We start from the raw sequence: 57,019 nt of genomic DNA, 5'->3' as shown, positions 1-57,019 counted from the left end.
ACCAGGCTGCAGTGAACTACCACGGCACCAGTGCCAACGATGCGCGGCGCATGCAGGTGTTGATCGACGGGCGTTCGGTATACCGCGCCGGCCTCGCCACGGTGGACTGGAGCGATATTCCTGTGGCCATGGAGGATATCGAGCGTATCGAAGTCTTCCGCGGCCCGAACACCGTCAGCTACGGCGCCAATGCGTTGATGGCGGTGGTCAATATCCTTACGCGGTCACCGGCTAACAGCCACGGCTCACGGGTAAAGGTGATTCGGGGCGAACGTGGGATCAACGACTTCTATGCCAGCCAGGGCGTGGGCTGGGAAACCGGTGATTTGCGCCTGTCCCTGTCCGGGCAGCAGGACGATGGCTTCGACAGCGATGCCGCCGGTGCTGATCGCCGCGACAGTCGCCGCCTCAACCGCTTCAGCCTGGCAATGAGCCAGACGTTGAACGCGCAGCAGAGCATCGACTGGCAACTGGATGCCAAGGAAGGCACCAATCAGCGTCCGTATACCTACACCCCAGTATTTGCCGGGATTACCGAAGGCGGTAACAACTCCGACGTCGCGGCCAAGGACTACGCAGGCTCCCTGCGCTGGAACATCGACTTAAATCCCGAGCACAGCCTGTATATCCAAGGCTCGGCCCAGCAGTGGAATCGCCGGCAAATTTGGAAGGCCTGCGACGCCAAGGTCTCGTTCAGCCCCGAGCTGACCCAATTGTGGCAATTGAACCCGAATTACGCCGAACTGCTGGCCCGGCACATGGACACCTACAGCCAAGGCACCGCACCGCCGGGCAGTGCCGCCGAGCAAGCCCTGGCCAATCAGGTGCTGGACCAATGGCGTAACGGCGCGAACCAGAGCGTGTGCGGTGACATCGACCAGAGCACCCGCGAAAGCCGCTACGACCTGGAGATTCAAGACACCCTCAGCCTGTCCGACAGCCTGCGCCTGGTCAGCGGCATGAACTACCGCTACGACCGCGCCGATTCCGACACCTACTTCAACGGCACCCTGGACGACACCACCTGGCGCCTGTTCGGCCAGTTGGAATGGCGCGCCAGCGAGCATTGGCTGCTCCAAGGCGGCGCCATGTTCGAAGACACACAACTGAGTGGCCACTCACTCACGCCAAGGGTGGCGGTCAACTATTTGATCAACCCGCGCCACGGCCTGCGCGCGGTGTATTCCGAAGCCATCCGTTCACCGGACATGTTCGAGAACAACGTCAACTGGAGCTATCGCGTCACCAACCTCAGCTCCCCGGCCTACGGGCAGAACTCCGGGCAGTACTTCGTGAAGACCCGGGGCCCGGGCAATTTGGACAAGGAGCTGATGCGCTCGCGGGAACTGGGATACAACGGGTTCTTTGCCGATCTCGGGCTGACCATGGACGTGAAACTGTTCTATGACGAAATCACCGACATGATCAGCTCGCCCCTGCGCAACAACCAGTACATCGCCAGCAACGCCAACAGTTCGCGGTTTACCGGTGCCGAGTCGCAATTCGATTGGCGGGTGAGCAGCGCCGATCGCCTGCGGCTGACCTATGCTTACGTCGACGCCGCCACCAGCAACCCTCTGGACAAAGCCCAGACGGCGCGCAACAGTGGCTCCGCCGGCTGGTTGCGCGAATGGGGCCGCGGCTGGTCCAGCGCGCTGTTCTACTATGGCGATGACGCACTCAACCAATATCGCTTCGAACGGGTCGACCTGCGGGTGGCCAAGCGCATTGCCCTGGGCAACGCCAACGTGGAGCTGGCCGGCATGCTGCAAGAACGCCTCGATAACCAGCCCACCACTTGGGCCGACAACACTTACGACCATCGCCACGTCCTCTACTTCAGCGCGGAGCTAGAGTTCTGACATGGGCGACTCGTCACGGATGACCCGCTTCTTTATCTATAAGTGCTGCCGACGCGCCGTGCTGCTGGCCTGCCTGTTGCTGGCGGCACCGGCATGGAGCGCCGAAATCCTGCTGACCGCAGACGAAGACGGTGCAGGCGTGCAAGCCTTTGCCCGGGCCCTGGCCCAGCAACGCCCCGAAGACCACGTTACTTTCACCCCTCTCAAGGACTTGCCCGCGCCCAGCCGCTTGCCCTCCAGCACGCGCTTGATCCTGCTGGACCTGCCTGGTCTGGACTGGCGTCTGCAGGACCTACAAGGCCCGCCGACCCTGGTGCTGCGCATCAGTCGGCTACAAGCCCACCAACGTCCGGAGGCCTCGCGGCACGCGCGGATCAGCCTGTTGTGGAGCGACCCACCGCTGGAACGCCAACTGCGCCTGATCACCAGCATCCTGCCCCAGGCGCAGCGTATCGGTGTGCTCTATAGCACCGAGAGCGAATTCCTGCTGCCCGAGCTACGCCGCTATGCAGAAGCGCTGGAGCTGGCCATCGAACCTCAGCGCTGGGACAACACAAACGACAGCCGCCCACTGCAAAACCTGTTCAGGAGCAGCCACGTACTGCTGGGCCTCGACGACCCGCAGCTGTACAACCCAAAGACCGTGAAAAACCTGCTGCTGAGCAGCTACGCCCAGCAATTACCGCTGGTGGGCCCGAATGCCGGGTTTGTGCGCGCCGGCAGCCTGGCCAGCACCTACAGCGACCAGGCCGACTGGCTGGCGGTACTCGACCGCTTGCTGGACCAGCCGCCGGCCAGTTGGCCACGATCACTGTATCCAGAACATTTCAAAGTCTTGGGCAACCCGCAGGTCGCGCGCTCACTGGGCATTGAACAGGTGGACGAAGCCAGAGTCGCCGCCCGATTGGCAGAAGGAGAAAAACGCCCATGACCTTGCGTCGTCGTTGGGACATCAACACACGCACCCAGCTCATCACCCTGGGTCCGGCACTGTTGCTGACGTTGCTGCTGATCAGCTTTTTCACTTTCGTGCGTATCCAGGACCTGCGCCAGGAACTGGACCACACGGGCCAACTGATAGCCAACCAGCTCGCGCCCGCCACCGAATACGGCGTGATCTCAGGCAACAACGATGTGCTTGATAGCCTGCTGCGCGCGACATTGGCCACGCCCCATGTGCGCTTCCTGGAGATTCAGGACAGCAGCGAAAACATTCTGGTGTACGTCGAGCAGCCGTCGGAGAAACACGACCGCTCGCTGTCGGTGAAAGTATTCCAGGCGCCGATCCGCCTGCAACATATCCAGCTGGGCAACGACTTTTTCGAGGACAACCTCAACGAATCCAAGGCGCCGCGCGCGGATTACCTGGGACGGGTGATTGTCGGCATGTCCAATGACGCCTTCAGCCAGCGCCAACAGGAGATTCTGTTCAAGGCGGGCATCCTGGCGTTGTTCGCCCTGCTGTTTACCTTCCTGCTCGCCCGGCGTCTGGCCGCCAGCCTGTCGCAACCGATCAGCGCCATGGGCAATGCCGTCAAGGCGATCCAGCAAGGCGACTACAAGACGCCACTGCCGATTGTGGATGATTCAGAGCTGGGCGACCTTTCGAGGCACATCAACAATTTGGCCGAAGGCCTCAACCAGGCCAGTCGTGAACAGCAGCAGGCCATGGCGCAACTGATCCAGACCCGTGAAGAAGCCGAGCGTGCCAACAATGCGAAGTCAGACTTCCTGGCGATGATGAGCCACGAACTGCGCACGCCGATGAACGGCGTACTGGGCATGCTGCAACTGCTGGAAACCACCGAGATGACCGAGGAGCAGACTGAATACGCGGCGCTGGCCTCCGAGTCCACCGAGCATCTGCTCAAAGTGATCAACGATATCCTCGACTTCTCGCGCATCGAACGCGAGGCCCTGGAGCTGGAACATATTTCGTTCAACCTGGCCGACCTGATCAACAGTTGCGCCCAGGCCTTCCAGCACAGCGCGCAGCAGCGTGGGCTGGTGCTCAAGCTGCCGATCCCGCCGGGTATGGATGCACTCCGAGTGCGGGGGGATCCGACGCGGATCCGCCAGATTCTGGTGAACCTGATTGGCAATGCCTTGAAGTTCACCGAGCACGGCAGCGTCAGCGTCGAACCCCATTGGCAAACCCTCGACCATGAGCTTGTGTGGTTCACCTGCACCGTGCGTGACAGTGGCATCGGGATTTCCACGGAACGCCTGGAATTGATGTTCGATGCGTTCCAGCAGGCCGACAGTTCCATTTCAAGACGTTACGGCGGCACCGGGCTGGGACTTCCCATCGCCCGCACCCTGGCCGAGCGCATGGGCGGCACCCTCCGCGCTCAGAGCGAAGAAGGCCGTGGCTCGGTGTTTACCCTGGAAATTCCACTGGCGCTGGATCAACAAAGCCTGCCCGCGGTGGCCCAGAATGCTGAGGGCAAACACAGTGCTGGTGATGGCCGCCATGTGTTGCTGGTGGAGGACAATCCGGTCAACCGCACCGTGGTGGAAGCGATGCTGCGCAGCCTGGGGTTCGAAGTGAGCCTGGCCACTGACGGTGCCGAAGCGATCCGCAGTGCCGAGAGCCTAATTTTCACGGCGATCCTGATGGATTGCCGACTGCCGCTGATTGATGGCTACGAAGCCACCCGGCAGATTCGCCAGTTGCCAGGGTGTGCCGACCTGCCAATCATCGCTCTCACCGCCAACGCCTTGCAGGGCGACCGCGAAGCCTGCCTGGCGGCGGGCATGAACGATTACCTGGCCAAGCCGTTCAAACGTACGGATTTACAGCAAATCCTGCAGCGTTGGGTGCAATAGCGGTGCGCCATCAACCAAGTCCGACTGGCGTGAAAGACGAAAGTGCGGCAGTCTTAGGCACCCGAACGGGCCCCTCAAACGGGCCCGGTTTAAAATTTCAGTGAACAAGTGTACATTCAGTGCCTAACGCTGTGACTTTCACTACAACGCAATAGTCTATGTGTAGGCTGCCGACATGAGGCATGAACGCTTCATTCGGTTCGGGAAGATTTGCCCTACCCTGCCGCATGGGATTATTGAGGAGCTCGCATGACCAAACAAAACGCCTTTACTCGGGAAGACCTGCTGCGCTGCAGTCGCGGTGAGCTGTTCGGCCCAGGTAACGCGCAACTGCCCGCCCCGAACATGCTGATGGTGGATCGCATCACCCATATCAGTGAAGAGGGTGGCAAGTACGGCAAAGGTGAATTGGTCGCCGAGCTGGATATCGCCCCGGACCTGTGGTTTTTCGCCTGCCATTTCGAAGGTGACCCTGTGATGCCAGGTTGCCTGGGCCTCGACGCCATGTGGCAACTGGTCGGCTTCTTCCTCGGCTGGCAGGGTTTGCCAGGCCGCGGCCGCGCCCTGGGTTCGGGCGAAGTGAAGTTCTTTGGCCAGGTCCTGCCGACCGCCAAGAAAGTCACCTACAACATTCAGATCAAGCGCGTCCTCAAGGGCAAGCTGAACCTGGCCATCGCCGATGGTTCGGTGAGCGTCGACGGTCGCGAGATCTATACTGCCGAAGGCCTTCGGGTCGGCGTATTCACTTCCACTGACAACTTTTAAGGGTTATCCGCATGCGCCGCGTCGTTATCACTGGTCTGGGCATCGTTTCTTGCCTGGGCAATGACAAAGAGACCGTCACCGCTAACCTGCGTGCAAGTCGCCCTGGCATCCGCTTCAACCCGGAATATGCCGAAATGGGTCTGCGTAGCCAGGTTTCCGGCTCCATCGACCTGCCCCTCGAAGAACTGATCGATCGCAAGATCTATCGCTTCGTTGGCCACGCTGCCGCCTACGCCTATCTGGCCATGAAAGATGCCATCGCCGACTCCGGCCTGAGCGAAGACCAGGTATCGAACGTACGCACCGGCCTGATCGCCGGTTCGGGCGGCGCATCCACCCTGAACCAGATGGAAGCGCTGGACATCCTGCGCGAGAAAGGCGTGAAGCGCGTTGGCCCGTACCGTGTAACGCGGACCATGGGCAGCACCGTTTCGGCCTGCCTGGCCACACCGTTCGCCATCAAGGGCGTGAACTACTCGATCTCCTCCGCCTGCGCCACCAGTGCTCACTGCATCGGTACTGCGGTAGAGCAGATCCAGCTGGGCAAGCAGGACATCGTGTTCGCCGGCGGCGGTGAAGAAGAACATTGGAGCCAGTCGTTCCTGTTCGACGCCATGGGCGCGCTGTCCACCCAGTACAACGAAACCCCGGAAAAGGCCTCCCGCGCCTACGACGCCAAGCGTGACGGCTTCGTCATCGCCGGCGGTGGCGGCATGGTGGTGGTCGAGGAGCTGGAACACGCTCTGGCCCGTGGTGCCAAGATCTACGCGGAAATCGTTGGCTACGGCGCGACGTCCGACGGCTACGACATGGTTGCCCCGAGCGGTGAAGGCGCTATCCGTTGCATGCAGATGGCCATGTCCACTGTAGATACCCCAATCGACTACCTGAACACCCACGGCACCTCGACTCCGGTCGGCGACGCCAAGGAAATGGAAGGTGTACGTGCGGTATTCGGCGACAAGGCTCCGGCCATCAGCTCCACCAAGAGCCTGTCGGGTCACTCCTTGGGCGCCGCTGGCGTTCACGAAGCGATCTACTGCCTGCTGATGATGGAAGGCAACTTCATGGCCGGTTCGGCCAACATCGACGAGATCGACCCGGTCGTCGCCGATATGCCGATCCTGACCAAGACCGTTGAAAACGCCAAGATCGACACAGTGATGAGCAACAGCTTCGGCTTCGGTGGCACTAACGCCACCTTGGTACTGAAGCGCTGGCAGGGTAAGTAAGACCTGTAGCTTGATCCACTGAAAAAGCCCCGACTGGTTCGGGGCTTTTTTATGGAAGACTGGAGTTGACCGGGTATACATCCGTTACTTGAACAACGGACATACACCCAACCTGCGCACTACACCGAAAACCGCGCCACCATCGAATTCAAATCCACCGCCAACCGCGACAACTCCTGACTCGCCGCACTGGTCTGATTAGCTCCGGCGGACGTCTGATGCGCCAGGTCGCGGATATTCATCAAGTTGCGATCCACCTCCCTCGCCACCGCCGCCTGCTGTTCGGACGCACTGGCAATCACCAGGTTGCGCTCATTGATCAGCGTGAACGCCGATGCAATTGCCTCCAGCGCCGTCCCCGCCGACTTGGCGATGTCCAAGGTGGAACGCGCCCGGGTGTTGCTCTGCTGCATTGAACTGACGGCTTGCTCCGTGCCTTGCTGAATCCCACCGATCATCTGCTCGATTTCCTGCGTCGACTGCTGAGTGCGATGGGCCAACGCGCGCACCTCGTCGGCGACCACCGCAAAGCCGCGCCCCGCATCACCTGCCCGCGCAGCCTCAATGGCAGCATTCAGCGCCAACAGATTGGTCTGCTCGGCAATCGAACGAATCACATCCAGCACCTTGCTAATGCCATAGACCTTCTGAGCCAAGTCCTCGACCTGGGTCGCATTGGCGGTCACATCCGAGGCCAGCGCCTCAATCGACACTACCGTTTGATGCACCTGCTCACGCCCTTGCTGGGCGATACGGTCAGACTCGCGGGATGCCTGTGACGTGGCCACCGCATTGCTTGCCACCTCCTCCACCGCGGCCGTCATCTGGTTGACCGCCGTTGCGGCCTGTTCGATTTCCTGGCTTTGCTGGTGCAAACCACGGGTGGCATCCTCGGTAACGCAGCTGAGTTCCTCGGACGCCGACGCAAGTTGGCTCGAAGACTCCGAGATACGCCGGATGGTGTCACGCAAGGTGTCCTGCATCCCCTTGAGCGCCCGCTGCAAGCGCGCGGGTTCATCCTTGCCACTCAGGATGATTTCCCCAGTCAGATCGCCGCTGGCAACGTTCTGGGCAACTTTGAGCGACTGAGCCAGTGGCAACACGATACTGCGGGTCAGCCAGACCGCCAGGCCGATGGTGACCAGCGCGGCCAGGGCAACCATGGCGATCACCCAAGTACGCGACTGGCTGAATACATGCTGTGCCTGCTTTGCCGCTTCGTTGGCACTGGCCTTGTTTAGATTAACCAGGGATCGCAAGGTCAGTGCCATTTCGTCAGCCAGCTGATTCATCTCACCGTTGACCACCTGAATCGCTTCCTCCAGCCGGTTAGCCTTGGACAGCGCCACCACCTGCTCCTGGCGCTGCAGGTAGCGCTGCTCCTCGACCTTGAGTCGATCAAACAACACACGCTCCTCGGGCAATACGATCAACGCTTCGTACAGCCCTTCGGCGTTATGCAGCGCGGCTTTGATCTCGGTGATTTTCTGCTCGTTCTGCGCCACGGCCTGGGGATCACGGGTGACCAGCAAGCGCAAGGTCAGCGCACGAATGCGCAACACGTCCTGGCTCATCTCCCCCACTGCCATCACGCTGGGCAGCCAGTTGTTTTCCACCTGATCCGACTGCTGGCGCATGTTGGCCATCTGCAGCAGCGCAAAGCCGCCCAAAGCAAACACCATCACCGCCAGCACGCCAAAGCCCAAACCGGCGCGCGGGGCAATATTCAAACTACGGATATTCATTGCCTGGATCCTTCCAAAAGCGCTGCATTCACCTGCAGCCGGTCTCCTGGAAGTTATCGGCGCTCTACTGTATTTGCGTAAGACGAAAACGCGATATCAACGTGCGCCACCATCGCGAGGTGGTTTAGGCAGAATGGCCAGGAAGTTATCCCGTGCAACCTTGTGGGCGATGTCTTCGGGCAATGCATCGAGGAAGGGATCAAAGCGGCGCATTTCCTTACCCAGCTTATTGAAACGCCCTACGACGTCAGAGCCCAGCATAAAACGCTCCGGGAAGCGCTCCACCAGCTTTACCCACTCCGGCCGAGGCTGACCCGCATCGTCCAGCAAATACGGCGTGAGCATGCTCCAGGACAGGTCGATATACAGATTGGGATAAGCCTCCAGCATCCGGCTTAACGTGGGCAGCAGGAAGTCCATCTGGACCTGATGACGGTGAATTTCCTTGCTGGTACCGGCATGGGCCCAGATAAAACGGGTGTGCGGGTGGTTGCGCAACGGCTCTTCGATCTCAGCCAAATACAGCGGGTTACGCTCGCGCTTGGAGGTGATGTTCGAGTGCAGCATTACCGGCAGGTCGTTTTCGGCGGCCAGGTGGTATATCCGCGTCATTGCCTCGTTATTGGCACGCGGGGTATCGCCTGAGGTAAGCGCGGTGAGGTCATCGTGACGGGTGAACACCTCTCCAATGCCCTGCCAGAGCCCTGGATTAAGGTCGAGCATGCGCTGGATATGGGCATCAGAGTTCTTGTCGTTGGGATTGAAGCCGCTTAGAAACGGATGAAAACGCTGGCGCTGTTCTGGGGTGAGCTTGTTCACGGCCGCAGCCACGATGACGTCAGTGGCGCTGTACCAATAGGCATCGGCGTCATCACCGGCGTAGTAGCGCGGGCGTTTGGGCTCGTCTTCGTGCCATTTCTTCGCAACGGGAATGCCGGAAATCATCACATGCTCGATGCGATTCTCGGCCATGGCCTTGAGCAATTTATCCATGCCGGCAGTTTCCTGGAAAAAATCCACGTAATGCAGGTGGGCATCGCTGTAGGCATACTCACGCGCCTGCACAGCGAGACTACCGGCGGCGAGCAATAGGGCAAGACTCAGGCGGATCCAGGGCACGGTACAACCTCGATGGGGGCCAATACGGGTAGACCTTGTGCCCTGTGCCGAGGTTCATCGTGGAAAAACGCGGAACACTGAAGTGCCAGCATGCTCTATAACTGCATGACCTTCATCCTGCCACCCTGTGAGGTTTGCCATGCCTGTTACCGTGAACACATTGAACGCTGAAAACTTCCGCCACAGCGTCAACATCAACAACCACGAGCTGTTTACCGACCTGCCCAAGAGCCTGGGTGGCGACGACTCGGCGCCCTCCCCCCACGATTACTTCGATGCCGCACTGGCGTCGTGCAAGGCCTTGACCGTCAGGCTCTATGCCCAGAAGAAAGATATCCCGCTGACCGGCGTGACCGTGGAAGTCACCCACGACGCCGCCGAAGAGCCAAAAGGCAAATACACACTCAACGTCAAATTGACCCTCAAGGGCGTACTCACGGACGCGCAGCGCGATGAACTGCATCGCGTGGCGGACAAGTGCCCGGTGCACAAGCTGATGACCACTGCCGAAATCAATATCGAGACCCAGCTGTCCGAAGGCGCATTCAGCCAATAGCGGCAACCTCTCGTCGAGCGGGTTATGCTCAATCACACCTAACCCGCTCAGACTGGGACGCACCATGACCACCCTCACCGTGATCCGCCCTCGCCCCGAAGACGTTGAAGGCCAGCCGATCCTGCGCCCCTTGCCCTCAAGGGAATGCCGTAGTGTCGGGCCCTTTGTGTTCTTTGATCACATGTTGCCCACCCACTACCCAGCGGGCAGCGGCATGAATATCCGTCAGCATCCGCATATCGGCCTATCCACTCTCACCTATCTGTTCGACGGTGCGCTGCAGCATAAGGACAGCTTGGGTTCTGACCAGGAGGTACAGGCCGGTGATGTCAGCTGGATGACCGCCGGCAGCGCGATTGCCCATGTGGAGCGCACGCCCGAGGCACTCAAGGCCAGTGGCTTCAGCCTGCATGGGTTGCAAGTGTGGCTTGCGTCACCCAAGGATCATGAAACCGGGCCCGGCCATTACAGCCACCACCCGGCGGCGAGCCTGCCGATCAGCGACAACTTGGGCGTGCAGATTCGCATGATCGCCGGCAATGGGTTTTGCCTGAAATCGCCAGTGCCAGTGCTATCGCCCACGCTGTATGCCGAGGTGCGGATGCAGACGGCCACTACCCTTCTGATCCCTGACGAGCATGAGCAACGGGCGGTGTACGTGCTGGAGGGTGAAGCACAGTTGGAGGGCGAGGCGCTTGAGGTGCAGAGTTTGGTGGTCTTGCCGGCAGGACAGAAGATGACGCTGTGCGCCGGGAGCGATTGCCACCTGGTGGTGTTTGGCGGTGCACCGCTGGATGGGCCACGGCGGATCAATTGGAATTTTGTCGCGAGCGATCCGTTGAAGATCGAGCAGGCCAGGCAGCGCTGGGCCGCTGGGGATTGGCCGACGGTGCCAGGTGAAACTGAAAGAATTGAGTTGCCTCTGAGATAGCTAACGGGGGCAAGTCGAATCTTCGCACCGCCCCTCCCACACTTGATCGGATTCACACGGTCAACATGTGGGAGGGACTTGCCCTCGATGAGGCCGGAACAAGCGCTTAAGCGTTAGCCCTTGAACACTTCATCCAACAAGTTATGCATCGACTGGAAGGCCCGTGCTGCGGTCTTCGCGTCGTACATCATCTTGCCCGGCACATTGGCCTCCGGGTCAGTGAAGGAATGCACCGCACCGCCGTAGCTCAGCAATTGCCAGTCCACGCCGGCCGCGTTCATTTCATCTTCGAACGCCGGCAGCTGCTCTTTTGGCACCAACGGGTCGGAAGCACCGTGCAGCACCAGCACCGAGCCCTTGATGCTCTTCGCGTCCGCCGGATTCGGCGTGTCGAGGGTGCCGTGGAACGACACCGCAGCCTTCAACGGCGCGCCGGTACGTGCCAGCTCCAGGGAGCAGCAACCGCCAAAGCAGAAACCAAAGGTCGCCAGCTTCGAGGTATCCACTGCGGCTTCGGTCTGACCTTGCAACTGCTCAAAGGCCGCCTGCATGCGCTTGTTCAGCAACGGGCGATCATTCTTCAACGGCATCATCGCGGCACCGGCTTCGTCGCCATTCGACGGGCGCACACTTTGCCCGTACAAGTCGGCAATCAGCACCACATAACCTTTGCCGGCAACGGCCTTGGCGATTTCTTCGGCACCCGCACTCACGCCCATCCAGTTCGGCGCCATCAACAAGCCCGGCAACGGACCCTGGTGGCTGGCATCGAATGCCAGGCGGCTCTCATAAGGCTGGCCATCAATCTGATAGACCACGGAACGCACAGTGACTTGGCTCATCATTTACTCCAGTTGAGGTGCAGTAGAACGAAAAAACCCGCCGAAGCGGGTTTTTCTACAACGGGGTCAAACCGACAGTTCAACCAACAGCTTGTTCAGGCGGCGCACATACGCGGCCGGATCCTTGAGGCTGTCGCCAGCGGCCAGGGCCGCCTGATCGAAGAGGATGTGCGACAGGTCGCCAAACCGCTCTTCGCTCTGCTCGCCGTCGAGTTTCTCGATCAGCGGGTGAGCCGGGTTGAATTCGAAGATCGGCTTGGAATCCGGAACCTTCTGGCCGCTGGCTTCCAGAATCTGGCGCATCTGCATGCCCAGGTCCTGCTCGCCGATAGCCAGGATCGCCGGGGAGTCGGTCAGGCGGTGGGAAACCCGCACTTCGCTGACCGCATCGCCGAGGGCCGTCTTGATCCGCTCAACCAGGCCTTCTTTGGCCTTGGCGACTTCTTCGGCTTCCTTCTTCTCTTCTTCGGAGTCCAGGTTACCCAGGTCTAGGTCACCACGGGCAACGTCGACAAAGGTCTTTCCGTCGAATTCGCTGAGGTAGCTCATCAGCCACTCATCGATACGGTCGGTCAGCAGCAGCACTTCGATGCCTTTCTTACGGAAGACTTCCAGGTGCGGGCTGTTCTTGACCTGAGCGTAGGTTTCGCCGGTCAGGTAGTAGATCTTGTCCTGACCTTCCTTGGCGCGTGCCAGGTACTCGGCCAGGGACACCACCTGCTCGCCATCTTCGCCCTGAGTCGAGGCAAAACGCAGCAGGCCGGCGATTTTTTCCTTGTTGGCGAAATCTTCCGCCGGGCCTTCTTTCATGACCTGACCGAAGTTTTTCCAGAAGCCTTTGTATTGCTCAGGCTCGTTCTTCGCCAGTTTTTCCAGCATGTCGAGGACGCGCTTGGTCAACGCCGACTTCATGGAGTCGATGATCGGGTCTTTCTGCAGGATTTCCCGCGACACGTTCAGCGACAGGTCATTGGAGTCGACCACGCCTTTGATGAAGCGCAGGTAAAGCGGCAGGAACGATTCCGCCTGGTCCATCACGAACACGCGCTGCACGTAGAGCTTCAGGCCTTTCGGCGCTTCACGCTGGTACAGGTCGAACGGAGCACGGGCCGGTACGTAGAGCAGCGAGCTGTATTCCAGCTTGCCTTCGACCTTATTGTGGCTCCAGCTCAGTGGGTTTTCGTAGTCGTGGGCGATGTGCTTGTAGAACTCCTGGTATTCCTCGTCCTTCACTTCAGTGCGAGGACGGGTCCACAGGGCGCTGGCACGGTTGACCACTTCCCATTCCTGGGCAGGCGCTTCTTCGCCTTCGGCGGCAGCCTGCTCTTTCGGCAACTCGATTGGCAGAGCGATGTGGTCGGAGTATTTCTTGATGATATTGCGCAGGCGGTAGCCGTCAGCGAACTCATCTTCAGCGGATTTCAGGTGCAGCACGATGCGGGTGCCACGGTCGGCTTTATCGATGGTGGCGATTTCAAACTCGCCCTCACCTTTGGAGGACCAATGCACGCCTTGGCTGGCGTCAAGGCCGGCGCGGCGGCTGAACACTTCAACCTTGTCGGCAACGATGAAGGCCGAGTAGAAGCCCACACCGAATTGGCCGATCAGGTGCGAATCTTTCTTCTGGTCACCGGACAGGTTCTTCATGAAATCAGCGGTGCCGGATTTGGCGATGGTACCCAGGTGGGTGATCGCATCGTCACGGCTCATGCCGATACCGTTGTCTTCGAGGGTGACGGTCTTGGCGTCTTTATCGAAGCTCACACGGATTTTCAGTTCGGCGCCACCTTCCAGCAACTCAGGCTTGGACAGGGCTTCGAAACGTAATTTGTCGACAGCGTCAGAGGCGTTCGAGATCAATTCGCGAAGGAAAATTTCCTTGTTGGAATACAGCGAATGGATCATGAGGTGCAGCAGTTGCTTCACCTCGGTCTGGAAGCCCAGGGTTTCCTTTTGAGTTTCCACACTCATGGTCATCAAACTCCAATTGGATGGCAGTGGCCGTACCCTTGAGGGTTGGCGGCGGGTTGTCATCAAAGTTGGGGGCTAAGGCCAGGATTTCAAGGGCGAGTCGTTTCCTCAATTTTGAAATGCGCACGGGCGGTGGCAATAGGTTCTGCCGGGGTGCTCTGCCAGGCGGTAATTGCCACGTTCGCGACCCGTCGGCCCTGGCGCCAGACCTGGCATTTGGCATAAGTGTCGCGGAACTGGCCTGCACGCAGGTAATCCAGGGAGAAATCGATGATTTTCGGCAAGCCCGGCGCACCGGTAAATACCAGCAGGTGCAACGCCGCCGACAGCTCCATAAAGCCGGCAATCACCCCGCCGTGCAGCGCTGGCAATATGGGGTTACCAATGTTGTCTTTGTTGGCGGGCAGGCGAAACAGCAATTCATCACCCAGGCGTGTGCATTCGATGCCGATCAGCTTGGCGTAAGGAATCAACTCCAGCAGCGCCTCATAGTTGCCGAGTTCGTGGGCCTGTTCCAGGCGCGTCTTGAATCGATGCGTCATGCCTGTTCTCCCTTGATTGTGCTGCTCAGTCCTTGGGCTCCCTTGAGCCGCTTGCCCATGCGCATGAACGTGCCAACCACATGGGCAATGGGCTGCTGCGGGTCATCCTGATAGGCAACGCCACGGGTAAAGATCACGTCAGTCGTCACCCGGTAACATTGGGCGAAGCCATAAACCGGCTTGTGGGGTTCGGCGGTGTGCATGTAGTCGACGCGCAGGTCGAGGGTCGGGCACACCTCGAACTCTGGTAATACACACAAGGTGGCCATGCCACAGGCGGTGTCCATCAGCGAAGTCAGCGCACCGCCATGGATCACCCCGGTGCGAGGGTCTCCGACGATGGAGGGGCCGTAGGGCAGGACCAAGGTCATACCTTCCAGGTTGGCGGCATGCACGGTAATCCCCAGCACCTGGCAATGGCGCAGGGCCGAAACAAAGCGCGTCGCACGCTCTAACAGTGGGTTTTCGGTCATTCGGTCTAGACTCTTATTAGCGTTAATCCGCGGAGTAGGCAGTGCGGTTGAAAGTTCCTTGGGGTGCGCTGTTTATATATCTGCGCAATAAAAGGAACTAATGCTGAACCCTCAGGCTCGAAAGGCCAGTAGATATCTTCAATAAGGAGAAACACCCAATGCGCAAGACTTTAGCTATTTCCATGATGCTCGCCGCTGCCCTCGGTCTCGCTGCCTGCGACAAAAAATCCGAAGACAAAGCCCAAGACGCTGCCGCGCACTCTGAGCAAGCTCAGAAAGATATGGCGAAGGCTCAGGATAAAGTGAACGACGCTGCGAAAGAAAACGCCGATGCTGCCAAAGCTCAGGCTGAATCGAACGAAGCCGCCGCAAAAGAAGCAGCACCTGCTACTCCAGCCACCGGTTCTTGAGACCGCGGTTTGAAATAGCTTCGCTGCGATAAAGAAAGCCCGCTCAAATAGCGGGCTTTTCTTTGCCTGTGGTTTTTAATTTGAAGCGTTAACTCGCTGAAGTGGACTAAGCCGACTCTTTGACCGCCTCAGGCACTGGCGTATCAGTCTGCGTATACACCATCACTTGCAGCACGTCGGAATGAAACTCTCGACGGTAAAGCACGACTACCACTCCCGCGCTCATCAACATGAATAACCATGGGCTGACAAACCACGCCAACATGGTCATTCCGAAGTAATAAGCGCGCAGACCAAAGTTAAACTGGTTGGCAGCCATGGAGATTACCCTTGCCGCCCGCAAGGCAAACGCCTTGCGCTCTTGCTCGGACACATGCCGCTCACCGATCATCGGCGCAGACCCCACCAACACCGCCGCAAAGTTGTACTGGCGCATACACCAGCTGAACGTGAAGAAGGCGTAGACGAACACCAATGCCAGGCACAACAACTTGATCTCCGACATGCCTTGGGACGCCTGCTGCACCATAGGAATGTCCGCTAGCAAGGACACGGCCCGCTCAGAGGCGCCAAGCACGGTGAGAATACCAGCGAGGATAATCAGGGTACTGGAGGCAAAGAACGAAGCATTGCGCTCCAGGTTGCCGATCACGCTGGCGTCGGCAATGCGGTTGTCGCGCAGCAGCATGCGACGCATCCAGTCTTCACGATACAAATGCAACACACTGGCCAGGCACGCAGTGTCCCGGGCCTTCCAGGTCGCATAACGGGTGTAGCCGCCCCAACACAGGACGAACCAGAGGGCGGCAAGCAGGTGAATTTGATTGGTTTCGACGAACGACATGCGGGTCCTATATCAAGAAAGTTTTTGAAAACGTGGCCAACATTGGGGGAGAGGCTTTGATCCCGAATGCTTGCTGGCAGTCACTGCATCTGTTGAATGGCACAGTGCCGTCTGAGGCAAGCCCCCTCCTACATCGACCGCGCTCCAACTTTAGAAGGTCGTAGTCTACCAAGCATAAAAAATGCCCCGTATTGATTGATACGGGGCATTTCTGTGCAGCCTTGAAGCGGTGTTACGCGATCGCTTCGCTACGCTTGCCAAGCATACGATCAACCACCACAGCCACGACCAAGGTCATTACCGACGGCACCAACCACGCAAGGCCCTGCTCGCTCAGCGGCAGATGCGCCAGTTGCGACGGCAGCCAGTCGGCAAAGCCCGCGCCCTTCAGCGCATCAATGCAGCCAAATATGAACGACACCAGCATCACCGGGCCAACGATCCGGCCCTGTTCCTGCCAGAAGTCTTTGCAGAAGCTCAGGGCCACCAGCACGATGCACGGCGGGTAGATCGCGGTAAGCACCGGTATCGAAAAGGCAATCAGCTTAGTCAGGCCCAGGTTGGACACGAACAACGAGAACAGCGCCAGGATCACTACCAGGGTCTTGTAGGACAGCGGCAGTATTTTGCTGAAGTACTCGGCGCAAGCGCAGGTCAGGCCAACCGCGGTAACCAGGCATGCCAAGGAAATCAATACCGCCAGGAAACCACTGCCCAGGGAGCCGAAGGTGTGTTGCACGTACGCGTGCAGTACGGCTGCGCCATTAGCCGCACCAGCGGCCACTTCATGACTTCCCGCACCAAGGCGGAACAGGCTGACGTACACCAGCGCAAGACCAACGCCAGCAATCAGGCCAGCGATGATCGCGTAGCGGGTGATCAGCTTGGGCGAATCAACACCACGGGAGCGGATAGCGTTGACGATCACAATTCCGAATACCAGAGCACCAAGGGTGTCCATGGTCAGATAACCATTGATAAAACCTTGGGAGAACGGTGCAGCGACGTATTCCGGAGTGGCGACACCCACCTCACCGGCCGGCAAGGCAAACGCAGCGATGCCGAGGATGGCTAACGCGATGATCTTCAACGGCGCAAGGAAACGACCGACAGTGTCCAACAGGCGCCCTGGGTACAGGGACACAAAGAACACCACCAGGAAGTAAACGGAGCTATAGAGGAACAGCGCCAACGGGCTTTCACCGGTGAGCGGCGCCAAGCCGACTTCAAAAGACACCGTCGCGGTACGCGGGGTAGCGAACAGCGGCCCTACCGCCAGATACGCAGCCGCCGCGAGCAGGCCACCGGCGATCTTGCCGATCGGACTGCTCAACGCATCCATACCACCGCCGACCTTGGCGAGGGCAATCACGGTGACCACTGGCAAACCCACTGCGGTGATCAGGAAGCCCAACGCCGCCATCCAGACGTGAGGTCCGGACTGCAAGCCAACGATAGGCGGGAAGATGATGTTACCGGCGCCCACGAACAGGGCAAAGGTCATGAAGCCCAGCGCCAGGATATCCTGGCTTTTCAACACTTTCATTTCGGGAAATACCACACTACTGAATCGGAATTTAGAGAGGGATTCCCTGTGGATGAGGGAAATACTGCCGGCCCTGATGGGGCCGACCGGTCTAGCGCGCGGCTTCCTTTTGGGAGGCCAGCGCATAAAGAGGCGGGTAGGTTACAGAATCAGGCTGACAAACGCACTGTTGCGGGGCGAACTGTCCGATAAGCGACATCTTGATGTCGCGTTTTCATACTTATGTTGGCAATACAAACAAATGTGTGAGGGCTAGTTGAATCGTCGCACGGCCCCTTACATAGGATCGAGTACATCCAAACGCACAAAGGCCACCCGAAGGTGGCCTTTGCTGGTAAAGCGTCAGCTAAGCGCGAAGCTTACTTGACAGCCCAACCGGTCAGCTCGGACAAAGCCTTGCCGATGTCTGCCAGCGAACGCACGGTTTTAACGCCTGCGTCTTCCAGGGCAGCAAACTTCTCGTCTGCAGTGCCTTTACCGCCAGAGATGATTGCGCCAGCATGGCCCATGCGCTTGCCCGCAGGGGCAGTCACACCAGCGATGTAGGAAACAACCGGCTTGGTCACGTGTGCCTTGATGTAGGCAGCCGCTTCTTCTTCAGCCGAACCGCCGATCTCACCGATCATCACGATCGCTTCGGTCTTCGGGTCTTCCTGGAACAGCTTCAGGATGTCGATGAAGTTCGAACCTGGGATCGGGTCACCGCCGATGCCGACGCAAGTCGACTGACCGAAACCGGCGTCAGTAGTTTGCTTGACAGCTTCGTAGGTCAGGGTGCCGGAACGGGAAACGATACCGACTTTACCTGGCAAGTGAATGTGACCTGGCATGATGCCGATCTTGCATTCGCCTGGGGTGATCACGCCTGGGCAGTTAGGGCCGATCAGGACAACGCCCAGTTCGTCGCACTTAACTTTAGCGTCCAGCATGTCCAGGGTAGGAATGCCTTCGGTGATGCAGACGATCAGCTTGATGCCGCCGAATGCTGCTTCCAGGATGGAGTCCTTGCAGAAAGGAGCTGGAACGTAGATCACGCTGGCGGTGGCGCCAGTGGCAGCTACAGCATCTTTCACGGTGTTGAACACTGGCAGACCCAGGTGCTCGGTGCCGCCTTTACCAGGAGTTACGCCGCCAACCATCTTGGTGCCGTATTCGATGGCTTGCTGGGTGTGGAAACTACCTTGCGAACCGGTAATACCCTGGCAGATAACTTTGGTGTCTTTATTGATCAGGACGCTCATTATTTGCCCTCCGCAGCTTTAACAACTTGTTGAGCAGCGTCGGTCAGGCTGGTAGCCGCGATGATGTTCAAACCGCTTTCTGCCAGTACTTTAGCGCCCAGTTCAGCGTTGTTACCTTCAAGGCGAACAACAACCGGGATTTTAACGCCAACTTCTTTCACTGCACCGATGATGCCTTCGGCAATCATGTCGCAACGAACGATGCCGCCGAAGATGTTGACCAGCACTGCTGCGACGTTGGAGTCGGACAGGATGATCTTGAAGGCTTCGGTAACGCGTTCTTTGGTAGCACCGCCGCCTACGTCGAGGAAGTTGGCTGGTTTGCCGCCATGCAGGTTGACGATGTCCATGGTACCCATGGCCAGGCCAGCACCGTTGACCATGCAACCGATGTTACCTTCCAGGGCTACGTAGTTCAGTTCGAACTTGGCAGCGTGCGCTTCGCGCGGATCGTCTTGCGACGGATCGTGGAAAGTCTTCAGCTTAGGCTGACGGTACATGGCGTTGGCGTCGATGTTGATCTTGGCATCGAGGCAGTGCAGATCGCCATCAGCCTTGATCACCAGCGGGTTCACTTCCAGCAGAGCCAGATCGTGATCCTGGAACAGTTTGGCCAGACCTACGAAGATCTTGGCGAACTGGGCAACTTGCTTGCCTTCCAGACCCAACTGGAAAGCCAGCTCACGACCCTGGAACGGCTGAGCGCCAACCAGTGGATCGATAGTGGCTTTCAGAATTTTTTCTGGGGTTTCTTCGGCGATCTTCTCAATGTCCACGCCACCTTCGGTGGAAGCCATGAACACGATGCGACGGCTCGAACGGTCAACGACAGCGCCCAGGTACAGCTCTTTAGCGATATCAGTGCACGATTCAACCAGGATCTTGGTGACTGGCTGGCCATTGGCATCAGTCTGGTAAGTCACCAGACGCTTGCCCAGCCATTGCTGTGCGAAGGCCTTGGCGTCTTCTTTGCTGCGAACCAGCTTAACGCCGCCCGCTTTACCGCGACCACCAGCGTGGACCTGGGCTTTGACAACCCACTCGGTGCCGCCGATTTTGTCGCAGGCTTCTGCTGCTGCTTCCGGGGTGTCTACTGCGTAGCCCTTGGATACTGGCAGGCCGTATTCAGCGAACAGCTGCTTACCCTGATACTCGTGAAGATTCATGCTTTTTACCGTCTTCGTTAGGTACTGCGCATTCGGCGCTGCGCTCATTATGAGTGCCGCGCCACCTGTGACTGCTGCTTGCGCAACTTGCTGGGCTTTAAGGCCCGTAAAGCTGCGCAAGACTGCGTCCAGCGGATATTCCGCGGTGAGTCTTGCGCGCAAGGCTCACGACGGGCAACTCCGCCGTGGTTTCTTATTATCTCGCTTAGCGCTTCTTGCGGTTGGCGATGTGGATGGCGCCGCCATTCACAGCCAACGCTGCTTCGTGCAACGCTTCGGACAGGGTTGGATGGGAGAAAACCATCATGCCCAGGTCCTCGGCACTGGTGCCGAATTCCATACCGATTGCGCCTTGCTGAACCAGTTCTGCAGCGCTCGGGCCAATCACGTGGACGCCCAATACGCGGTCAGTCTTGGCATCAGCGATGACTTTGACAAAACCACCGGTGTCGTTGGCTGCCATGGCACGGCCAGAAGCAGCAAACGGGAAGGTGCCGACGTTAACTTCAACGCCTTCAGCTTTCAACTGCTGTTCGTTTTTGCCGACCCATGCAATTTCCGGGTGGGTGTAGATAACCGATGGGATCAGGTCGTAGTTCATCTGGGTTTTGTGGCCCTTGATGCGCTCGACAACCATGATGCCTTCTTCGGAAGCTTTGTGCGCGAGCATCATGCCGCGAACCACGTCGCCAATGGCGTAGACGCCAGGAACGGTGGTAGCGCAGTGATCGTCAACGTGGATGAAGCCACGCTCATCGATGTTCACACCACTGTCGGAAGCCAGCAGGTCGGTGGTCACTGGACGGCGACCTACGGCTACGATCAGCTTGTCGAAAGTGATGGTCTGCTCGCCGTCTTTGTCGGTGTAGGTCACAACGACTTCTTCGCCGTTGACCTTCGAACCGGTAACACGTGCGCCCAGCTTGATATCCAGACCTTGTTTGGTCAGGGTTTTCAGCGCTTCTTTGGACACAGCGGTGTCGGCAGCCAGCAGGAACGTGTCCAGGGCTTCCAGTACAGTCACTTCAGAACCCAGGCGGGACCAGACCGAACCCAGTTCCAGGCCGATCACGCCAGCGCCGATCACGCCCAGACGCTTTGGAACTGCTTGGAATTCCAGGGCGCCGGTCGAATCAACGATTACGTTCTGGTCAACTGGAGCTGGTGGAATGTCGATAGGACGCGAACCCGGAGCCAGAATCACGTTCTCGGCTTCGATGACTTCAACCGAGCCGTCTGGCTTGGTGATTTCAACTTTCTTGCCGGCCAACAGTTTGCCGTGGCCTTGCAGGGAAGTGACGCCGTTAGCCTTGAACAGGGTTGCAACGCCGGAAGTCAGGCCTTTAACAATGTTGGCTTTACGGCCGACCATTGCTGGCACGTCCATGGTCACGCCAGCATGGTTGATGCCGTGGATCGCGAAGCCGTCTTGGGCTTCGTGGAATTTCCAGGAGCTGTCCAGCAGCGCCTTGGAAGGAATGCAACCAACGTTCAGGCAAGTACCGCCCAGTGCCAGTTTGCCTTCCTTGTCGGTGTATTTTTCGATGCAAGCAGTCGAGAGGCCCAGTTGTGCGGCCTTGATGGCGGCAACATAGCCTCCAGGACCTGCACCAATCACTACAACGTCAAATTTCTGCGACATGAAAATAGTTCCTCTATTTAGCAGCAAGCTTTCAAGCCACACGCTCCAGGTCAAGCCGCCCTATTTGGCGGCTTGCCCGGAGCCTGCAGCTGCTTCTATCAGATATCCAGCAGCAGACGAGCCGGGTCTTCCAGCAGGTTCTTGATGGTCACCAGGAAAGTCACGGCTTCTTTACCATCGATCAGGCGGTGATCGTAAGACAGTGCCAGGTACATCATTGGGCGGATCACGACTTGGCCGTTGATCGCCATCGGACGCTGGATGATGTTGTGCATGCCCAGGATCGCGGCTTGTGGCGGGTTGACGATCGGGGTCGACATCATCGAACCGAAGGTACCACCGTTGGTGATGGTGAAGGTACCACCGGTCATCTCGTCGATGGTCAGCTTGCCGTCACGGGCTTTCTTGCCGAAGCCGGCGATGCCGCCTTCGATTTCGGCCAGGCTCATCAGCTCGGCGTTACGCAGGACCGGAACCACCAGGCCACGGTCGCTGGACACGGCAACGCCGACGTCTGCATAGCCGTGGTAAACGATGTCGCCGCCGTCGATGGAAGCGTTGACTGCCGGGAAGCGTTTCAGCGCTTCGGTGGCCGCTTTCACGAAGAACGACATGAAGCCCAGGCGCACGCCGTTGTGGGACTTCTCGAACAGATCCTTGTACTTCGAACGCAGGGCCATGACTTCGGTCATGTCGACTTCGTTGAAAGTAGTCAGCATCGCCATGTTCGACTGTGCTTCAACCAGGCGCTTGGCCACGGTGGCACGAACGCGGGTCATCGGCACACGCTTCTCGGTGCGGTCGCCAGCAGCGAACACAGGAGCAGCGGCGGCCGGGGCAGCAGCCTTGGCAGGCGCAGCAGCAGGAGCGTTTTTCTTGGCTTCAACAGCAGCAACCACATCTTCCTTGGTCACACGGCCGTCTTTACCGGTGCCTTTGATGGAAGCCAGGTTGATACCGTTTTCTTCAGCCAACTGACGCGCAGCCGGTGCAGCGATTGGATCTTCACCACCCGCAGCCGGAGCGGCAGCAGGTGCCGAGGCAGCGGCCGGTGCAGCAGCGGCAGCAGGAGCAGCGGCAGCGCTGCCTTCTTCGATCGAGCCCAGTACCTGGTTCGACAGAACGGTAGCGCCCTCTTCGGCAACGATTGCGCCCAGTACGCCGTCAGCTTCGGCCAACACTTCCAGAACGACTTTGTCGGTCTCGATGTCGACGATCAGGTCGTCACGCTTTACAGCGTCGCCTGGTTTCTTGTGCCAAGTGGCAACGGTGCCATCGGCAACCGATTCCGGGAATGACGGGGCTTTGATTTCGATAGCCATTATCTGTGGGTCCTTAAAATTCGGTTTCAGTCAGCGCGAAGGCGTTAAACAGTGAAAGCATCTTGCAGCAGTTTTTCCTGCTGCTCGGCGTGCATCGACGCATAACCACAAGCAGGTGCAGCAGAAGCATCACGACCGGCGTACTCCAGGCCCAAGGCCTTGTTGTGGTTGCCGATACTGCGACGCAGGTGATGCTGGCTGCTGTACCAAGCGCCTTGGTTCATCGGTTCTTCCTGACACCACACAACATTAGTGAGGTTGGTGTAAGGCGCGATGATCTCCATGAGGTCATCTTCCGGGAACGGGTAAAGCTGTTCGATACGTACGATGGCGATGTCTTCGCGGCCCTCGGCACGACGTTTTTCCAGCAGGTCGTAGTAGACCTTGCCGCTGCACAGGATCAGGCGAGTGACCTTGGCCGCGTCCAGCGTATCGATCTCTGGAATCACGGTCTGGAACGAACCATCCGCCAGATCTTCCAGGGTAGAGATGGCCAATTTGTGACGCAGCAGCGATTTCGGGGTCAGCACTACCAGCGGCTTGCGCAGCGGGCGGATCACCTGACGACGCAGCAAGTGGTAGATCTGCGCCGGAGTAGTCGGCACGCACACCTGGATGTTGTGCTCGGCGCACAGCTGCAGGTAACGCTCCAGACGGGCCGAGGAGTGCTCCGGACCCTGACCTTCATAACCGTGTGGCAGCAGCATGGTCAGACCGCACAGACGGCCCCACTTGTGCTCGCCGCTGGTGATGAACTGGTCGATAACCACCTGAGCACCGTTGGCGAAGTCGCCGAACTGGGCTTCCCAGATCACCAGCGCCTGCGGCGTGGTGGTCGAGTAACCGTATTCGAACGCCAGTACGGCTTCTTCGGACAGGAACGAATCGTACAGGTCGAAACGCGGCTGGCCTTCGTACAGGTTCTGCAACGGGATGTAGGTGCCCGCGTCTTTCTGGTTGTGCAATACCGCGTGACGGTGCGAGAACGTACCACGGCCGATGTCCTGGCCGGTCATGCGGATCGGGTGACCTTCAAACGCCAGGGTCGCGTACGCCATGGTTTCGGCATAGCCCCAGTTGATCGGCAGGCCGCCGGCTTGCATCTTCTGACGGTCTTCGTAGATCTTCGCAACCTGGCGCTGCACCACGAAGCCATCCGGGATTTCCAGCAGCTTGGCGGACAGTTCCTGCAGGGTCTTCAGATCGAACGAGGTGTCGTGACGCGCCGTCCAGGTGTGACCCAGGTACGGACGCCAGTCAACGAACAGCTCTTTGTTCGGCTCTTTGACCAGGCTTTTTACTACGTGCAGACCATTGTCCAGCGCGTTGCGGTATTCATCGATCTTCGCCTGAACACGCGCATCATCAACAATACCGGCCTTCGTCAGGCTTTCGGCATACAGCTCACGTGTGGTGCGCTGCTTGGTGATCTGCTGGTACATCAACGGCTGGGTGCCGCTTGGTTCGTCAGCTTCGTTGTGACCGCGACGGCGGTAGCAAACCAGGTCGATCACCACGTCACGCTTGAACTGCATGCGATAGTCGACGGCCAGTTGGGTCACGAACAGCACAGCTTCCGGATCATCACCATTCACATGGAGGATCGGCGCCTGAATCATCTTGGCAACGTCGGTGGCGTACTCGGTGGAGCGCGCATCCAGTGGGTTGCTGATGGTGAAGCCAACCTGGTTGTTGATGACGATGTGAACGGTACCGCCGGTCTTGAAGCCGCGAGTCTGCGACATCTGGAACGTTTCCAGTACCACGCCTTGACCGGCGAATGCCGCGTCACCGTGGATGGAAATCGGCAGAACCTTTTCACCGGTGGTGTCGTTACGACGATCCTGACGAGCACGGACCGAACCCTCGACCACTGGAGAAACGATTTCCAGGTGGGATGGGTTGAAGGCCATGGCCAGGTGAACTTCGCCGCCTGTGGTCATGACGTTGGACGAGAAGCCCTGGTGATATTTAACGTCACCGGAACCCAGCTCGACCTTCTTCTTGCCTTCGAACTCGTCGAACAATTCACGCGGGTTCTTGCCGAAGGTGTTGACCAACACGTTCAGGCGACCACGGTGAGCCATGCCGATCACGATTTCCTTGGTACCGTAGGAACCGGAACGCTGGATCAGCTCGTCGAGCATCGGGATCAGGCTTTCGCCGCCTTCCAGGCCAAAACGCTTGGTGCCTGGGTATTTGGTGCCCAGGTATTTTTCCAAACCTTCAGCTGCGGTCACGCGCTCAAGCAGGTGGCTGCGAACGTCGGCGGACAGCACCGGACGGCCACGCACACCTTCCAGGCGATGCTGGAACCAGTGACGTTGCTCGGAATCAGTGATGTGCGTGAACTCAGCGCCGATGGTGCGGCAATATGTCTGCTGCAACGCTTCGTGAATTTCGCGTAGGCTCGCTTCCTCTTTGCCGATGAACAGGTCGCCGGCACGGAAGGTCGTATCAAGATCGGCATTGGTCAAGCCGTAATGATTGATCGACAGGTCAGCAGGTGCAGGACGCTGCCAGAGCCCCAGCGGGTCAAGCTGGGCCGCCTGGTGGCCACGCATCCGGTAGGCCTGGATCAGTCGCAGTACTTCAACTTGCTTCTTCTCATGCTCACTGCTCACGCTACCGGCGGAAACCGGTTGGGCGCGGCGCTGGTTCTTTGCCAGCAGCACAAACTGATCGCGAATCGTTGCGTGCGATACATCGGTGGCAGCGTTGCCGTCTGAAGACAACGTCTGAAATTTGGTGCGCCATTCTTCTGGCACAGCGTTAGGGTCGTGCAGGTAGAGCTCATAAAGCTCTTCCACATAGGCAGCGTTACCACCTGAAAGATAGCCGCTGTTCCACATGCGCTGCATCACGCTTTCTTGCATGCTTGGTCACCCTCGATTTGGGGACACCACCGGCGGAAACACCGAGTTTGCTTGCAAAAGGCCAAGTGCAGCGACCAAAACAAGCCACTTAGGATCACGCTGATAGTTCGGGTACCAACCCGAATGCCCCTGCTTGTCTCATTTCTTCAAAATAAGAGCCGCGGCTTTGTAAGTCGCTGCTCAAGTTAAAACTACGGCGCCGGTTGAAGCCTGCGCCGCAGCATTTACGGGCACAACGGTCCTGCTTTGTTACAACGTCAGTTACACGCCGCTTTGGAGCAACATGTTACGGATGTGACCAATTGCCTTAGTCGGGTTCAGGCCTTTGGGACATACGTTGACGCAGTTCATGATCCCGCGGCAGCGGAATACGCTGAACGGGTCATCCAGCGAAGCCAGACGCTCGGATGTCTTGGTGTCACGGCTGTCTGCCAGGAAGCGATACGCTTGCAGCAGGGCAGCTGGACCCAGGAACTTGTCCGGGTTCCACCAGAAGGACGGGCACGAGGTCGAGCAGCAAGCGCACAGGATGCACTCGTACAGACCGTCGAGCTTTTCACGCTCTTCAGGGGACTGCAGACGCTCGATGGCCGGAGCCGGCGTGTCGTTCTGCAGGAACGGCTTAACTTTCTCGTATTGCTTGTAGAAGATGCTCATATCGACGACCAGGTCACGGATAACCGGCAAACCTGGTAGAGGACGAACGATCAGCTTGTTGCCTTTAACAACGGCGGACAGCGGCGTGATGCACGCCAGGCCGTTTTTGCCGTTGATGTTCATGCCGTCGGAACCGCAAACACCTTCACGGCAAGAGCGACGATAGGAGAAACCCTCGTCCTGCTCTTTGATCAGTGCCAATACATCCAGCACCATCAGGTCTTTACCACCGGTATCGACCTGGAACTCCTGCATGAACGGCGCAGCGTCCTGATCAGGGTTGTAGCGATAAACACTGACTTTCAACATGGCAGCCACCCTTAGTAAGTCCGAATCTTCGGTTCAAACGTCGGAACCGTCTTCGGCGAGAAGTTCACGGCACGCTTGGTTACGCGCTTGTCACCCGGGAAGTACAGGGTGTGGCACAACCAGTTTTCGTCATCGCGGTCTTCAAAGTCTTCACGAGCGTGAGCACCACGGGATTCTTTACGAACCTCGGCGGCGATCGCAGTCGCTTCAGCCACTTCCAGCAGGTTTTGCAGTTCAAGGGCTTCGATACGAGCGGTGTTGAACGCCTGGCTCTTATCGTTGATCTTGACGTTGGCGATGCGCTTGCGCAGATCGGCCAGCTGGGCAATACCCTTCTGCATGTATTCGCCGGTACGGAATACGCCGAAGTAGTTCTGCATGCAGCTTTGCAGCTCACGACGCAGAGTTGCCACGTCTTCGCCATCAGTGCGCTCGTTCAGAGCGTTCAGGCGGGCCAAGGCAGCCTCGATGTTAGCGTCGGTAGCGTCATCGTATTCGATGCCGTCGGTCAGCGCTTTTTCCAGGTGCAGGCCGGCCGCGCGACCGAATACCACCAGGTCGAGCAGCGAGTTGCCGCCCAGACGGTTGGCACCGTGTACCGATACGCAAGCCACTTCGCCTACTGCGAACAGACCGTGGATGATCTCGTCAACGCCGTCGGCGTTCTGGGTGATCGCCTGGCCATGAATATTGGTCGGAACACCGCCCATCATGTAGTGGCAGGTTGGAACAACCGGAACCGGAGCAACCACTGGGTCAACGTGGGCAAAGGTCTTGGACAGTTCACAGATACCCGGCAGGCGGCTGTGCAGTACTTCTTCACCCAGGTGATCGAGCTTCAGCAGAACGTGGTCGCCATTCGGGCCACAGCCGTTACCGGCGATGATCTCTTTAACCATGGAGCGGGCTACAACGTCACGACCCGCGAGGTCTTTCGCGTTCGGAGCATAACGCTCCATGAAACGCTCGCCGTGCTTGTTGATCAGGTAACCACCTTCACCACGGCAACCTTCAGTCACCAGTACACCGGCGCCGGCGATGCCGGTCGGGTGGAACTGCCACATTTCGATGTCTTGCACCGGCACGCCAGCACGCAGTGCCATGCCAACGCCGTCACCGGTGTTGATCAGGGCATTAGTGGTCGACGCGTAGATACGGCCTGCACCGCCAGTTGCCAGAACAGTAGCCTTGGCACGGATGTAGGTGGTTTCACCGGTCTCGATGCAGATGGCGATAACACCAACAAATGCACCGTCGGCGTTCTTCACCAGATCAACCGCGTAGTACTCGTTCAGGAACGTGGTGCCAGCTTTCAGGTTGCCCTGATAAAGGGTGTGCAGCAGCGCATGACCGGTACGGTCGGACGCAGCGCAGGTACGGGCAGCTTGGCCACCTTTACCGTAATCCTTCGACTGACCGCCGAATGGACGTTGGTAGATACGACCTTGCTCGGTACGGGAAAACGGCAGGCCCATGTGGTCCAGCTCGAACACCGCAGCCGGACCTTCCTGACACATGTATTCGATAGCGTCCTGGTCACCGATGTAGTCGGAACCCTTGACGGTATCGTACATGTGCCAGCGCCAGTCATCGTTCGGATCGGCGGAAGCGATGGCGCAGGTGATGCCACCCTGGGCCGATACGGTGTGGGAGCGGGTCGGGAACACCTTGGTGATCACGGCAGTCTTGTGACCACCCTGGGCCAGCTGCAGCGCTGCGCGCATGCCAGCACCGCCGCCACCAATAATGATGGCGTCGAAGGAAATAGTTGGAATGTTAGCCATGAATCAGATACCCCAAAGAATCTGCACACCCCAGACGAAGTAAGCGAACATCGCAATGCCGCATACTGCCTGGAAGAGGAAACGGACTGCGGTTGCGGACTTGCCCAGCGCCATAGGCGTCAAGTAGTCAGTCGCAATGGTCCACATGCCAACCCAGGCGTGAGCGCCCAGGGCTACAAGGGCCAGCAGGCTGAAGATTCGCATCGCATTGTGGGAAAACAGGCCGTGCCATTGCTCATAGCCGATGCCCGGATTTGCGACGAGGTATCCGATCAGGAAAATGAAATAAGCCGCGAGAACGACCGCAGACACACGTTGTGCCATCCAGTCATAGAGGCCTGAACGCGAAAGGTTCGTAACGCTGGTTACCATATCCAAACTCCTGCCAGAACGATCAGCACCACGGAAATGGCGATGATGATTTTCGAGCCCAGGCGGCCGCCTTCCAGCGTCTCACCGATACCCGCATCCATGATCAAGTGGCGCACACCGGCTACCAGGTGATAAAGCAGAGCGGACAGGAGGCCCCATGCTACGAACTTGGCCAGCGGGCTGGTCAAGCATGCCTTCACCTCGGCGTAACCTTCCTCGGAACCCAGGGATTTGCTCAATGCATAAAGCATGATGCCCAAGCCCAGGAACAGGATGATGCCGGAAACACGGTGCAGGAACGACGTAACGCCGGTGATGGGGAGTTTGATGGTCCTTAGGTCTAGGTTTACAGGTCGTTGGCTATTCACGGCTTTTTTTCACACTGAAGAGCCCCTAACAATCAGGGCAAAGTTGTTGGGGAGTGCACTGGTCAGGTAAGCACCACCCAGGGAGTGCGACCCCCAATGAAAGCAAGCCCAAAAGCCCTTGGCGGTCGGTGGCCGAGTATAGACAGTTAGGTTACTAATGACAACGCGCGCTCCTCACCCTAATAGCGGATTGCGCTGGCGAGATAAAAGGCGTAAATGGCAGTCAATTTCGAGGAAAAAGTACGGTTAAAGCCTTCTGGAGCAAGACTTTAGGCAAATTGACATCTGAATTTATCTCACTATAGTGGTGCGGGCCCTGCGTGGGGGGTCTGTCTGATGATTTGAAGCATAAATAGGAGGCCACATGGCTGACAAAAAAGCGCAGTTGATCATCGAGGGCGCAGCCCCCGTCGAGCTGCCCATTTTAACCGGCACCGTTGGTCCCGATGTTATCGACGTACGGGGCCTGACGGCCACGGGCCGTTTCACTTTCGACCCAGGCTTCATGTCGACCGCCTCTTGCGAGTCGAAGATCACCTATATCGACGGCGACAATGGCATTCTGCTGCATCGGGGCTACCCGATCGAGCAACTGGCTGAAAAGTCGGACTACCTGGAAACCTGCTACCTGCTGCTAAATGGCGAACTGCCAACAGCCGAGCAAAAAGCCCAGTTCGTCAGCACTGTAAAGAACCACACCATGGTTCACGAGCAGTTGAAGACCTTCTTCAACGGCTTCCGTCGCGACGCCCATCCGATGGCCGTCATGTGCGGTGTGGTTGGCGCCCTGTCAGCCTTCTATCACGACTCCCTCGACATCAATAACCCGCAGCATCGCGAAATCTCCGCGATCCGCCTGGTTGCCAAGATGCCGACTCTGGCCGCAATGGTTTACAAGTACTCCATGGGTCAACCCATGATGTACCCGCGCAACGACCTGACGTACGCGGAAAACTTCCTGCACATGATGTTCAACACCCCGTGCGAGATCAAACCGATCAGCCCGGTACTCGCCAAGGCCATGGACCGGATCTTCATCCTCCACGCCGACCACGAGCAAAACGCCTCGACGTCCACCGTACGCCTGGCAGGCTCTTCGGGTGCCAACCCGTTCGCCTGTATCGCCGCCGGTATCGCCGCACTGTGGGGCCCTGCCCACGGCGGTGCGAACGAAGCCGTATTGACCATGCTCGATGAAATCGGCGATGTGTCCAACATCGACAAGTTCATCGCCAAGGCCAAAGACAAGAACGATCCGTTCAAGTTGATGGGCTTCGGTCACCGGGTCTACAAGAACCGCGACCCGCGCGCCACCGTGATGAAGCAGACCTGCGACGAAGTATTGAAGGAACTGGGCATCAAGAACGATCCGCAACTCGAACTGGCCATGCGCCTGGAAGAGATCGCCCTGACCGACCCATACTTCATCGAACGCTCGCTGTACCCGAACGTCGACTTCTACTCGGGGATCATCCTCAAGGCGATCGGCATTCCAACCAGCATGTTCACCGTAATCTTCGCCCTGGCCCGCACCGTGGGCTGGATCTCCCACTGGAAAGAAATGCTCTCCAGCCCGTACAAGATTGGCCGTCCGCGCCAGCTGTACACCGGCTACGAGTCGCGTGACATCTCCAAGCTGGAAGATCGCAAGTAAGCACCTTTAGCAGCACCGAAAACGGCCTCCCTCAGTGGAGGCCGTTTTTATTTGTGTCGACTGATCTACCACCATCAGGGGCAAGCCACCTCCCACATTGAAGTGCATTCCAAATGATGCACTCGGTTAACTGCAGGAGGAGGCTTGCCCCGATGGCATTGGCACAAGCACCTCATAACCTCCAGACAAAAAAATGCCCCGGCCTTTCGACCGGGGCATTTCCTTATCCAGCTTCAACCTTAGTGGTTAACCGCCCCACTCGCCCCCAGACCAGTCTGCGAACGCACAAACTGCGGGAAGTACAGCGCACGCTCTTTCTCTGCCGCCGCCGACTTGTCGGTGATGGAGAAGAACCAGATACCCACAAACGCGATGATCATCGAGAACAGCGCGGGGTATTCGTACGGGAAGATGGCTTTTTCATGATGCAGGATCGAGACCCAGATGGTCGGACCCAGCACCATCAGGCCAACGGCGCTGATCAAGCCCAACCAGCCACCGATCATGGCGCCACGGGTGGTGAGGTTTTTCCAGTACATGGAAAGCAGCAACACCGGGAAGTTACAGCTGGCCGCAATCGAGAACGCCAGGCCGACCATGAACGCAATGTTCTGGCTTTCGAACAGGATGCCCAGGCCGATCGCCAACACTGCGAGGGCGATGGTGGTGATCTTCGACACGCGAATCTCATCCTTTTCGTTGGCCTTGCCTTTCTTGATCACGCTGGCGTACAGGTCATGGGAAACCGCCGAAGCACCGGCCAGGGTCAAGCCGGCCACTACCGCGAGGATGGTGGCGAAGGCCACGGCCGAGATAAAGCCCAGGAAGATACTGCCGCCCACCGCGTTAGCCAGGTGCACCGCCGCCATGTTGTTACCGCCCAACAGAGCGCCTGCAGCATCCTTGAACGCCGGGTTGGTGCTGACCAGCAGGATCGCGCCGAAGCCGATGATAAAGGTCAGGATATAGAAGTAGCCGATGAAGCCAGTGGCATACAGCACGCTCTTACGCGCTTCCTTGGCGTCGCTTACGGTGAAGAAGCGCATCAGGATGTGCGGCAGACCGGCGGTACCGAACATCAGTGCCAAGCCAAGGGAGAACGCGGAGATCGGGTCCTTCACCAGGCCGCCGGGGCTCATGATCGCTTCACCTTTAGGGTGAACCTTGATTGCCTCGGAGAACAGCATGTTGAAGTCGAAGTTGACGTGCTTCATCACCATCAGCGCCATGAACGAGGCACCGGACAGCAGCAGCACTGCCTTGATGATCTGTACCCAAGTCGTCGCCAACATGCCGCCAAACAGCACGTACATGCACATCAGGATACCGACCAGGATCACCGCCACGTGGTAGTCCAGACCGAACAGCAGTTGGATCAGCTTGCCCGCACCCACCATCTGAGCGATCAGGTAAAACGCCACCACCACCAGGGAGCCACAGGCCGACAGGCTGCGGATCTGGGTTTGGCCGAGGCGGTAGGACGCTACGTCAGCAAAGGTGTACTTGCCAAGGTTACGCAGGCGCTCGGCGATCAGGAACAGAATGATCGGCCAGCCCACCAGGAAGCCGATCGAGTAGATCAGGCCATCGTAGCCAGAGGTGAACACCAGCGCGGAAATACCCAGGAAGGACGCGGCCGACATATAGTCGCCGGCAATCGCCAAGCCATTCTGGAAACCGGTGATCTTGCCGCCGGCCGCGTAATAGTCGGCCGCCGAGTTGTTACGCTTGGACGCCCAGTAGGTGATGCACAGCGTCGCGCCGACAAAGGCCACGAACATCAGGATCGCTGCGATATTCAGCGGTTGTTTGTGCACTTCACCAGTCAATGCATCCGCCGCCCACACAGCGGGCGCGAAGACCGAAGCGCCGAATACAGCCAATAGACGACGGATCATTGCGCAGCCTCCTTGAGAATCGCATTGTTCAGGTCGTCGAATTCGCCGTTGGCGCGTCGTACGTAGATGCCGGTGAGGACAAAGGCCGAGACAATCAGCCCGACCCCAATAGGGATACCCCACGTAATAGATGAACCAGGGCTCAGTTTGGCCCCTAGCACTTGCGGCCCGTAGGCGATCAACAGGATGAATCCGGAGTAAAGCCCTAGCATGATCGCCGAGAGAATCCAGGCGAACCTTTCCCTTTTTCTCACCAGCTCCTTGAAACGAGGGCTGTTTTGAATCGAGAGGTAAATGCTGTCGTTCATTGTTTTTATCCTCGCAGCACAGCTTTTTTATTATTGGAACATAGCCACTGTATGCGGCTGCGGAACAGGTTCCAGACGACCTTAGTATTAGAGGAAGTGTAGCGAGGGATTGGGAGGGCAAAGAAACATTTGCGGATGACGAAAATAATGTGGGAGAGGGCTCGCTCCCGATCGCGGTGAGCCAGTCAGATCATTGACGACTGACACACCGCAATCGGGAGCAAGCCCCCTCCCACTGGGGTTGTATCAAGGCATTGGGGGGTTATTTACCGGTCCACTCGGCTACACGCTCAGGGTGCTTGGCGACCCAGTCCTTGGCCGCTGCATCAGGCTTGGCACCTTCTTGGATAGCCAACATGACTTCGCCGATTTCGTCCTTGGAGGCCCACTGGAATTTCTTCAGGAAGGCCGCGACTTCCGGCGCTTTCTTCTCCAGGCCCTTGCTACCGATGCTGTTGACGGTTTCAGCAGCACCATAAATCCCTTTTGGATCTTCCAGGAAACGCAGTTTCCACTTGGCGAACATCCAGTGTGGCACCCAACCGGTGACCGCAATGGATTCCTGTTTGTCTTCGGCACGGGTCAGTTCGGCGATCATTGCTGCGCCCGAGCTGGCCTGCAGTTTGTAGTCCAGACCGTAGGCCTTGATCGCTTCGTCGGTCTTGAGCATCACGCCTGAACCGGCGTCGATACCAACGATTTTGTTCTTGAAGGTGGTGTCGGTCTTGAGGTCTTCGATGGACTTGGCCTTGACGTACTCCGGCACGATCAGGCCGATTTTCGCATCCTTGAAGTTGGGGCCGTAATCGACCACCTTGTCCTTGTTCTTGGTCCAGTATTCACCGTGAGTCACGGGCAGCCAGGCGGAAAGCATGGCATCGAGTTTGCCGGTCGCCACGCCCTGCCACATGATGCCGGTGGCAACCGCCTGCAGTTTCACGTCATAACCGAGCTTTTGTTTGATCACTTCTGCCGCCACGTGGGTGGTGGCAACGCTGTCCGACCAACCATCAACGTAGCCGATGCTCAGGGTTTTGCTGTCGGCGCTGGCCAGTGTGGAGCTCATCGCAACTACCAGAGTGGCAGCTGCGCCCAAGAGTCGTCGCATCTTCATCGTACTTCCCCGAAAGTGCTGCGCCCGACGGATGCCGAGCGACGTCAACCTGTTGTTATGTAGTGCACCGCGCCCCGTTCACGCGCATCGATCCGGTGGCTGCGACATCAGTTGAGTACTGACACCCTGATCATCAACCCGCAGAAGCCGTCGACCTGCTCTGTCAGCGACCTTATGCAAGCAAGAAACGACATCACATCGCCAGCAGGACGTTTCCTGGAACATGGCGTCAATATTCCGCCCGAACTTTGCATGTCAAAATTATGCAGCTCCACTGGGAGAGGGCAAATCCGGGTAAGATGCGCGCCTTTGCTCCCCCAGATAAGCCGACCATGCCCGCGACCGCCCGCTTCCCTGCCCTGCCCTATTTCTTCGCCCTGATCCTCGGCCTACTGGCCCTGGTCGGCTATTGGTATGGCCTCGGCCGTCCGGTGGTGTTGCCGGATGTCGCCAGTGCCAGCCATAAACTGCAATGCGCGTCCTACACGCCGTTCGACAAAGACCAATCCCCGTTCGACCAGCCGTTCAAACTACGCCCCGAGCGGATGGACGCCGACCTGGCCCTACTGGCCACCCGATTCGAATGCATCCGCACTTACTCCATGACCGGCCTGGAAGCCCTGCCAGGCATGGCGCGCAAACATGGCCTCAAGGTGATGGCCGGCGCTTGGGTCAGCAGTGATCCGGTGGCCACCGAAAAAGAAATCGACGAGTTGATCGCAGCGGCAAACGCCAACCCGGACGTGGTGACCTCGGTGATCGTCGGCAACGAAGCGCTGTTGCGCAAGGAAGTCACCGCCGCGCAGTTGGTGAAACTGATCCAGACAGTCAAAAGCCAGATCAAACAACCGGTCACTTACGCCGATGTCTGGGAGTTCTGGCTGCAACACCCGGAAATCGCCCCTGCGGTGGATTTCCTGACCATTCACCTACTGCCCTATTGGGAAGATGATCCTTCGAGCATCGACCAGGCCCTCAAGCACGTGGGCGATGTGCGCCAGACCTTCGGCAACAAGTTCGCGCCCAAGGACGTGCTGATCGGCGAAACCGGCTGGCCCAGCGAGGGTCGCCAGCGTGAAACAGCCGTGCCGAGCCGAGTCAATGAAGCCAAGTTCATGCGTGGTTTTGTGGCGATGGCCGAAGCCAATGGCTGGCGCTACAACCTGATCGAAGCGTTTGACCAGCCGTGGAAACGTGCCAGCGAAGGTGCGGTAGGCGGCTACTGGGGCTTGTTCGATGCTGATCGCCAGGAAAAGGGCATCCTCGCCGGGCCGGTGACTAACGTGCCGTACTGGCCGCTGTGGTTGGGGGTGGGTGGTGTCATCCTGCTCGGGACGTTGGTGCTCGGTGGTCGCGTTCGCAGCAGTCGCGCCGCCATGGCCCTGCCGCTGCTCGGCGCAGTGGCGGCCTGCTCTATCGGAACCTGGGCCGAACTGACCCGCGTGACTGCGCGATTTAATGATGAGTGGGTGTGGGCGGCGTTGTTGATGACGCTCAACTTGCTGGTATTGGCTCATGCAGCACTGGCATTGAGCACTCGGGAAGGTTGGCGCGAGCGGGCCTTCAATTGGCTGGAACAGCGTGCGGGCTGGCTGGTGGCAATCGCCGGCTTTGCCGGTGCGGTGATGATGCTGGCACTGGTGTTTGACCCACGCTACCGCAGTTTCCCGAGTGCGGCGCTGCTACTGCCGGCGTTGGTGTATCTGGTTCGTCCGGTGACCGGGCCACGTCGTGAGATTGCCTTGCTGACCTTTATCATCGGTGCCGGCATTGCGCCGCAGTTGTACCGTGAAGGATTGCTGAACCAGCAGGCGTGGGGTTGGGCGGTGGTCAGTGGGTTGATGGTTGTGGCTTTGTGGCGGTGCTTGCGGATGCGCAAGGCGTAACACCGCTATCGGGGGCAAGCCCCCTCCCACATGAGAACGCGCTCCAAAGGTGGGAGGGGGCTTGCCCCCGATTGGCCTTATCAGGCGCCCCGCGGCTGCCTGACCAACCGCAACCCCGCAATCACCAGTGCAAACACCGCAAACGTGGTGTTGTACAACGCCAGGGCCGGGAACCCGAACACCAGCCCCAGCACTGCCAATCCCCAGCCCACGCGACCCGGCACGAAAAACGCCAGCACCGAGGTCACCAGTGCGGCCCAGCCCAGCACCTTAAAGTAAATCATCAAGCCCAGGTTCGAACGCACCTGGCATTCCCAGCGGCTGGCCTCGTCGGCACAGATGCCGACCCACTGGCCATCTTCCATAAAGCCGTAACGTGCGCCATAACTGGCAGCCAGCCATAACGGCAGGGCAATAAGCAGCAGAATCAAGGGCAAGCGGCGGGACATGGAGCACTCCGATAGGCAAAAACGGCGCTCAGCTTAATGCGCCAGCGGTCGTTAGCAAGGTGCATACACACAATTAGTGTTCACTAATGCATGGCAAAGTGTATCGTCTCGCTACTATTACCCCGATTCCGACGTTATTTTCCGACTTTTCGTGCCGAGAGCTGGCACTTCGGTGGCAACGCGGTGGTCATAGCCTGCGAACTTCATTAAGCACGTTTCCTCTTAGGGATTAAGTCATGCTCCGTTCCTTGCGCTGTGCTGCCTTACTGGGCAGCCTTTTTTTGAGTGCGTCAGCACTGGCGGTCGATATCGACCAAGCCAGCTATGGCTACCCTTTGACCAACCCGTTCGAAGCGACCATCGCCACCACTCCGCCTGACCTTCGGCCGACATTGCCGAGTGATAGCGAAATCAACCAGTCCGACTACACCCTGAACATGCGCCCAGAGCGCGAGTTCAGCCTGCCGGACAACTTCTGGGCGGTGAAGAAGCTCACCTACCGCATCGCCAAGCAAGACCGCGCCGCGCCGCTGATCTTCCTGATCGCGGGCACCGGTGCGCGGTTCGATAGCAGCATCAACGAATACCTGAAAAAACTGTATTACCAAGCCGGCTATCACGTAGTGCAACTGTCGTCGCCTACCAGCTTTGACTTCATCAGTGCCGCCTCGCGCTTCGCCACCCCTGGGATCACCCAGGAAGACGCCGAAGACATGTACCGCGTGATGCAAGCCGTGCGTGCGCAAAACGCCTCGCTGCCAGTGACCGACTTCTACCTCACCGGCTACAGCCTCGGCGCACTGGATGCGGCGTTTGTCAGCAAACTGGACGAAACCCGCCGCAGCTTTAACTTCAAGAAAGTGCTGTTGCTCAACCCGCCGGTCAACCTCTATACCTCGATCACTAACCTCGACAAGCTGGTACAGACCGAGGTCAAGGGCATCAACAACACCACCACCTTCTATGAACTGGTGCTGAACAAGCTGACCCGCTACTTCCAGCAAAAGGGCTATATCGACCTCAACGACGCCCTGCTCTACGACTTCCAGCAATCCAAGCAGCACTTGACCAACGAACAGATGGCCATGCTGATTGGCACGTCATTCCGCTTTTCGGCGGCCGACATTGCCTTTACCTCGGACCTGATCAACCGCCGCGGCCTGATCATCCCACCGAAGTACCCGATTACCGAAGGCACCAGCCTCACGCCGTTCCTCAAGCGTGCACTGCAATGCGATTTCGACTGCTACCTCACCGAACAGGTAATCCCGATGTGGCGCGCCCGTTCCGATGGCGGCAGCCTGTTGCAACTGGTTGACCAGGTCAGCCTGTACGCCCTCAAGGACTACCTGCACGCCAGCCCGAAAATCGCCGTCATGCACAACGCCGACGACGTAATCCTCGGCCCGGGGGATCTTGGTTTCCTGCGTAAAACCTTCGGCGATCGCTTGACCGTCTACCCACTGGGCGGCCACTGCGGCAACCTCAATTACCGCGTCAACGCCGACGCCATGCTGGAGTTCTTCCGTGGCTAAATATCTTCTGCTGCTCGCCGCCCTGATGTGCGCGGGCGTAGCCAATGCCGACAACAGCAAGGCTCACGCGCCGGTCGTGGTGGATTCCGACGGTTTCAAAGAGCCGTTAAGCAAACTTAAATTCAACCCGGGTCTGGACCAGCGCGAGTTTGAACGCTCGTCCGTCAACGCCCTCAACGTGTATGACCCGCTCGAATCGTGGAACCGTCGCGTGTACCACTTCAACTACCGCTTCGACCAATGGGTGTTCCTGCCCGTGGTCGACGGCTACAAATACGTGACCCCGAGCTTCCTGCGCACCGGCGTGAGCAACTTCTTCAACAACCTGGGCGACGTGCCCAACCTGTTGAACAGCTTGCTCCAACTCAAGGGGCACCGCTCCCTGGAGACCACTGGCCGCCTGCTGCTCAACACCACCGTCGGCATCGCCGGCCTGTGGGACCCGGCCACCGCCATGGGCCTACCGCGCCAGAGCGAAGACTTCGGCCAGACCCTGGGCTTCTACGGCGTCCCCGGCGGGGCGTATTTGGTACTGCCGATCTTCGGCCCATCGAACTTGCGCGACACCGGCGGCTTGCTGGTGGACTACACCGCGGAATCGCAGATCAACTTCCTGAACGTCTCGGAAGTCAGCTCCAACCACCCGGAAATCTGGGCCCTGCGCGCGGTGGACAAGCGTTATCAGACCAGCTTCCGTTATGGTCAGATGAACTCGCCGTTCGAGTATGAGAAGGTGCGGTATATCTACACGGAATCGCGCAAGTTGCAGATTGCCGAGTAATCACCTCTAGCTTAATTAAAAGGCCATCCAGGCAATCTGGATGGCCTTTTTTTTCGCACAACAGACTCAAGCAACCTCCCACAGAGCACGCACACTTTGCCCGGGAACTATCCCTGGGGAAAAACTCAATACTAAGAGTGTGCCTCTCAGGTTCAGTTAACGCCTGAAGCAGCAGACGCCCCCAACCAAAGAACATCCCATCAGACGCTTTATTTTAAAGGCCGACACAGATGCTGTTATCCAGCGCTTCAGTAACACACTCAAACGTGGACAAGGTTCTGACGACTACCTCCACACATCAGAACGAAGTAAAGCACGCGCCGCCGACCCAAAATACCGGCCGGAACGAGGGTGACTATCGTAGCCATCACGACTTCTACGAGGATCCGCTTTTTGCTTCGGTTTTCGGCACTAGCACCAAGCCTTCTGTGCTCACTAAAACCCAACTCCAAGCGTTTTTCCTCAAAGTCGGCGGCGTTCCCCAGCATGAGTTGCATAAACTTACGCCCTACGACCGCGCGAACATCGCAGCCAATGCTCTTCGGGTACTTAAATACATTGATAGCACCCCACATGCCTTTTCGACGCCCAACAACGACCGCATAGACACTGGCTTTAAGAGTCCATCAGCGCACAACGCTTCAACTCCGAACAACGGCAAGATGCACCTTTGGAACTCCGAAGCGAGCATGCTTGTACGCTTCACGGAAGAAGGCTATCCAGGGCTGCAACCCGGTCCGAGATAAGCGGCACCACGATCAGACCGAACGCCCTTATAGCGCCCTGAACACACATGCGTGACTGCGAACTTCACGCCTGACGTTTAGTGCGCTGCCATACCTTGCGAACCAACGACACCATCATCAATACCAGCGCACCGGCGATAATCCCCGCCACCGCATTCAGCAAGGTCGGCATCAACCAAGCGATTGCGCCGGCGCTCTGACTCACCGATTCAATCCAGTGATGCACCACCGGTACGCCGTGGGTGAGGATGCCGCCACCGACCATAAACATCGCAGCCGTGCCGATCACCGACAGGCTTTTCATCATGTATGGCGCCGCACTCAGGATCCCACCACCAATGCTGCGCGCTACCTGACCGGGCTTCTGGGCGAGCCACAGACCCAAGTCGTCCAGCTTGACGATACCGGCCACCAGCCCATAGACGCCGATGGTCATGACAATGGCGATGCCCGACAGCACGATCACCTGCTGGGTCAACTGCGCGTCGGCCACGATACCGAGGGTAATGGCGATGATTTCGGCGGAGAGAATGAAGTCGGTGCGGATCGCGCCTTTGATCTTGTCTTTTTCGAACGCCACCAGGTCGGTCGCCGGGTCCGCTACGGCGTCGGCCAACTGCGCGTGCTCGGCCTGGTCTTCAGCTTTGCTGTGAAGGAATTTGTGCGCGACTTTCTCGAAGCCTTCAAAACACAGGTAGGCGCCGCCGAGCATCAACAGCGGCGTCACCGCCCACGGCGCAAAGGCGCTGATCAACAGTGCGGTGGGCACCAGGATCAGTTTATTGACGAACGAGCCTTTGGCCACCGCCCACACCACGGGAATTTCACGCTCGGCGCGCACACCTGAAACCTGCTGGGCGTTGAGCGCCAGGTCGTCACCCAGCACGCCGGAGGTCTTCTTCGCGGCCATTTTTGTCATCAAGGCAACGTCATCGAGTACCGCGGCGATGTCATCGATCAATACCAACAAGCTGCTTCCTGCCATGAATCGCACTTCCGTAAGGGGGGATGGCGCGAGCATAACGCGGCGCAAGGCGTTGCGGGCACATTGTTGAGGCCCGCGGATAGCCGGTGCTACCATGCGCAACCGCCGGTATTGGCAAGGAAACTCCTGGTTTATGAGCACCATTCGCGAGCGCAACAAAGAAAAAATCCTGCGGGCGGCAAGCGAGGAGTTTGCCGACAAGGGCTTCGCCGCGACCAAAACCAGCGACATTGCCGCCAAGGCCGGCCTGCCCAAGCCCAACGTCTATTACTACTTCAAGTCCAAGGACAACCTCTACCGCGAGGTACTCGAAAGCATTATTGAGCCGATCCTGGCCGCTTCCACGCCGTTCAATCCGGACGGCGACCCCAAAGAAGTGTTGAGCAACTACATCCGCTCGAAAATCCGCATCTCCCGCGACCTGCCGTTTGCCTCCAAGGTGTTCGCCAGCGAAATCATGCACGGCGCCCCGCACCTGAGCAGCGATCAGGTCGAACAGCTCAACGCCCAGGCCAAGCACAATATCCAATGCATCCAGAGCTGGGTGGATCGTGGGTTGATTGCGCCGATCGACCCGAATCACCTGATGTTCAGCATATGGGCGGCGACGCAGACCTATGCGGATTTCGACTGGCAGATTTCGGCGGTGACCGGCAAGGCCAAGCTCGATGAAGCGGATTACGAAGCGGCGGCGCAGACCATTATTCGGTTGGTGCTCAAGGGCTGTGAACCCGACTGATACACCGAGGTGTGGGTGCCAATCGGGGGCAAGCCCCCTCTCACATGGTGAACTGCGAACGCAGTCAAAATTGTGCGAGGGGGCTTGCTCCCGATGGGGCCCTGACAGTCACCGACGATTAGGCTGACACCCCAGCATCCGCCCACAACCCCACCCCCTCGATCGCCGTGATCGCACACTGCTCATCAATATCCGACGTATCCCCACTGATACCGATTGCTCCCAGTACCGCCCCATCCTGATCCCGAATCAACACGCCTCCCGGTGCCGGCACGACGCTGCCCTGCCCCAGGCTATTCAACGCCGCAATAAACGCCGGTCGTTGCTGCGCATCCAGTGCCAGCAAGCGCGAGCCCTTGCCCAACGCAATCGCACCCCAGGCCTTGCCGATGGCGATTTGCGGGCGCAGCAGGCTGGCGCCGTCTTCGCGCTGCAGGGTGATCAAGTGGCCGCCGCTGTCGAGGACCGCGATGGTCAGCGGTGCCGCTGAAATCGTGCGGCCTGCGGTGAGGGCCTGGCTGGCCAGTTGGGTGGCAATCTTCAAGGTTAAAGCGCTCATGGTGCCGTCCTTCTTTTGTTATTGGGAAAGCGGTGGAGGTCTGTTTGATCAGATGCTCGATCAAACAAATAGAACACAATGACATTTGTTTTTGTATACAATATTTTCGCACAAAGGCTCCATACGTCGAAAAAAGCCGTTCCGACGAACGCAAAGACCAATCAATAAAATGGATTGACCTGCGCATCCCGCCGTGAATACACTTTGAACAGACACCACTTGTATACAATTACAAAACGCAAGAGGCACCAAAACATGAGCAAAATGAGAGCAATCGAAGCCGCCGTCCTCGTCATGCGCCGTGAAGGCGTGGACACCGCCTTCGGCATCCCAGGCGCCGCGATCAACCCGCTGTACTCAGCCTTGCAGAAGGTGGGTGGCATCGATCACGTCCTTGCTCGCCACGTTGAAGGCGCCTCGCACATGGCCGAGGGTTACACCCGCACCAAGGCCGGGAATATCGGCGTGTGTATCGGCACCTCGGGCCCGGCGGGCACCGACATGGTCACCGGCCTCTACAGCGCCTCGGCCGACTCGATCCCGATCCTGTGCATCACCGGCCAAGCCCCTCGTGCACGGATGCACAAGGAAGACTTCCAGGCCGTGGACATCACCAGCATCGTCAAGCCGGTGACCAAGTGGGCGACCACCGTCCTGGAACCCGGCCAGGTGCCCTACGCGTTCCAGAAAGCTTTCTATGAAATGCGCTCCGGCCGACCAGGCCCAGTGCTGATCGACCTGCCGTTCGACGTGCAGATGGCCGAAATCGAATTCGACATCGACGCCTATCAGCCACTGCCCCTGGCCAAACCACTGGCGACACGCATCCAGGTCGAAAAAGCCCTGGCCCTGCTCGACGCGGCCGAACGTCCGTTGCTGGTCAGCGGGGGTGGCGTGATCAACGCCGATGCCAGCGAGCTGCTGGTGGAATTCGCTGAACTCACCGGTATTCCGGTGATTCCGACCCTGATGGGCTGGGGCACCATCGCCGATGATCACCCGCTGATGGTGGGTATGGTCGGCCTGCAAACCTCCCACCGTTATGGCAACGCGACCATGCTCAAGTCGGACGTGGTGCTGGGCATCGGCAACCGCTGGGCCAACCGCCACACCGGTTCGGTAGAGGTCTACACCGAGGGCCGCAAGTTCATCCACGTCGACATTGAGCCGACCCAGATTGGTCGTGTTTTCACCCCGGACCTGGGTATCGTTTCCGACGCCGGTGCGGCGCTGACAATGTTTATCGAAGTGGCCCGCGAGTGGAAAGCCGCCGGCAAGCTCAAGGACCGCAGTGCCTGGCTGCATGACTGCCAGCAGCGCAAAGCCACCCTGCACCGCAAGACTCACTTCGACAACGTGCCGGTCAAGCCGCAGCGCGTGTACGAAGAGATGAACCAAGTGTTTGGCAAAGACACCTGCTACGTCAGCACCATCGGCCTGTCGCAGATTGCCGGCGCGCAGTTCCTGCACGTCTACAAGCCACGCCACTGGATCAACTGCGGCCAGGCTGGCCCGCTGGGCTGGACCATTCCCGCCGCACTCGGCGTGGTCAAGGCCGACCCGAGCCGCAAGGTGGTGGCGTTATCCGGCGACTATGACTTCCAGTTCATGATCGAAGAACTGGCCGTGGGCGCGCAGTTCAAGCTGCCGTACATCCATGTAGTGGTGAACAATTCCTACCTGGGTTTGATCCGTCAGGCACAACGTGGCTTTGAAATGGACTACTGCGTGCAGCTGTCTTTCGACAACCTCAACGCCCCGGAACTCAATGGATATGGCGTGGACCACGTCGCCGTCGCCGAAGGCCTGGGTTGCAAGGCCCTGCGTGTATTCGAGCCAGGCCAGATCCAGCCGGCGCTGCGCAAGGCCCAGGAGATGATCGAAGAATTCAAGGTGCCAGTGATCGTCGAAATCATTCTGGAGCGCGTGACCAATATTTCCATGGGCACCGAGATCAACGCCGTCAACGAATTCGAAGACTTGGCCCTGGTCGGCAACGATGCACCGACTGCCATTTCCCTGCTCGATTAAGGAGAACCTTATGCCGCGTTTCGCCGCCAACCTGTCCATGCTGTTTACCGAACAGGATTTCCTTGCCCGTTTCAAAGCGGCCGCCGATGCCGGTTTCGAAGGTGTCGAGTACCTGTTCCCGTATGAATTCAGCTCGGCTGACATCAAGGCACACCTCGACGCCAACGGCCTGACCCAGGTGCTGTTCAACCTGCCAGCCGGTGACTGGGCCAAAGGCGAACGCGGCCTGGCGTGCCACCCGGACCGGGTCGAGGAATTCCGCGCCGGGGTCAAGCTGGCCATCGCTTACGCCCAAGTGCTGGGCAATACCCAGATCAACTGCCTGGCGGGCATTCGGCCACAAGGCGTTGACGACGACATCCTGGAAAAAACCTTCGTCGCCAACCTCAAGTACGCCGCCGACAAGCTGCAAGCAGCGGGCATCAAGCTGGTGATGGAGATGATCAATACCCGCGACATCCCCGGCTTCTACCTGAACACCACAGCGCAAGCCCTGTCGATCCGCGAGCAGGTGGGCAGTGCCAACCTATTTTTGCAGTACGACATCTACCACATGCAAATCATGGAAGGCGACCTTGCCCGGACCATGGCCACGCACCTGGATGAGATCAACCACATCCAGTTGGCGGACAACCCTGGGCGCAATGAGCCGGGCACGGGCGAGATCAACTATCGCTTCCTGTTCGAGCATCTGGATCGGATTGGCTACTCGGGTTGGGTGGGCTGTGAGTACAAGCCGTTGACCACCACCGAAGCGGGCCTGGGTTGGCTTAAGACCCATAACGCCATCTGACAGACACCACACAAAACCCTGTGGGAGGGAGCTTGCCCCCGATAGCGGCGGGTCAGTCAGCAATGTTTTGCCTGACACACCGCCATCGGGGGCAAGCCCCCTCCCACATAAGAAGAGGATTTCACCATGGCTAAAATCGGATTTATCGGCACCGGCATCATGGGCCAACCCATGGCCGCGAACCTGCAGAAAGCAGGTCACCAACTGTTTCTTTCCGAGCACCACGGCAAGGCGCCGGCCGAGCTGATCAACGCTGGCGCAGTGGCCCTGGCCAATCCGCAGCAAGTCGCCCAGGAAGCCGAATTCATCATCGTCATGGTGCCCGACACCCCGCAGGTCGATGACGTGCTGTTCCGCGCCGACGGCGTCGCCGCTGGCTTGTCGCCGAACAAGGTTGTGATCGACATGAGTTCGATCTCGCCCACTGCCACCAAGGCATTCGCAGCGAAAATCAACGAGACCGGTGCACAGTACCTCGATGCACCGGTGTCCGGCGGTGAGGTCGGCGCCAAGGCCGGCACCCTGAGCATCATGGTCGGCGGCGAGCCCCAGACCTTCGAACGTGCCCTGCCCCTGTTCCAAAGCATGGGCAAGAACATCACGCTGGTCGGCGGCAATGGCGATGGCCAGACGGCCAAAGTGGCCAATCAGATCATCGTTGCGCTGAACATCCAGGCGGTGGCCGAAGCGCTGCTGTTTGCCTCGAAAAACGGCGCCGACCCGGCCAAGGTGCGTGAAGCACTGATGGGTGGATTTGCCTCGTCGAAGATTCTGGAAGTGCACGGCGAACGCATGATCAAGGGCACCTTCGATCCTGGCTTCCGCATCAACCTGCACCAGAAAGACCTGAACCTGGCCCTGGCCGGAGCCAAGGAGTTGGGGATCAACCTGCCGAACACTGCCGGTACCCAGCAGGTGTTCAGTACGTGCACGGCAATTGGTGGCGGCAACTGGGATCACTCGGCGCTGATCAAGGGGCTGGAGCATATGGCGAATTTCTCGATTCGCGATAAGTAACCCGCCAGTGGAAACACCTTGAATGTGGGAGGGGGCTTGCCCCTGAGGACAGTGTTTCAGCCCAATCATCTACGTCTGACACACCGCTATCGGGGGCAAGCCCCCTCCCACACTTGATCGCATTCCAAATCTGAAATTGCTGCACCTCTAATAACAAAAATCCCCGGGAGCCCGCTTATGTCGGTCGATCCGCAACACCTGCTTCGCGAGCTGTTTGCCACAGCCATCGACGCCGCCCACCCCCGGCAAGTCCTTGAACCCTTTCTGCCCGCCGACCGCACCGGCCGCGTGATCGTGATCGGCGCCGGCAAGGCCGCCGCCGCCATGGCACTCGTCGTCGAAAACTGCTGGCACGGCGAGGTCACTGGTCTGGTGGTCACCCGCTACGGCCATGGCGCACCGTGCAAAAAAATCGAAGTGGTTGAAGCCGCCCACCCCGTCCCCGATGCTGCCGGCCTGGCCGTGGCCAAGCGCGTGCTGGAGTTGATCAGCAACCTCGGCGAAGACGACCGCGTGATCTTCCTGCTCTCCGGCGGCGGCTCTGCATTGCTGGCCCTGCCCGCCGAAGGCATCACCCTGGCGGACAAACAAACCATCAATAAGGCGTTGCTTAAATCCGGCGCGACCATTGGCGAGATGAACTGCGTGCGCAAGCACCTCTCGGCAATCAAGGGCGGTCGGTTGGCCAAGGCCGCATGGCCGGCAACGGTGTACACCTACGCCATCTCCGACGTGCCGGGCGACCAGGCCACGGTGATTGCCTCCGGCCCTACCGTCGGCGACCCGAGCACCTCGCAACAAGCACTGGCGATTCTCAAGCGTTACGGGATCGACGCACCCGCTTCCGTGCGCAGCTGGCTGCAAAACCCGGCCTCGGAAACCGTCAAACCCGGCGATCCGATCCTCGCCCGCAGCCACTTCCAATTGATCGCCCGCCCCCAGCAATCCCTGGAAGCCGTGGCCGTAAAAGTACGCCAGGCCGGTTTCAGCCCGCTGATCCTCGGCGATCTGGAAGGTGAAGCGCGGGACGTGGCCAAAGTGCATGCGGGCATTGCCCGGCAGATCGTGCAGCACGGCCAACCGTTGGCAGCGCCGTGCGTGATCCTGTCCGGCGGTGAAACCACCGTCACGGTGCGCGGCAATGGCCGGGGCGGGCGCAATGCGGAATTTCTGCTGAGCCTGACCGACAGCCTCAAAGGCCTGCCCGGCGTGTACGCACTGGCCGGCGACACCGACGGCATCGACGGTTCGGAAGACAACGCCGGCGCAATCATGACGCCCTGCAGCTACCGCCGCGCCGAAGCCTTGGGCCTGAGCGCCAGCGATGAGTTGGATAACAACAACGGCTACGGCTATTTCGCGGCGCTCGACGACTTGATCGTCACCGAGCCAACCCGCACCAACGTCAACGACTTCCGCGCCATTCTGATCCTTGAGAGCACTGCCCATGACGCCTGACAAAAAGGTCAAGATCCTCGCCACCCTGGGCCCGGCCACCGACGGGATCGATGACATCCTCGAACTGGTAGAAGCCGGGGTGAATATCTTCCGCCTCAACTTCAGCCACGGTGACCACGCCGATCACGCCCAGCGCTACCAATGGATTCGCCAGGTGGAGCGCCAACTGAACTACCCGCTGGGCATCCTGATGGACCTGCAAGGGCCGAAGCTGCGAGTCGGGCGTTTCGCCGAAGGCAAGGTGCAATTGGTGCGCGGCCAGGCCCTGCGCCTGGACCTGGATGAGACCCCGGGCGACCAACGCCGGGTCAACCTGCCCCACCCGGAAATCATTGCAGCGCTGGAGCCGGGCATGGACCTGCTGCTGGACGACGGCAAGCTGCGCCTGCGGGTGATCACCAAGCACACCGATGCCATTGATACCACCGTGCTCAATGGCGGTGAGCTTTCCGACCGCAAGGGCGTGAACGTGCCACAAGCGCTGTTGGAACTGAGCCCTCTGACCGCCAAGGACCGCCGCGACCTGAGCTTCGGCCTGGAGCTTGGCGTGGACTGGGTGGCGTTGTCGTTTGTGCAACGCCCGGAAGACATCCGCGAAGCCCGCGAGCTGATCGGTGACAAAGCCTTCCTGATGGCCAAGATCGAGAAGCCGTCGGCCGTGCAGCGCCTGCGGGAAATCGCCGAACTGAGCGACGCGATCATGGTGGCCAGAGGCGACCTGGGTGTGGAAGTACCGGCCGAGAGCGTGCCGCAGATCCAGAAGGACATCATCAGCACCTGCCGTCAGTTGGGTAAACCGGTGGTGGTCGCCACGCAGATGCTCGAATCCATGCGTTTCTCACCGGCGCCCACCCGTGCCGAAGTCACCGACGTGGCCAACGCCGTGGCCGAGGGCGCAGATGCGGTGATGCTGTCGGCAGAAACCGCATCGGGCGAGTACCCGCTCGAAGCCGTGCAGATGATGAGCAAGATCATCCGCCAAGTGGAAAACGGTCCGGATTACCAGGCGCAACTGGACGTCAGCCGGCCCAAAGCCGATGCCACCGTGTCGGACGCCATCAGCTGCGCGATCCGTCGTATCAGCAGCATCCTGCCGGTGGCGGTGCTGGTGAACTACAGCGAATCCGGCAGCTCCAGCCTGCGCGCTGCACGGGAACGGCCCGTGGCGCCGATCCTTAACCTCACGCCGAACCTGTCCACGGCGCGACGGCTGAGCGTGGCGTGGGGCGTGCACTCGGTGGTCAATGATCGGCTGCGCCAGGTGGATGAGGTGTGTTCCACGGCACTGGAGATTGCCCAGGCTCAGGGCATGGCGCAGCGCGGGGATACGTTGGTGATTACAGCGGGGGTGCCGTTCGGGCAGCCGGGGTCGACCAACTCTTTGCGTATAGAGACGCTGATCTAGCGCCTGTAGAGGCCCCATCGGGGGCAAGCCCCCTCCCACACTTGATTGGATTCACATCGTTAGATGTGTGAATGCAGTCCAATGTGGGAGGGGGCTTGCCCTCGATGGGGACAACTCGGTCTCACTGAATCCCCATCATGCACAACCAGACCTGCCCCGACTGGGCCGAAGCGCTGCTCAACGGCTTCAGCCAAATCTTCCTGCAACGCCAGCCGCTGTGCGGCTTGCTGTGCCTACTGGCCATCCTGATCGGCGCTCCGGCCTTGCTCGGCGGTGCACTGCTGGGTGGCGTGGCCGGGTTGCTCACGGCCCAGCGCCGGGGTTATCCCAAAGCTGAACGCCAAGCTGGCTTATATAGCTACAACGGCGTGTTGCTGGGCTTGTTGATCAGCGAGCATTTCGCGTGGTCTGCCTTGTTGCCGCCGCTGATCCTGGCGTGTGGCGGCCTGAGTGCGATTCTCACGCGGCAATGGCTCAAGCACGCGACGCAACCGGATGACTTGCCTGCCTACACCGCGCCGTTTGTCATGCTGGGTTGGCTGCTGCTGGGCACTGCGGCGCCAAACACCTTCGCCCTGGGCGCGCCGGACGCCCTGGCTTGGTTCAGCGCGCCCTTCACTGGCCTGGCGCAAATCATGCTGCTGGATCAGCCCGTGGCCGGCGTCTTGATTGCCCTTGGCCTGTGGCTCGCCAACCGACGCGCGGCCATCTGGGCCTTGATCGGCGCCAGCGCCGGCGTGCTGATCGGCGTCATGCTGGAGGACAGCACCGGCGCCCTCCTCGGCCTGCACAGCTACAACCCGGCCCTCGCGGCCCTGGCCCTGAGCCAAGCGCGTCGCCAAGCCTGGCTGCCGCTGCTCGGCATCCTGCTGGCGATCCTTCTGACACCGGGCTTTGCCGCCCTGCACCTGCCCGCGCTCACCGCGCCGTTTATCCTCGCCTGCTGGCTGGTACGCGCCGGTCGCCGAATCGTGCAGAAACCGCGCATGGACAGCCCCTTCGAATCCCCCTAGGCTTGCTCGATCTTCGATTCGGGCGGGATTTATGGACAGCAACAACGACTGGCGCCAGCGGCTCTACGTCATGGTTTTTCAGAGCGACACCGTCGCCGGGCGGCGCTTTGACGGCATCTTGTTGCTGATCATCCTCGCCAGCCTGGTGATCGTGATGCTCGACAGCATCGACCAGATCCACCAGAACTACGCCAATGTGCTGGCGTATATCGAGTGGGGCTTCACCGTCATCTTCCTGATCGAGTACGGGCTGCGCCTGTACTGCTCGCCCAAGCCGTTGCGCTATGCCTTCAGTTTTTACGGGCTGGTGGATTTGCTCGCCATCGTGCCCGGCATCCTTGCGCTGTATTACAGCGATGCGCAGTACCTGCTGATCATCCGCATCATCCGCATGCTGCGGATTTTCCGCGTGCTCAAGCTCAGCCCGTACCTCAAGCAAGCCAACTACCTGATGGCGGCGTTGCGCGGCAGCAAGCAGAAGATCGTGGTGTTCCTGGTGAGCGTATGCACCCTGGTGACGGTGTTCGGCACCTTGATGTACGTGATCGAAGGCCCGGAACACGGGTTCACCAGCATTCCCAAAGGCATCTATTGGGCCATCGTCACGCTGACCACCGTGGGCTTTGGCGATATCGTTCCGAAGACGCCGCTGGGCCAAGTGATTTCGTCACTGGTGATGATCACCGGTTACTCGATCATCGCAGTGCCCACGGGCATTTTTACCGCCGAGCTGGCCAGTGCCATGCGCGGTGAACAGCTGCAAACCGACTGCCCGGTGTGCAAGAAAAACAGCCACGAGCCCAATGCGGCGTTCTGCTCGCGCTGCGGCAGCAATCTTTTCAAGAAAGTGGAATAAGCAAAGTTCTTTTTAATCTTTAAGCGACTATGGCGCCCCGGCTATAGTCGCTGGCAAATGGCCTTACCCCTTCTCCCGAACAACAAGGAATGAGCAGTGAAAAAACTCGTTAGCGCCTCTCTCCTGGCCGCCGGTCTTGCCCTGGCGGGCGCCGTGCACGCCGCACCGGTCACACTGCTCAACGTCTCCTATGACGTAATGCGCGATTTCTACAAGGACTACAACGCCGCCTTCCAGAAGCATTGGGAAGCCGAGCACCCGAACGACAAGCTGACCCTGCAAATGTCCTTCGGCGGTTCCAGCAAACAGGCGCGTTCGGTGATCGACGGTCTGCCCGCTGACGTGATCACCATGAACATGGCCACCGACATCAACGCCCTTGCCGACAACGGCAAACTGGTGCCAGACAACTGGGTCACGCGCCTGCCCAACAACAGCGCGCCGTTCACCTCCGCCACCGTGTTTATCGTGCGCAAGGGCAACCCCAAGGCGCTGAAAGACTGGCCGGACCTGCTCAAGGATGGCGTGCAAGTGATCGTGCCTAACCCGAAAACCTCGGGTAACGGCCGCTACACCTACCTGTCGGCCTGGGGTTATGTGCTCAAGAACGGCGGCGATGAAGAAAAGGCCAAGACCTTCGTCGGCAAGCTGTTCAAGCAAGCGCCTGTGCTCGACACCGGTGGCCGTGCAGCGACCACCACGTTCATGACCAACCAAATCGGCGACGTGCTGGTGACCTTTGAGAACGAAGCCGAAATGATCGCCCGTGAATTCGGCCGTGATCAGTTTGAAGTGATCTACCCAAGCGTTTCCGCTGAAGCCGAGCCGCCGGTGTCGGTGGTCGACAAAGTGGTCGAGAAGAAAGGCACCCGCGTGGCCGCCGAAGACTACCTGAAGTACCTGTGGTCGCCGGAAGGCCAGGAAATCGCCGCCAACAACTACCTGCGCCCGCGTGATCCAAAAGTACTGGCCAAGTACACCGACCGCTTCCCGAAAGTCGACTTCCTGTCGGTGGAGAAGACCTTTGGTGACTGGCGCACCGTACAGAAGACCCACTTCAATGACGGTGGCATCTTCGACCAGATCTACTCCGGTCAATAACTAAGAAACGCGGTAAAAAATGTGGGAGGGGGCTTGCCCCCGATGGCGGAGTGTCAGCCACTACACCCAGTGACTGACACTCCGCCATCGGGGGCAAGCCCCCTCCCACATTTGGCTGTCTGTATGGCCGTTGCATCGGTAGTGTCACACCACCTTAGTTGTTTCTGAATGTATCATCAGCCAGCATAAGTGATATCACCACGAGCGCCCTACTCGTGCGTCCGCCTTGGCTTTACTCTCGCTCGCCATCTTCCTCCGCTTTTATGAGAACACCATGAACGCTACTCCCCACACTACAAGCACCATGACCCGCGGGATGGTGATGCTGTTTGCGTTCTGCTGCGGCGCCATCGTGGCCAACATTTATTACGCGCAACCGATCATTGAACTGATCGCCCCGGACATCGGCCTTACGCCGGCCATGGCCAGCCTGATCGTGTCCCTGACGCAAATCGGTTATGCCCTGGGACTCTTCTTCCTGGTGCCGTTGGGCGACCTGCTGGAAAACCGCAAGCTGATGATCCTCACCACCGTGGTGGCCATCGCCAGCCTGCTGGGCGCAGCGTTCACCGCACAGCCGAACCTGTTCTTGCTGGTGTCGCTGCTGATCGGATTCAGTTCAGTATCGGTGCAGATCCTGATCCCGCTGGCCGCGCACCTGGCGCCTGCCGAGTCCCGTGGCCGTGTGGTCGGTAGCATCATGGGCGGTCTGTTGCTGGGCATCCTGCTGGCACGGCCGGTCTCCAGCGTGGTGGCGGACCACTTCGGCTGGCGTGCGATGTTCATGGCGGCGGCGGGGTTGATGGCGTTTATCAGCGTGGTGCTGATGCTGACCATCCCCAAGCGCCAACCCGACCACAGCGCCACATATGGCCAATTGCTGGGTTCGCTGGGCACCTTGTTGCGTCGCCAGCCAGTGTTGCGCCAGCGCGCGTTTTACCAGGGCTGCATGTTTGCCACCTTCAGCCTGTTCTGGACCGCCGCGCCACTGGAGCTGGCGCGTAATCACGGCCTGAGCCAGAGCGAAATCGCCCTGTTCGCCCTGGTCGGTGCCTTGGGCGCCATCGCCGCGCCCATCGCCGGGCGCCTGGCGGATGCCGGTCACACTCACCGCGCTTCGTTGCTGGCGATGCTGTTCGCCGCGCTGAGCTTCCTGCCGGCTTTCGTGCATCCGCTGTACAGCGTGATCGGCCTGGCGGTAACCGGTGTGGTCCTGGACTTCTGCGTGCAGATGAACATGGTCCTGGGCCAACGCGCCATCTACGCCCTCGACGCCAACAGCCGCAGCCGTTTGAACGCGCTGTACATGACCAGCATCTTCATCGGCGGCGCCTTTGGCTCAGCGATTGCCAGCAGCGTGTATGAACACGGCGGCTGGCTCGGGGTGATGCTGGTCGGCAGCGCATTCCCGCTGGTGGCGTTGTTGCGGTTCCTGAGTGCGTCCCGGCGGGTGGCGGTCGCAACCGCTTAAAAGCGCACCAACTTCTTCAGAGCCGCGTCCGCCAAAAATGACGAGCGGCTTTTGACCTTGTGCTCACGCACATAACGGTCGATTCGCTGGATGACATAACCGGGCAAGGTCGCATTGACCTTCTCGGTCTTGCCCAGATAAGGCGAGATGTCCAACGACAGCATCCCCCAGCCCATCCCCGCATAGTCCTCATGAGCGCGATGGTTCGCGACTGACGTTGGCATCGGAATCGTCCCGCCCTCTGCAGCGATCTCCTGCAGCAGGATGTGCGCGACTTACACGGCAGCGTTGTAAGCCTCTTCAAAGCTGTCCTCGGCGGTGACAGCGCCTGGAATATCGGGGATTTGAATTCCGGTGGCGGTAAAGTCATCGCCCCATTCGATAAAAATATGATGACTGCCCGTGACACGATCCAGTACCCATCCAGCCTCTTGCAGCTCCTTGATCAATCACCTGCTTTGCACTCCAGCCTCCTTGGCTTGGCCTGAACAAAAACAACCCTAGAGTTTTCTTTGCTCAAGCACAGAACCTCTCAGCCTGACTGGCGGTGGTTTTACCGAATGTTGAGCGCTGCCGAGTGAAACCTCGGAATCCGCCCGTTGAGCGACGGCCAGTAACCGAATGACCCCGCGCCCGCCAGCAAGGCAGGCTGGCGACGGAGCAGCGCAAGGATGGTTTGGGACGCAATGATCAACGCCAGCCGCTGGCCAGGACATTGATGAGCGCCGTAACCAAAGCTGAAGCTGCGCCGCTGCGGGCGTTCAAGCACAAAACTATCGGGCATCGGGTTTGCCGCAGGGTCACGATTGGCGGACGCCAGCACCACCAGAAGGGTATCCCCGGCCTCCAGCACGCGGTTACCGATGACACACCGCTCGGCAACAAACCGCCGAGTGTTCTGCACCGGGGAATCGAAGCGCGCCACTTCTTCAACCAGCGCCATGACCTGGGCGGGCGCGTGCTGAACCTGCTCCAGCAGATCAGGCTGCCGGGCGAGCATCACCAATGTGTTACCTATCAGGCCGGCCGTGGCTTCGCAGGTCTGTGACAGCAGCCCGATCAGGTTCGCGGTCAACACGTCAGTGTCCATCCAGTCGCCTGTGCGGATGTGCGTCATCAACGCCGAAGCTTCAAGTACGTTGCCAAACATTTGCGTCAACTGCGACGCTCCGATGTCGGCGTTATGCCGTTGGGCCTCGTTGCTCAGCGGCGAGAGGCAGGCGACGAAATCCCGTGTCAGCTCGGCAACCGCTGCTGTCTGCCCAGCTGGAAAACCCAGCAACGCCGCAACCGCCGAGACCGGCAAGGTGAACATCAACGCCTCCAGGTTATCCACGCGGTCGATAAGGCTGCCGACCACCTCCGCGACGGTCCCGACGCCTACGCCAGCCAATGCCGGTTCGACTGCTGCTCGCGGGCATCGATGGGCCGTCCCTTCATTCATCCGCATCAAGCGGGCAAATACCTGGCCTGCAGCGCCTTGCGCAATCGCAGCAGGCACCGGCTCGTGAAGCGGGCGTACTCGACAATCCGGGTGAGCCAGAACAGCCGCAACCACCTCGGCTGTACTGGCGACCCACAGCCCAAGTTCAGCGTCGAACAGCAACCCGCCAGTACGTCTCAGGCGTGAGTAATAGTCATAAGGGTCAGCGTGGGTAGCGGCTTCAAGCGGTGTCATTCAGGACGTCCTGTTCACGAAGAACCGCTACTATCAGCCACCTCACCCGGTAACGATTCGCTCAGGAACGAAATATGAATGGCCAGGACGACGACGCCGCACTCTCACAGGTCGCCGGCGCAATTGCAGAACCTGCGCGCACGAAAATGCTCTGCGCGCTGATGGATGGGCATGCGCGTACCAGCACCGAAATGGCGGTGATTGCCGAGGTCAGCACCTCAACCGCCAGCGCGCACTTGGCCCGGCTCAAGGACGACGGCTTGATCACGTTGCACACGCAGGGGCGTCACCGGTACTACAGCCTCGCCGGTCCGTCGGTGGCTCAGGCGATTGAAGGGTTGATGGTGATCAGCCGCAACAGCGCCAAGGCGTTTGTGCCGAGCACGCCCACGCGTCTGCAGTTTGCGCGCACCTGCTACGACCACATGGCGGGTACGTTGGCGGTCACGCTGCACGACCATTTCATTGAGGCCGGCTGGTTGACCGGGAACGACAGCTACCAACTCAGCGCACACGGCGACAAGGCGATGGTTGAACTTGGGATCGATGTGGCGGCGCTGCGCACGCAACGACGGCGATTCGCCTGCGCCTGCCTGGACTGGAGCATGCGCCGCCCGCACCTGGCGGGTGCTTTGGGCGCGGCGCTTTTGCAAAACGCTGTTCGCCGTGAATGGGTAACACAGGACCTGGATAGCCGCGCACTGAGTGTGACGCCAAAGGGCCGCAAAGCGCTCAAGGCTCGATTTGGAACAACGATCTGCGAGCCATGAAGATCACCAGCCAAACTCGCCGATGCGGAGCAGGATCAGGCGCATACCGAATGCCCAGCATCCAGGCAGTGCAGCAGGCGCTCGACCGTGTGATCCAAGGGGCCGGAGTTATCCAGCACAAACAACCCTGAACCACTGCCGGCGATCAGCTCTTGAGTAAACCGCGCATTGCGCGCCAAGCGCTCCTCGATGTCGGCCGGCAACTCTCGTCCCCGCGCGATCAAGCGCTGGCGTAACACGCCTTGATCCACGGTCAGCAATAGCACCAGCATCTGCGGATAACGCGCGTGGGCCTGCGCCAGGTGTGCACGCGAGCCGTTGACCAGAACGTCATCCCCCGCCGCCAGCCAATCGTCGATTTCCCGTGGAATGCCATAGGACAAGCCGTTGGCCTGCCAACTGAGGGCAAACGCCCCCTCGGTACGCATCACCGCAAACTGCTCCGCGCTCACACCGTGCGCCGCCTCGCCCACGGCCTCCGCCGAACGGGTGATGACGCGCCGCACGATGCGGCAGCCGCGCTCGGCCAACTGCGGACGGGCGGCATCCAGCAGGCTGTCCTTGCCCGAACCCGATGGCCCGATGAGATAGATCAACCTGCCCGCCATCAACACACCCTCTTCGCTTGTCGCCAGACTTATGCACCACAGGAAGCCCTTCGCGGCGCCTGGCTTGCATCAGCTCGGCCCGCTGGCCCGTACAAATGCCGCCTGCAACAGGCTGGGCGGATAGCGATCACTGAAAAGTATATCCAGCAATCCTTCGGCAGCCAGACCGGCGGCGGCCACATTACCCGAGTGCGACCCGCAGCGCACCAGGTTCGGCGCGACCACAAAGACGAGTGATGCCTCCCCGAACAATCCTACAGCCAGCACTACGGTGCTTATCTACGGTACAGGCTCCTATCCCTTCTCCCCTCAACGGAGACGAAACAGTGCCCGACTCAATCGCAGCGCAAGTACGTGAAACCGCTCAAACAGAACAGTCAAAAGAAGACATATTCTTTAGCCTTCTTTCCGGACTGGCAGGCCTTCACCCCATCATCACAACCATAGGCGCCGCCAGAAGTTATATGAAGGTCTGCGAAAAAAGCGGGTTGAAACTCAACCCGTACTTTGTCAAAAACGGCAATTGCGGACCCTCGCCCAAAACCCAAAAGATGCTTTCACACCGCAAATACAAAAGCTTGGGTGTTGGCGCAACCGGGGTGGGAGTGGCGGCGATAAGCCCGGCGATCTCGCCTATTCCCGCGCCCTTCTATGCGGCCAGGCATGCGTCTGCCACGACCTCTACGGCGATACATCTGCGTCGGCTGTCAAAAATGCTGGCGGCTTATCAACCCTTCGCCGCTGGTGATGAACAAGTCAG

Annotated in this window: 50 protein-coding genes and 3 pseudogenes (2 of these 53 only partly in view); 25 read left to right on the top strand and 28 right to left on the bottom strand. The window is 59.2% G+C overall.

Annotated features, from left to right (window positions below; translation table 11 throughout):
- The 5 genes from AOA61_RS08045 to fabB form a co-directional block, all read left to right on the top strand.
- Positions 1–1,862, top strand: partial view of a TonB-dependent siderophore receptor gene (locus tag AOA61_RS08045; RefSeq protein ID WP_095184264.1) — the 3' portion only. 259 nt of this gene lie to the left of the window's left edge; only the last 1,862 of its 2,121 coding nucleotides appear in the window; its start codon lies off the left edge, out of view; the stop codon is at positions 1,860–1,862.
- 1 nt (position 1,863) lies between these two features.
- Entirely contained in the window at positions 1,864–2,793 is a 930-nt protein-coding gene (locus tag AOA61_RS08040; protein ID WP_099601492.1) for an ABC transporter substrate-binding protein, read from the top strand.
- Positions 2,790–4,691, top strand: coding sequence for an ATP-binding protein (locus tag AOA61_RS08035; RefSeq protein ID WP_099601491.1), 1,902 nt, complete (start codon positions 2,790–2,792; stop codon positions 4,689–4,691). The genes AOA61_RS08040 and AOA61_RS08035 overlap by 4 nt, the downstream gene beginning before the upstream one ends.
- 249 nt (positions 4,692–4,940) lie before the next feature.
- A complete protein-coding gene (gene fabA / locus AOA61_RS08030; RefSeq protein ID WP_099601490.1) occupies positions 4,941–5,456 on the top strand; it encodes a 3-hydroxyacyl-[acyl-carrier-protein] dehydratase FabA in 516 nt (171 codons plus the stop codon).
- Between the two features lie 11 nt (positions 5,457–5,467).
- Positions 5,468–6,688, top strand: coding sequence for a beta-ketoacyl-ACP synthase I (fabB, locus tag AOA61_RS08025; protein WP_012723103.1), 1,221 nt, complete (start codon positions 5,468–5,470; stop codon positions 6,686–6,688).
- 119 nt (positions 6,689–6,807) lie between these two features.
- Here the strand turns inward: fabB and AOA61_RS08020 are convergent, their stop codons facing one another.
- Complete coding sequence (locus AOA61_RS08020) at positions 6,808–8,433, bottom strand: methyl-accepting chemotaxis protein (protein ID WP_099601489.1); 1,626 nt, start codon at positions 8,431–8,433, stop codon at positions 6,808–6,810.
- Positions 8,434–8,529: 96 nt separating this feature from the next.
- Positions 8,530–9,552 (bottom strand): amidohydrolase family protein, encoded by a 1,023-nt coding sequence (locus AOA61_RS08015; RefSeq protein ID WP_099601488.1) that lies wholly within the window; start codon positions 9,550–9,552, stop codon positions 8,530–8,532.
- A 139-nt stretch (positions 9,553–9,691) separates the two neighbouring features.
- On the opposite strand from AOA61_RS08015, the gene AOA61_RS08010 reads away from it, so the two are divergent.
- Positions 9,692–10,108, top strand: a complete 417-nt coding sequence (locus tag AOA61_RS08010; protein ID WP_032889177.1) for an OsmC family protein — start codon at positions 9,692–9,694, stop codon at positions 10,106–10,108.
- Between the two features lie 64 nt (positions 10,109–10,172).
- A complete protein-coding gene (locus AOA61_RS08005; RefSeq protein ID WP_099601487.1) occupies positions 10,173–11,039 on the top strand; it encodes a pirin family protein in 867 nt (288 codons plus the stop codon).
- A 113-nt stretch (positions 11,040–11,152) separates the two neighbouring features.
- Here the strand turns inward: AOA61_RS08005 and AOA61_RS08000 are convergent, their stop codons facing one another.
- The 4 genes from AOA61_RS08000 to AOA61_RS07985 all read right to left on the bottom strand — a co-directional run bounded on the left by AOA61_RS08000 (position 11,153) and on the right by AOA61_RS07985 (position 14,867).
- Positions 11,153–11,881 carry a dienelactone hydrolase family protein gene (locus tag AOA61_RS08000; RefSeq protein ID WP_099601486.1) on the bottom strand — a complete coding sequence of 243 codons (729 nt, stop codon included), beginning with the start codon at positions 11,879–11,881 and terminating at the stop codon, positions 11,153–11,155.
- Positions 11,882–11,947: 66 nt separating this feature from the next.
- Positions 11,948–13,852: a molecular chaperone HtpG gene (htpG, locus tag AOA61_RS07995; RefSeq protein WP_032889307.1), complete on the bottom strand. Its 1,905-nt coding sequence runs from the start codon at positions 13,850–13,852 to the stop codon at positions 11,948–11,950.
- 89 nt (positions 13,853–13,941) lie between these two features.
- The gene (locus tag AOA61_RS07990) at positions 13,942–14,394 is read right to left on the bottom strand and encodes a PaaI family thioesterase (protein WP_032889171.1); all 453 of its coding nucleotides are present in this window, start codon (positions 14,392–14,394) and stop codon (positions 13,942–13,944) included.
- Positions 14,391–14,867, bottom strand: a complete 477-nt coding sequence (locus AOA61_RS07985) for a PaaI family thioesterase (protein WP_099601485.1) — start codon at positions 14,865–14,867, stop codon at positions 14,391–14,393. The genes AOA61_RS07990 and AOA61_RS07985 overlap by 4 nt, the downstream gene beginning before the upstream one ends.
- 158 nt (positions 14,868–15,025) lie before the next feature.
- Between AOA61_RS07985 and AOA61_RS07980 the strand changes: the two genes are divergently transcribed.
- Positions 15,026–15,277 carry a hypothetical protein gene (locus tag AOA61_RS07980; protein WP_010211724.1) on the top strand — a complete coding sequence of 84 codons (252 nt, stop codon included), beginning with the start codon at positions 15,026–15,028 and terminating at the stop codon, positions 15,275–15,277.
- 106 nt (positions 15,278–15,383) lie between these two features.
- On the opposite strand, the gene AOA61_RS07975 is transcribed toward AOA61_RS07980, so the two are convergent.
- The 11 genes from AOA61_RS07975 to sdhC all read right to left on the bottom strand — a co-directional run bounded on the left by AOA61_RS07975 (position 15,384) and on the right by sdhC (position 29,404).
- Positions 15,384–16,121: a DUF599 domain-containing protein gene (locus tag AOA61_RS07975; protein WP_099601484.1), complete on the bottom strand. Its 738-nt coding sequence runs from the start codon at positions 16,119–16,121 to the stop codon at positions 15,384–15,386.
- A gap of 232 nt (positions 16,122–16,353) precedes the next feature.
- Entirely contained in the window at positions 16,354–17,667 is a 1,314-nt protein-coding gene (gene brnQ, locus AOA61_RS07970; RefSeq protein ID WP_032889165.1) for a branched-chain amino acid transport system II carrier protein, read from the bottom strand.
- 359 nt (positions 17,668–18,026) lie between these two features.
- Positions 18,027–18,908 carry a succinate--CoA ligase subunit alpha gene (sucD, locus tag AOA61_RS07960; protein ID WP_003210566.1) on the bottom strand — a complete coding sequence of 294 codons (882 nt, stop codon included), beginning with the start codon at positions 18,906–18,908 and terminating at the stop codon, positions 18,027–18,029.
- Positions 18,908–20,074, bottom strand: coding sequence for an ADP-forming succinate--CoA ligase subunit beta (gene sucC / locus AOA61_RS07955; RefSeq protein WP_003210567.1), 1,167 nt, complete (start codon positions 20,072–20,074; stop codon positions 18,908–18,910). The genes sucD and sucC overlap by 1 nt, the downstream gene beginning before the upstream one ends.
- Before the next feature lie 205 nt (positions 20,075–20,279).
- Complete coding sequence (gene lpdA, locus AOA61_RS07950; protein ID WP_032889163.1) at positions 20,280–21,716, bottom strand: dihydrolipoyl dehydrogenase; 1,437 nt, start codon at positions 21,714–21,716, stop codon at positions 20,280–20,282.
- A gap of 98 nt (positions 21,717–21,814) precedes the next feature.
- Entirely contained in the window at positions 21,815–23,038 is a 1,224-nt protein-coding gene (gene odhB, locus AOA61_RS07945) for a 2-oxoglutarate dehydrogenase complex dihydrolipoyllysine-residue succinyltransferase (protein WP_032889161.1), read from the bottom strand.
- A gap of 44 nt (positions 23,039–23,082) precedes the next feature.
- Positions 23,083–25,914: a 2-oxoglutarate dehydrogenase E1 component gene (locus tag AOA61_RS07940; RefSeq protein WP_032889159.1), complete on the bottom strand. Its 2,832-nt coding sequence runs from the start codon at positions 25,912–25,914 to the stop codon at positions 23,083–23,085.
- 261 nt (positions 25,915–26,175) lie between these two features.
- Positions 26,176–26,880, bottom strand: a complete 705-nt coding sequence (locus tag AOA61_RS07935) for a succinate dehydrogenase iron-sulfur subunit (protein ID WP_003172807.1) — start codon at positions 26,878–26,880, stop codon at positions 26,176–26,178.
- An 11-nt stretch (positions 26,881–26,891) separates the two neighbouring features.
- Positions 26,892–28,664: a succinate dehydrogenase flavoprotein subunit gene (sdhA, locus tag AOA61_RS07930; protein ID WP_032889157.1), complete on the bottom strand. Its 1,773-nt coding sequence runs from the start codon at positions 28,662–28,664 to the stop codon at positions 26,892–26,894.
- 3 nt (positions 28,665–28,667) lie between these two features.
- Complete coding sequence (gene sdhD, locus AOA61_RS07925; RefSeq protein WP_032889156.1) at positions 28,668–29,036, bottom strand: succinate dehydrogenase, hydrophobic membrane anchor protein; 369 nt, start codon at positions 29,034–29,036, stop codon at positions 28,668–28,670.
- Positions 29,030–29,404, bottom strand: a complete 375-nt coding sequence (sdhC, locus tag AOA61_RS07920; RefSeq protein ID WP_016979564.1) for a succinate dehydrogenase, cytochrome b556 subunit — start codon at positions 29,402–29,404, stop codon at positions 29,030–29,032. The genes sdhD and sdhC overlap by 7 nt, the downstream gene beginning before the upstream one ends.
- 364 nt (positions 29,405–29,768) lie before the next feature.
- Here sdhC and gltA point away from each other — a divergent pair, with 364 nt between their 5' ends.
- The gene (gltA, locus tag AOA61_RS07915) at positions 29,769–31,058 is read left to right on the top strand and encodes a citrate synthase (RefSeq protein ID WP_032889154.1); all 1,290 of its coding nucleotides are present in this window, start codon (positions 29,769–29,771) and stop codon (positions 31,056–31,058) included.
- A 239-nt stretch (positions 31,059–31,297) separates the two neighbouring features.
- Here the strand turns inward: gltA and AOA61_RS07910 are convergent, their stop codons facing one another.
- The 3 genes from AOA61_RS07910 to AOA61_RS07900 all read right to left on the bottom strand — a co-directional run bounded on the left by AOA61_RS07910 (position 31,298) and on the right by AOA61_RS07900 (position 34,378).
- Complete coding sequence (locus AOA61_RS07910) at positions 31,298–32,956, bottom strand: cation acetate symporter (RefSeq protein ID WP_095184254.1); 1,659 nt, start codon at positions 32,954–32,956, stop codon at positions 31,298–31,300.
- Entirely contained in the window at positions 32,953–33,264 is a 312-nt protein-coding gene (locus tag AOA61_RS07905) for a DUF485 domain-containing protein (RefSeq protein ID WP_027607054.1), read from the bottom strand. The genes AOA61_RS07910 and AOA61_RS07905 overlap by 4 nt, the downstream gene beginning before the upstream one ends.
- A 262-nt stretch (positions 33,265–33,526) precedes the next feature.
- Positions 33,527–34,378: a glycine betaine ABC transporter substrate-binding protein gene (locus AOA61_RS07900; protein WP_032889150.1), complete on the bottom strand. Its 852-nt coding sequence runs from the start codon at positions 34,376–34,378 to the stop codon at positions 33,527–33,529.
- Between the two features lie 332 nt (positions 34,379–34,710).
- On the opposite strand from AOA61_RS07900, the gene AOA61_RS07895 reads away from it, so the two are divergent.
- Positions 34,711–36,264, top strand: a complete 1,554-nt coding sequence (locus tag AOA61_RS07895) for a glycosyl hydrolase family 17 protein (RefSeq protein ID WP_095184253.1) — start codon at positions 34,711–34,713, stop codon at positions 36,262–36,264.
- Between the two features lie 80 nt (positions 36,265–36,344).
- Here AOA61_RS07895 and AOA61_RS07890 read toward each other — a convergent pair whose 3' ends face one another.
- Positions 36,345–36,713: a hypothetical protein gene (locus AOA61_RS07890; protein ID WP_099601483.1), complete on the bottom strand. Its 369-nt coding sequence runs from the start codon at positions 36,711–36,713 to the stop codon at positions 36,345–36,347.
- 236 nt (positions 36,714–36,949) lie between these two features.
- Between AOA61_RS07890 and AOA61_RS07885 the strand changes: the two genes are divergently transcribed.
- The 3 genes from AOA61_RS07885 to AOA61_RS30865 all read left to right on the top strand — a co-directional run bounded on the left by AOA61_RS07885 (position 36,950) and on the right by AOA61_RS30865 (position 39,775).
- Positions 36,950–38,248, top strand: coding sequence for a serine/threonine protein kinase (locus tag AOA61_RS07885; RefSeq protein ID WP_032889143.1), 1,299 nt, complete (start codon positions 36,950–36,952; stop codon positions 38,246–38,248).
- Positions 38,241–39,029 carry a VacJ family lipoprotein gene (locus AOA61_RS07880; protein WP_032889141.1) on the top strand — a complete coding sequence of 263 codons (789 nt, stop codon included), beginning with the start codon at positions 38,241–38,243 and terminating at the stop codon, positions 39,027–39,029. The genes AOA61_RS07885 and AOA61_RS07880 overlap by 8 nt, the downstream gene beginning before the upstream one ends.
- A 230-nt stretch (positions 39,030–39,259) precedes the next feature.
- The gene (locus AOA61_RS30865; protein ID WP_143521197.1) at positions 39,260–39,775 is read left to right on the top strand and encodes a hypothetical protein; all 516 of its coding nucleotides are present in this window, start codon (positions 39,260–39,262) and stop codon (positions 39,773–39,775) included.
- A 64-nt stretch (positions 39,776–39,839) separates the two neighbouring features.
- Here the strand turns inward: AOA61_RS30865 and AOA61_RS07870 are convergent, their stop codons facing one another.
- Positions 39,840–40,760 carry a DUF808 domain-containing protein gene (locus AOA61_RS07870; RefSeq protein WP_099601481.1) on the bottom strand — a complete coding sequence of 307 codons (921 nt, stop codon included), beginning with the start codon at positions 40,758–40,760 and terminating at the stop codon, positions 39,840–39,842.
- 133 nt (positions 40,761–40,893) lie between these two features.
- Here AOA61_RS07870 and AOA61_RS07865 point away from each other — a divergent pair, with 133 nt between their 5' ends.
- Positions 40,894–41,499: a TetR/AcrR family transcriptional regulator gene (locus AOA61_RS07865; protein WP_099601480.1), complete on the top strand. Its 606-nt coding sequence runs from the start codon at positions 40,894–40,896 to the stop codon at positions 41,497–41,499.
- 118 nt (positions 41,500–41,617) lie between these two features.
- On the opposite strand, the gene AOA61_RS07860 is transcribed toward AOA61_RS07865, so the two are convergent.
- Positions 41,618–42,058 (bottom strand): heme-binding protein, encoded by a 441-nt coding sequence (locus tag AOA61_RS07860; protein WP_095184250.1) that lies wholly within the window; start codon positions 42,056–42,058, stop codon positions 41,618–41,620.
- A 255-nt stretch (positions 42,059–42,313) separates the two neighbouring features.
- Between AOA61_RS07860 and gcl the strand changes: the two genes are divergently transcribed.
- From gcl to AOA61_RS07815, 9 genes are all read left to right on the top strand, one after another.
- Positions 42,314–44,089: a glyoxylate carboligase gene (gene gcl, locus AOA61_RS07855; RefSeq protein WP_032889133.1), complete on the top strand. Its 1,776-nt coding sequence runs from the start codon at positions 42,314–42,316 to the stop codon at positions 44,087–44,089.
- Positions 44,090–44,099: 10 nt separating this feature from the next.
- A complete protein-coding gene (hyi, locus tag AOA61_RS07850) occupies positions 44,100–44,882 on the top strand; it encodes a hydroxypyruvate isomerase (RefSeq protein WP_099601479.1) in 783 nt (260 codons plus the stop codon).
- Between the two features lie 126 nt (positions 44,883–45,008).
- Entirely contained in the window at positions 45,009–45,899 is an 891-nt protein-coding gene (locus AOA61_RS07845) for a 2-hydroxy-3-oxopropionate reductase (protein ID WP_032889129.1), read from the top strand.
- A 177-nt stretch (positions 45,900–46,076) separates the two neighbouring features.
- Positions 46,077–47,357: a glycerate kinase gene (locus AOA61_RS07840; protein WP_032889128.1), complete on the top strand. Its 1,281-nt coding sequence runs from the start codon at positions 46,077–46,079 to the stop codon at positions 47,355–47,357.
- Positions 47,347–48,762 carry a pyruvate kinase gene (gene pyk / locus AOA61_RS07835; RefSeq protein ID WP_095184248.1) on the top strand — a complete coding sequence of 472 codons (1,416 nt, stop codon included), beginning with the start codon at positions 47,347–47,349 and terminating at the stop codon, positions 48,760–48,762. The genes AOA61_RS07840 and pyk overlap by 11 nt, the downstream gene beginning before the upstream one ends.
- 137 nt (positions 48,763–48,899) lie before the next feature.
- On the top strand, positions 48,900–49,775 hold the full coding sequence (locus AOA61_RS07830; RefSeq protein WP_099601478.1) for an urea transporter: 876 nt from the start codon (positions 48,900–48,902) through the stop codon (positions 49,773–49,775).
- A 31-nt stretch (positions 49,776–49,806) separates the two neighbouring features.
- The gene (locus tag AOA61_RS07825; RefSeq protein ID WP_032889122.1) at positions 49,807–50,631 is read left to right on the top strand and encodes an ion transporter; all 825 of its coding nucleotides are present in this window, start codon (positions 49,807–49,809) and stop codon (positions 50,629–50,631) included.
- Between the two features lie 96 nt (positions 50,632–50,727).
- A complete protein-coding gene (locus AOA61_RS07820; RefSeq protein ID WP_032889121.1) occupies positions 50,728–51,732 on the top strand; it encodes a sulfate ABC transporter substrate-binding protein in 1,005 nt (334 codons plus the stop codon).
- A gap of 274 nt (positions 51,733–52,006) precedes the next feature.
- Positions 52,007–53,203 carry an MFS transporter gene (locus AOA61_RS07815; protein WP_081797774.1) on the top strand — a complete coding sequence of 399 codons (1,197 nt, stop codon included), beginning with the start codon at positions 52,007–52,009 and terminating at the stop codon, positions 53,201–53,203.
- Here AOA61_RS07815 and AOA61_RS31805 read toward each other — a convergent pair.
- The 3 genes and pseudogenes from AOA61_RS31805 to AOA61_RS07805 form a co-directional block, all read right to left on the bottom strand.
- Positions 53,200–53,592 (bottom strand): annotated as a pseudogene (locus AOA61_RS31805) (type II toxin-antitoxin system HicB family antitoxin). The gene AOA61_RS07815 and the pseudogene AOA61_RS31805 sit on opposite strands and share 4 nt — an antisense overlap.
- A pseudogene (locus tag AOA61_RS31520) lies at positions 53,587–53,652 on the bottom strand (type II toxin-antitoxin system HicA family toxin); the annotation flags it as partial. The pseudogenes AOA61_RS31805 and AOA61_RS31520, both read right to left, overlap by 6 nt.
- A 104-nt stretch (positions 53,653–53,756) precedes the next feature.
- The gene (locus AOA61_RS07805; protein WP_099601477.1) at positions 53,757–54,881 is read right to left on the bottom strand and encodes a cytochrome P450; all 1,125 of its coding nucleotides are present in this window, start codon (positions 54,879–54,881) and stop codon (positions 53,757–53,759) included.
- A gap of 74 nt (positions 54,882–54,955) precedes the next feature.
- On the opposite strand from AOA61_RS07805, the gene AOA61_RS07800 reads away from it, so the two are divergent.
- Positions 54,956–55,651 carry a helix-turn-helix transcriptional regulator gene (locus AOA61_RS07800; protein ID WP_099601476.1) on the top strand — a complete coding sequence of 232 codons (696 nt, stop codon included), beginning with the start codon at positions 54,956–54,958 and terminating at the stop codon, positions 55,649–55,651.
- 35 nt (positions 55,652–55,686) lie between these two features.
- On the opposite strand, the gene phnN is transcribed toward AOA61_RS07800, so the two are convergent.
- Both phnN and AOA61_RS32160 read right to left on the bottom strand, forming a co-directional pair.
- The gene (gene phnN / locus AOA61_RS07795; RefSeq protein ID WP_099601475.1) at positions 55,687–56,259 is read right to left on the bottom strand and encodes a phosphonate metabolism protein/1,5-bisphosphokinase (PRPP-forming) PhnN; all 573 of its coding nucleotides are present in this window, start codon (positions 56,257–56,259) and stop codon (positions 55,687–55,689) included.
- Positions 56,259–56,490, bottom strand: a pseudogene (locus AOA61_RS32160) (alpha-D-ribose 1-methylphosphonate 5-triphosphate diphosphatase); the annotation flags it as partial. The gene phnN and the pseudogene AOA61_RS32160, both read right to left, overlap by 1 nt.
- 95 nt (positions 56,491–56,585) lie before the next feature.
- Between AOA61_RS32160 and AOA61_RS31515 the strand changes: the two are divergent.
- Positions 56,586–57,019: the 5' end (the start) of a hypothetical protein gene (locus AOA61_RS31515; protein WP_177326449.1), read on the top strand. Its footprint extends 550 nt past the window's final position; 434 of the gene's 984 nt are visible here — the first part of the coding sequence; the start codon lies at positions 56,586–56,588; its stop codon lies off the right edge, out of view.

The organism is Pseudomonas sp. 2995-1 (assembly GCF_002742505.1).
In the GTDB taxonomy this organism is placed as follows: Bacteria; Pseudomonadota; Gammaproteobacteria; order Pseudomonadales; family Pseudomonadaceae; genus Aquipseudomonas; species Aquipseudomonas sivasensis.
The sequence above is the reverse complement of the archived record's forward strand: the minus strand, read 5'-3'. Positions and strand labels throughout refer to the sequence as shown.

Excerpts from the sequence above, each read along its gene's own strand:
- AOA61_RS07800 (WP_099601476.1), top strand. The coding sequence starts at position 54,956 with ATGAATGGCCAGGACGACGACGCCGCACTCTCACAGGTCGCCGGCGCA.
- AOA61_RS07815 (WP_081797774.1), top strand. The coding sequence starts at position 52,007 with ATGAACGCTACTCCCCACACTACAAGCACCATGACCCGCGGGATGGTG.
- AOA61_RS07825 (WP_032889122.1), top strand. The coding sequence starts at position 49,807 with ATGGACAGCAACAACGACTGGCGCCAGCGGCTCTACGTCATGGTTTTT.
- AOA61_RS07895 (WP_095184253.1), top strand. The coding sequence starts at position 34,711 with ATGCCCGCGACCGCCCGCTTCCCTGCCCTGCCCTATTTCTTCGCCCTG.
- sdhD (WP_032889156.1), bottom strand. The coding sequence starts at position 29,036 with ATGGTAACCAGCGTTACGAACCTTTCGCGTTCAGGCCTCTATGACTGG.
- AOA61_RS07865 (WP_099601480.1), top strand. The coding sequence starts at position 40,894 with ATGAGCACCATTCGCGAGCGCAACAAAGAAAAAATCCTGCGGGCGGCA.
- AOA61_RS08010 (WP_032889177.1), top strand. The coding sequence starts at position 9,692 with ATGCCTGTTACCGTGAACACATTGAACGCTGAAAACTTCCGCCACAGC.
- phnN (WP_099601475.1), bottom strand. The coding sequence starts at position 56,259 with ATGGCGGGCAGGTTGATCTATCTCATCGGGCCATCGGGTTCGGGCAAG.
- AOA61_RS08000 (WP_099601486.1), bottom strand. The coding sequence starts at position 11,881 with ATGAGCCAAGTCACTGTGCGTTCCGTGGTCTATCAGATTGATGGCCAG.
- AOA61_RS07910 (WP_095184254.1), bottom strand. The coding sequence starts at position 32,956 with ATGATCCGTCGTCTATTGGCTGTATTCGGCGCTTCGGTCTTCGCGCCC.
- sucC (WP_003210567.1), bottom strand. The coding sequence starts at position 20,074 with ATGAATCTTCACGAGTATCAGGGTAAGCAGCTGTTCGCTGAATACGGC.
- fabA (WP_099601490.1), top strand. The coding sequence starts at position 4,941 with ATGACCAAACAAAACGCCTTTACTCGGGAAGACCTGCTGCGCTGCAGT.
- AOA61_RS07805 (WP_099601477.1), bottom strand. The coding sequence starts at position 54,881 with ATGACACCGCTTGAAGCCGCTACCCACGCTGACCCTTATGACTATTAC.
- hyi (WP_099601479.1), top strand. The coding sequence starts at position 44,100 with ATGCCGCGTTTCGCCGCCAACCTGTCCATGCTGTTTACCGAACAGGAT.
- AOA61_RS07870 (WP_099601481.1), bottom strand. The coding sequence starts at position 40,760 with ATGGCAGGAAGCAGCTTGTTGGTATTGATCGATGACATCGCCGCGGTA.
- AOA61_RS07940 (WP_032889159.1), bottom strand. The coding sequence starts at position 25,914 with ATGCAAGAAAGCGTGATGCAGCGCATGTGGAACAGCGGCTATCTTTCA.
- AOA61_RS30865 (WP_143521197.1), top strand. The coding sequence starts at position 39,260 with ATGCTGTTATCCAGCGCTTCAGTAACACACTCAAACGTGGACAAGGTT.
- AOA61_RS07830 (WP_099601478.1), top strand. The coding sequence starts at position 48,900 with ATGCACAACCAGACCTGCCCCGACTGGGCCGAAGCGCTGCTCAACGGC.
- sucD (WP_003210566.1), bottom strand. The coding sequence starts at position 18,908 with ATGAGCGTCCTGATCAATAAAGACACCAAAGTTATCTGCCAGGGTATT.
- AOA61_RS07900 (WP_032889150.1), bottom strand. The coding sequence starts at position 34,378 with ATGAAGATGCGACGACTCTTGGGCGCAGCTGCCACTCTGGTAGTTGCG.
- sdhA (WP_032889157.1), bottom strand. The coding sequence starts at position 28,664 with ATGGCTAACATTCCAACTATTTCCTTCGACGCCATCATTATTGGTGGC.
- AOA61_RS08040 (WP_099601492.1), top strand. The coding sequence starts at position 1,864 with ATGGGCGACTCGTCACGGATGACCCGCTTCTTTATCTATAAGTGCTGC.
- AOA61_RS07905 (WP_027607054.1), bottom strand. The coding sequence starts at position 33,264 with ATGAACGACAGCATTTACCTCTCGATTCAAAACAGCCCTCGTTTCAAG.
- AOA61_RS07980 (WP_010211724.1), top strand. The coding sequence starts at position 15,026 with ATGCGCAAGACTTTAGCTATTTCCATGATGCTCGCCGCTGCCCTCGGT.
- gcl (WP_032889133.1), top strand. The coding sequence starts at position 42,314 with ATGAGCAAAATGAGAGCAATCGAAGCCGCCGTCCTCGTCATGCGCCGT.
- AOA61_RS07975 (WP_099601484.1), bottom strand. The coding sequence starts at position 16,121 with ATGTCGTTCGTCGAAACCAATCAAATTCACCTGCTTGCCGCCCTCTGG.
- gltA (WP_032889154.1), top strand. The coding sequence starts at position 29,769 with ATGGCTGACAAAAAAGCGCAGTTGATCATCGAGGGCGCAGCCCCCGTC.
- AOA61_RS08035 (WP_099601491.1), top strand. The coding sequence starts at position 2,790 with ATGACCTTGCGTCGTCGTTGGGACATCAACACACGCACCCAGCTCATC.
- AOA61_RS07860 (WP_095184250.1), bottom strand. The coding sequence starts at position 42,058 with ATGAGCGCTTTAACCTTGAAGATTGCCACCCAACTGGCCAGCCAGGCC.
- AOA61_RS07845 (WP_032889129.1), top strand. The coding sequence starts at position 45,009 with ATGGCTAAAATCGGATTTATCGGCACCGGCATCATGGGCCAACCCATG.
- odhB (WP_032889161.1), bottom strand. The coding sequence starts at position 23,038 with ATGGCTATCGAAATCAAAGCCCCGTCATTCCCGGAATCGGTTGCCGAT.
- AOA61_RS07840 (WP_032889128.1), top strand. The coding sequence starts at position 46,077 with ATGTCGGTCGATCCGCAACACCTGCTTCGCGAGCTGTTTGCCACAGCC.
- AOA61_RS07935 (WP_003172807.1), bottom strand. The coding sequence starts at position 26,880 with ATGTTGAAAGTCAGTGTTTATCGCTACAACCCTGATCAGGACGCTGCG.
- AOA61_RS07990 (WP_032889171.1), bottom strand. The coding sequence starts at position 14,394 with ATGACGCATCGATTCAAGACGCGCCTGGAACAGGCCCACGAACTCGGC.
- AOA61_RS07885 (WP_032889143.1), top strand. The coding sequence starts at position 36,950 with ATGCTCCGTTCCTTGCGCTGTGCTGCCTTACTGGGCAGCCTTTTTTTG.
- AOA61_RS08005 (WP_099601487.1), top strand. The coding sequence starts at position 10,173 with ATGACCACCCTCACCGTGATCCGCCCTCGCCCCGAAGACGTTGAAGGC.
- lpdA (WP_032889163.1), bottom strand. The coding sequence starts at position 21,716 with ATGTCGCAGAAATTTGACGTTGTAGTGATTGGTGCAGGTCCTGGAGGC.
- pyk (WP_095184248.1), top strand. The coding sequence starts at position 47,347 with ATGACGCCTGACAAAAAGGTCAAGATCCTCGCCACCCTGGGCCCGGCC.
- AOA61_RS07985 (WP_099601485.1), bottom strand. The coding sequence starts at position 14,867 with ATGACCGAAAACCCACTGTTAGAGCGTGCGACGCGCTTTGTTTCGGCC.
- brnQ (WP_032889165.1), bottom strand. The coding sequence starts at position 17,667 with ATGAAAGTGTTGAAAAGCCAGGATATCCTGGCGCTGGGCTTCATGACC.
- htpG (WP_032889307.1), bottom strand. The coding sequence starts at position 13,852 with ATGAGTGTGGAAACTCAAAAGGAAACCCTGGGCTTCCAGACCGAGGTG.
- fabB (WP_012723103.1), top strand. The coding sequence starts at position 5,468 with ATGCGCCGCGTCGTTATCACTGGTCTGGGCATCGTTTCTTGCCTGGGC.
- AOA61_RS08020 (WP_099601489.1), bottom strand. The coding sequence starts at position 8,433 with ATGAATATCCGTAGTTTGAATATTGCCCCGCGCGCCGGTTTGGGCTTT.
- AOA61_RS07890 (WP_099601483.1), bottom strand. The coding sequence starts at position 36,713 with ATGTCCCGCCGCTTGCCCTTGATTCTGCTGCTTATTGCCCTGCCGTTA.